Origin of the sequence: Limosilactobacillus secundus (genome assembly GCF_020784695.1) — a bacterium.
Lineage (GTDB): Bacteria > Bacillota > Bacilli > Lactobacillales > Lactobacillaceae > Limosilactobacillus > Limosilactobacillus reuteri_F.
Genome location: NZ_JAJGUA010000043.1, coordinates 1 through 57671, shown reverse-complemented (window position 1 = coordinate 57671; position 57671 = coordinate 1). Strand labels below are relative to the sequence as shown.

At 36.0% G+C, this 57671-nt stretch carries 46 protein-coding genes, 1 pseudogene and 1 other annotated feature (1 of these 48 running past the window's edge); of the genes and pseudogenes, 4 read left to right on the top strand and 43 right to left on the bottom strand.

Annotated features, from left to right (window positions below):
* On the top strand, positions 1 to 599 hold the 3' portion of the coding sequence (locus tag LMB57_RS08325) for a sunset domain-containing protein (RefSeq protein WP_229271087.1). It extends 76 nt beyond the left edge of the window; the window shows 599 of its 675 coding nt (coding positions 77–675); its start codon lies beyond the left edge, outside the window; it ends in the stop codon at positions 597 to 599.
* A gap of 634 nt (positions 600 to 1233) precedes the next feature.
* On the opposite strand, the gene LMB57_RS08320 is transcribed toward LMB57_RS08325, so the two are convergent.
* The 38 genes and pseudogenes from LMB57_RS08320 to LMB57_RS08135 form a co-directional block, all read right to left on the bottom strand.
* The gene (locus LMB57_RS08320; protein ID WP_229271076.1) at positions 1234 to 4335 is read right to left on the bottom strand and encodes an AAA family ATPase; all 3102 of its coding nucleotides are present in this window, start codon (positions 4333 to 4335) and stop codon (positions 1234 to 1236) included.
* A gap of 1 nt (position 4336) precedes the next feature.
* Positions 4337 to 5455: an exonuclease SbcCD subunit D gene (locus LMB57_RS08315; protein WP_229271075.1), complete on the bottom strand. Its 1119-nt coding sequence runs from the start codon at positions 5453 to 5455 to the stop codon at positions 4337 to 4339.
* Positions 5456 to 5608: 153 nt separating this feature from the next.
* Positions 5609 to 6511 carry a GH25 family lysozyme gene (locus tag LMB57_RS08310; RefSeq protein WP_229271074.1) on the bottom strand — a complete coding sequence of 301 codons (903 nt, stop codon included), beginning with the start codon at positions 6509 to 6511 and terminating at the stop codon, positions 5609 to 5611.
* A 149-nt stretch (positions 6512 to 6660) separates the two neighbouring features.
* The gene (locus LMB57_RS08305) at positions 6661 to 7437 is read right to left on the bottom strand and encodes a tyrosine-protein phosphatase (RefSeq protein WP_229271086.1); all 777 of its coding nucleotides are present in this window, start codon (positions 7435 to 7437) and stop codon (positions 6661 to 6663) included.
* Between the two features lie 88 nt (positions 7438 to 7525).
* Positions 7526 to 9439, bottom strand: coding sequence for an LPXTG cell wall anchor domain-containing protein (locus LMB57_RS08300; protein WP_229278195.1), 1914 nt, complete (start codon positions 9437 to 9439; stop codon positions 7526 to 7528).
* Between the two features lie 301 nt (positions 9440 to 9740).
* On the bottom strand, positions 9741 to 11885 hold the full coding sequence (locus LMB57_RS08295; RefSeq protein WP_229278194.1) for a YobI family P-loop NTPase: 2145 nt from the start codon (positions 11883 to 11885) through the stop codon (positions 9741 to 9743).
* Positions 11886 to 11972: 87 nt separating this feature from the next.
* The gene (locus LMB57_RS08290; RefSeq protein WP_003667061.1) at positions 11973 to 12230 is read right to left on the bottom strand and encodes a hypothetical protein; all 258 of its coding nucleotides are present in this window, start codon (positions 12228 to 12230) and stop codon (positions 11973 to 11975) included.
* 78 nt (positions 12231 to 12308) lie between these two features.
* Positions 12309 to 13712, bottom strand: coding sequence for an amino acid permease (locus tag LMB57_RS08285; protein WP_229278193.1), 1404 nt, complete (start codon positions 13710 to 13712; stop codon positions 12309 to 12311).
* On the bottom strand, positions 13705 to 14637 hold the full coding sequence (gene mmuM, locus LMB57_RS08280; protein ID WP_229278192.1) for a homocysteine S-methyltransferase: 933 nt from the start codon (positions 14635 to 14637) through the stop codon (positions 13705 to 13707). Before mmuM ends, LMB57_RS08285 begins: the two co-directional genes overlap by 8 nt.
* A 52-nt stretch (positions 14638 to 14689) precedes the next feature.
* Positions 14690 to 14932: a binding site (T-box leader), on the bottom strand.
* 98 nt (positions 14933 to 15030) lie between these two features.
* Positions 15031 to 15837 carry a DUF4352 domain-containing protein gene (locus LMB57_RS08275; RefSeq protein WP_229278191.1) on the bottom strand — a complete coding sequence of 269 codons (807 nt, stop codon included), beginning with the start codon at positions 15835 to 15837 and terminating at the stop codon, positions 15031 to 15033.
* 642 nt (positions 15838 to 16479) lie between these two features.
* A complete protein-coding gene (locus LMB57_RS08270; protein ID WP_229278190.1) occupies positions 16480 to 18210 on the bottom strand; it encodes a DUF2357 domain-containing protein in 1731 nt (576 codons plus the stop codon).
* Positions 18194 to 20095 carry an McrB family protein gene (locus LMB57_RS08265; RefSeq protein ID WP_229278189.1) on the bottom strand — a complete coding sequence of 634 codons (1902 nt, stop codon included), beginning with the start codon at positions 20093 to 20095 and terminating at the stop codon, positions 18194 to 18196. The genes LMB57_RS08270 and LMB57_RS08265 overlap by 17 nt, the downstream gene beginning before the upstream one ends.
* Before the next feature lie 17 nt (positions 20096 to 20112).
* Positions 20113 to 21198, bottom strand: coding sequence for a hypothetical protein (locus LMB57_RS08260; protein ID WP_229278188.1), 1086 nt, complete (start codon positions 21196 to 21198; stop codon positions 20113 to 20115).
* A 524-nt stretch (positions 21199 to 21722) separates the two neighbouring features.
* Entirely contained in the window at positions 21723 to 22079 is a 357-nt protein-coding gene (locus LMB57_RS08255) for a type II toxin-antitoxin system PemK/MazF family toxin (RefSeq protein ID WP_229278187.1), read from the bottom strand.
* On the bottom strand, positions 22073 to 22321 hold the full coding sequence (gene mazE / locus LMB57_RS08250; RefSeq protein WP_229278186.1) for a type II toxin-antitoxin system PemI/MazE family antitoxin: 249 nt from the start codon (positions 22319 to 22321) through the stop codon (positions 22073 to 22075). Before mazE ends, LMB57_RS08255 begins: the two co-directional genes overlap by 7 nt.
* A gap of 79 nt (positions 22322 to 22400) precedes the next feature.
* Positions 22401 to 22970, bottom strand: coding sequence for a hypothetical protein (locus LMB57_RS08245; RefSeq protein ID WP_229278185.1), 570 nt, complete (start codon positions 22968 to 22970; stop codon positions 22401 to 22403).
* A 165-nt stretch (positions 22971 to 23135) separates the two neighbouring features.
* The gene (locus LMB57_RS08240) at positions 23136 to 24017 is read right to left on the bottom strand and encodes a PfkB family carbohydrate kinase (protein ID WP_229278184.1); all 882 of its coding nucleotides are present in this window, start codon (positions 24015 to 24017) and stop codon (positions 23136 to 23138) included.
* Entirely contained in the window at positions 24014 to 25387 is a 1374-nt protein-coding gene (locus tag LMB57_RS08235) for a purine-cytosine permease family protein (RefSeq protein WP_229278183.1), read from the bottom strand. Before LMB57_RS08235 ends, LMB57_RS08240 begins: the two co-directional genes overlap by 4 nt.
* Before the next feature lie 24 nt (positions 25388 to 25411).
* Positions 25412 to 26410 carry an ADP-ribosylglycohydrolase family protein gene (locus LMB57_RS08230; RefSeq protein WP_229278182.1) on the bottom strand — a complete coding sequence of 333 codons (999 nt, stop codon included), beginning with the start codon at positions 26408 to 26410 and terminating at the stop codon, positions 25412 to 25414.
* Positions 26411 to 26424: 14 nt separating this feature from the next.
* Complete coding sequence (locus LMB57_RS08225; RefSeq protein ID WP_229278181.1) at positions 26425 to 27108, bottom strand: GntR family transcriptional regulator; 684 nt, start codon at positions 27106 to 27108, stop codon at positions 26425 to 26427.
* Positions 27109 to 27335: 227 nt separating this feature from the next.
* Positions 27336 to 28820, bottom strand: coding sequence for an ATP-dependent nuclease (locus tag LMB57_RS08220; protein WP_229278180.1), 1485 nt, complete (start codon positions 28818 to 28820; stop codon positions 27336 to 27338).
* A 104-nt stretch (positions 28821 to 28924) separates the two neighbouring features.
* Positions 28925 to 29710, bottom strand: a pseudogene (gene rfbD, locus LMB57_RS08215) (dTDP-4-dehydrorhamnose reductase).
* 159 nt (positions 29711 to 29869) lie between these two features.
* Positions 29870 to 30910 (bottom strand): dTDP-glucose 4,6-dehydratase, encoded by a 1041-nt coding sequence (gene rfbB, locus LMB57_RS08210; protein ID WP_229278179.1) that lies wholly within the window; start codon positions 30908 to 30910, stop codon positions 29870 to 29872.
* A 671-nt stretch (positions 30911 to 31581) separates the two neighbouring features.
* Complete coding sequence (locus LMB57_RS08205; RefSeq protein WP_229278178.1) at positions 31582 to 32985, bottom strand: lipopolysaccharide biosynthesis protein; 1404 nt, start codon at positions 32983 to 32985, stop codon at positions 31582 to 31584.
* On the bottom strand, positions 32982 to 33716 hold the full coding sequence (locus LMB57_RS08200) for a glycosyltransferase family 32 protein (RefSeq protein WP_124216382.1): 735 nt from the start codon (positions 33714 to 33716) through the stop codon (positions 32982 to 32984). Before LMB57_RS08200 ends, LMB57_RS08205 begins: the two co-directional genes overlap by 4 nt.
* Entirely contained in the window at positions 33713 to 34255 is a 543-nt protein-coding gene (locus LMB57_RS08195) for a serine O-acetyltransferase (protein ID WP_229278177.1), read from the bottom strand. The genes LMB57_RS08200 and LMB57_RS08195 overlap by 4 nt, the downstream gene beginning before the upstream one ends.
* Positions 34252 to 35184: a hypothetical protein gene (locus LMB57_RS08190; RefSeq protein ID WP_229278176.1), complete on the bottom strand. Its 933-nt coding sequence runs from the start codon at positions 35182 to 35184 to the stop codon at positions 34252 to 34254. The genes LMB57_RS08195 and LMB57_RS08190 overlap by 4 nt, the downstream gene beginning before the upstream one ends.
* A 217-nt stretch (positions 35185 to 35401) precedes the next feature.
* A complete protein-coding gene (locus LMB57_RS08185; RefSeq protein WP_124216385.1) occupies positions 35402 to 36418 on the bottom strand; it encodes a glycosyltransferase family 2 protein in 1017 nt (338 codons plus the stop codon).
* A gap of 1196 nt (positions 36419 to 37614) precedes the next feature.
* Complete coding sequence (locus tag LMB57_RS08180; protein WP_185290968.1) at positions 37615 to 38718, bottom strand: glycosyltransferase; 1104 nt, start codon at positions 38716 to 38718, stop codon at positions 37615 to 37617.
* 11 nt (positions 38719 to 38729) lie between these two features.
* The gene (locus LMB57_RS08175) at positions 38730 to 40694 is read right to left on the bottom strand and encodes an HAD family hydrolase (protein ID WP_229278175.1); all 1965 of its coding nucleotides are present in this window, start codon (positions 40692 to 40694) and stop codon (positions 38730 to 38732) included.
* 17 nt (positions 40695 to 40711) lie between these two features.
* Positions 40712 to 41209, bottom strand: a complete 498-nt coding sequence (locus tag LMB57_RS08170) for a glycosyltransferase (RefSeq protein ID WP_124216387.1) — start codon at positions 41207 to 41209, stop codon at positions 40712 to 40714.
* A 13-nt stretch (positions 41210 to 41222) separates the two neighbouring features.
* A complete protein-coding gene (gene pssD, locus LMB57_RS08165; RefSeq protein ID WP_086118379.1) occupies positions 41223 to 41672 on the bottom strand; it encodes a PssD/Cps14F family polysaccharide biosynthesis glycosyltransferase in 450 nt (149 codons plus the stop codon).
* Positions 41673 to 41727: 55 nt separating this feature from the next.
* Positions 41728 to 42378 carry a sugar transferase gene (locus tag LMB57_RS08160; RefSeq protein WP_229278174.1) on the bottom strand — a complete coding sequence of 217 codons (651 nt, stop codon included), beginning with the start codon at positions 42376 to 42378 and terminating at the stop codon, positions 41728 to 41730.
* 22 nt (positions 42379 to 42400) lie between these two features.
* Positions 42401 to 43150 (bottom strand): CpsD/CapB family tyrosine-protein kinase, encoded by a 750-nt coding sequence (locus LMB57_RS08155; RefSeq protein WP_229278173.1) that lies wholly within the window; start codon positions 43148 to 43150, stop codon positions 42401 to 42403.
* A 12-nt stretch (positions 43151 to 43162) separates the two neighbouring features.
* On the bottom strand, positions 43163 to 44038 hold the full coding sequence (locus tag LMB57_RS08150; RefSeq protein ID WP_124216390.1) for a YveK family protein: 876 nt from the start codon (positions 44036 to 44038) through the stop codon (positions 43163 to 43165).
* A 19-nt stretch (positions 44039 to 44057) separates the two neighbouring features.
* Positions 44058 to 45053, bottom strand: coding sequence for an LCP family protein (locus tag LMB57_RS08145; protein WP_229278172.1), 996 nt, complete (start codon positions 45051 to 45053; stop codon positions 44058 to 44060).
* A gap of 396 nt (positions 45054 to 45449) precedes the next feature.
* A complete protein-coding gene (locus LMB57_RS08140) occupies positions 45450 to 45848 on the bottom strand; it encodes a winged helix-turn-helix transcriptional regulator (protein ID WP_229272287.1) in 399 nt (132 codons plus the stop codon).
* A 107-nt stretch (positions 45849 to 45955) separates the two neighbouring features.
* Positions 45956 to 46678 carry a hypothetical protein gene (locus LMB57_RS08135; RefSeq protein WP_229278171.1) on the bottom strand — a complete coding sequence of 241 codons (723 nt, stop codon included), beginning with the start codon at positions 46676 to 46678 and terminating at the stop codon, positions 45956 to 45958.
* A gap of 217 nt (positions 46679 to 46895) precedes the next feature.
* Here LMB57_RS08135 and LMB57_RS08130 point away from each other — a divergent pair, with 217 nt between their 5' ends.
* Positions 46896 to 47471, top strand: a complete 576-nt coding sequence (locus tag LMB57_RS08130) for a helix-turn-helix domain-containing protein (RefSeq protein ID WP_229278170.1) — start codon at positions 46896 to 46898, stop codon at positions 47469 to 47471.
* Between the two features lie 9 nt (positions 47472 to 47480).
* Positions 47481 to 47717, top strand: coding sequence for a hypothetical protein (locus LMB57_RS08125; RefSeq protein WP_035151494.1), 237 nt, complete (start codon positions 47481 to 47483; stop codon positions 47715 to 47717).
* Positions 47718 to 47759: 42 nt separating this feature from the next.
* Here LMB57_RS08125 and LMB57_RS08120 read toward each other — a convergent pair whose 3' ends face one another.
* The 4 genes from LMB57_RS08120 to LMB57_RS08105 all read right to left on the bottom strand — a co-directional run bounded on the left by LMB57_RS08120 (position 47760) and on the right by LMB57_RS08105 (position 52048).
* The gene (locus tag LMB57_RS08120) at positions 47760 to 48272 is read right to left on the bottom strand and encodes a hypothetical protein (RefSeq protein ID WP_324255233.1); all 513 of its coding nucleotides are present in this window, start codon (positions 48270 to 48272) and stop codon (positions 47760 to 47762) included.
* A gap of 44 nt (positions 48273 to 48316) precedes the next feature.
* Positions 48317 to 49819: a glycerol kinase GlpK gene (gene glpK / locus LMB57_RS08115; RefSeq protein WP_229278169.1), complete on the bottom strand. Its 1503-nt coding sequence runs from the start codon at positions 49817 to 49819 to the stop codon at positions 48317 to 48319.
* 134 nt (positions 49820 to 49953) lie between these two features.
* Positions 49954 to 50139: a 2-hydroxymuconate tautomerase gene (locus tag LMB57_RS08110; RefSeq protein WP_065533034.1), complete on the bottom strand. Its 186-nt coding sequence runs from the start codon at positions 50137 to 50139 to the stop codon at positions 49954 to 49956.
* 79 nt (positions 50140 to 50218) lie between these two features.
* Entirely contained in the window at positions 50219 to 52048 is a 1830-nt protein-coding gene (locus tag LMB57_RS08105; RefSeq protein ID WP_229278168.1) for a cation:proton antiporter domain-containing protein, read from the bottom strand.
* A gap of 137 nt (positions 52049 to 52185) precedes the next feature.
* Between LMB57_RS08105 and LMB57_RS08100 the strand changes: the two genes are divergently transcribed.
* A complete protein-coding gene (locus LMB57_RS08100) occupies positions 52186 to 53589 on the top strand; it encodes a C69 family dipeptidase (RefSeq protein WP_229271052.1) in 1404 nt (467 codons plus the stop codon).
* A gap of 66 nt (positions 53590 to 53655) precedes the next feature.
* Here the strand turns inward: LMB57_RS08100 and LMB57_RS08095 are convergent.
* Positions 53656 to 57671: MSCRAMM family adhesin (locus tag LMB57_RS08095; protein ID WP_473964534.1), on the bottom strand; the 4016-nt coding region annotated here is incomplete at its 5' end.

Sequence of the window (57671 nt, the reverse complement as noted above, 5' to 3'; positions counted from 1 at the left end):
CAGTACTTGCCAGTAATTTACCGCTCACCATTAATATCCCAGACGGTAAGAATGCGCAAGCTACAAGCAAAGGGATTAAGATTGATACTGAAGCAGACGGATCTGTCACTTTTTCAGGAAAGACTGAAACCAATGCAACGATTAAAATTGTAAAGCATGGTGGAAACAACGGTCGCTATACTGTCGAAGCCGATGATAATGGTAATTTTAGTAAGAGTCTAAAGCTTGCTACCAGTACCAAAAAGTGTCGTTTTGATATTACCGCCACTAATGATGATGATAAAAGTGCCAAAACAAGTTTTACTGTTACTAATACTACTTATGTAAAACCAGTTATTGAAAGCGAATCAGCTTCAGAAATATCATCGAGCAGCAGTAGCGAGGAAAGTTCATCAGTTAATACGAGCAGTAGTTCAACTGCACCATCGAATAACGGTGATATGAAAACTGACCAAGCCGGTGTAATCGTTGGTAATGCTCGTTCAAAAATCTACCATACGCCTGATCAGCAAGACTATCATATGAATTCAGCAAATGCGGTCTATTTCAACTCAGAAGCAGAAGCGCAAGCCGCTGGATACCGCAAATCATTAAGATAAATAATTTCAAAGTCATTATTGCCCTCCCCACAATAATGACTTTTTGTTTATAAGAAAAAGCTAAGAAGAATTTCCTAGCTTTTGAAGTGAAGGCCTATTAGACTGTGGAAGATAATATGGAGTTAAAGAGCATTAAATGCATTTTTAGGCCTTCACTTAAATATATACGTAAAAAGATAACATTTGCACTTTTTATTTAAAAAATAAAGATCTCCTATCTGGTGGTCCGTAAAAGAGCAGATAAGAGATCTTTACATTAAGATTTGTGGGAGAAGAAAGAGAGCAAGACAGAAAGCACCTGTTACTTCGTTTTTTGACGCGAACCTAGCCTTTGGAGGCCACGCAAATATCAATAGTCACCAACAGCTTTGCCAAGCGATGCTAGACTATTGTTGTACTGCGCTGTCATCTCGTCTATGAAAGCAACTTGGCTCATGTCACAGCTCCCATTAGAGAAATGATTGCAGACGAAGACAGCAAATAATGGGGAAAGGAGTCTATGAACGAACAAGTCTTCATCTCGCAAATCACCTCCCCTATAAATATATATACGAAAAAAACTAATTTTTGCACTTTTTATTTTTAAAGTTTTTTATCTAATTTCATCATCACAAATTTAAATTCTGTTCTAAGCTTATATTTCATGCTGGTATGCGACATAACTACGGCCATTTCTTGATCGAACAATTAACTGATCTGGAATTTGCTCTTCCAGTTCAGTGATATGACTGATAATCCCAATCATCCGGTGGCCTTCGAGTTCTTGAAGGGAATGAAGAGCATCTGCAAGAGCTTGCTGATCAAGGGAACCGAATCCTTCATCGATAAAGAGCGCATCAATCTTAATCCCCCCGCTTTGCTCTTGGACAATCTGACAAAGAGCTAAAGCAAGGGCAAGGGAGGCCATAAAACTTTCACCACCAGAAAGTGTTCGGGCACTTCGCGTTCTCCCAGCATTATCATCATATACATTAACCTCAAGTCCACTCCACTTGGCACCAGTCCCATGACTTTCAGTTGCTAATTCAAACTGGTAGCGACCATTAGTTAATCGATCTAACTGAACATTGGCTGCTACTAAGACATCTTGAAAGTATGCCTGTAATACATACCGTTCTAAGCTAACGTGGTTTTCGGTATTTCCGGTCACAACGTCTGTTAATGTTTGTAATTCATTAATTTCTTGGTCAAGTTTGCCGGCTTTTTCGACTACCTTAATAATCTTTTGATCCGTTTCTTCTAATTGCTTATACTGAGCAGTTAACTGACCAATTTCTTGCTGATATTGCCGAAGTTGTTCACGCTCAGCATTAAGTTTTGTCTGCGTTGACGCAACATCTGGCATGGAATGGTTATTGATGGCTTTAGTCAACCGCTCTTGTTGGGACTGATTATCCTGGACTTGACTCTCAAAGGTCGTCACTTGTTCACGTAATGATGACAACGTTGATACTTGTTCACTAGCTTCTTGCCAGAAATTCCAATTAAGTTGGACATCATATTGTGCTAAAAGGTTCACAAGATATTGGTGTAAGTTACCCTGTTGCGTCGTTTGGGTGGCAAGTTCTTCTTTAGTCTGATCAATCCGACTATTTGTCCCTGCTAATTTTTCGGCATTTTCTTGTCGTTGTTGTTGCAATGACTCAAGCTGGTTATTAAAGGCTTCGATCTTTAGTTGATCAGTTCGAATTTGCTTGTCAGCAGCTTCTTTAGTAGGAAATTTTGCTGGTAAAGAAGCTGTTTTTTCTTTCAGAATAGTCTGCTTGGCAATTAAGTCCTGTTTGTAGTGGTTCACACTTTCGTCTATTTTAACTAGTTCTTCCTGAGAGGACTTGGTTTCCTGTTGCAATTTTTCCTCTTCTTGGCGCCATTCTTTAACCTGTTGTTCTATTTTAGCAAGATCAGTCTTCATTTGTGCTAGTTTTTGAGCCTGATTTTCGATTTGTCCTTCCCAATCCTGCGGCAATTCATCATCCCCTAACAGTTCAGCTAAATTTGTCTGCTGAGTTTCTACCTGTGTCGTTAAGTCCGCAATTTTGGCAACGCTTTGGCGAACTTGCTCTCCTAACTGGTCAAGCGTACTACGGTTTTGTTGAACTTTAACGGTTGCCGCTTTAACTTGTGCTTCCGTTACTAATTCACCATCATCTGATAAGCTTGCTGGATGGGGATGGTCAAGCGATCCACAAATTGGGCAAGGGGTGGCAGGCTTTAATTTTTGAGCAAGAATAGCAATTTGGTGACGGGCAAAGCGATCATTTAAGTCATCCAACTCACCTTGCGATTTTTGAACAAGATTTTCAGCATCCCCCTGCTTTTGCTCTAATTTCGCGCAATTTTCCTTTTCAGATGAAAGTTTTGTTTCTAATTGCTTTAAATCTTTCCCAGCAGTCGTTAATTTTTCCTGAAGGACTTCTTGTTTTGCTATATGAACTTGAACCTCACCTAAGTTTTCATGCTCTTTTAAATTATTAGTAACAACCGTCAATTGCTGTTGAGCGTCTTGCAACTTCTTCTGGGAAGCAGCTTGCTGTTTTTCCCGCTGTTTTAAGTTTGTTTGTAGTTCATCGATAGTTGATCTTAGGTTATCTCGATCATCGAATAATGGTAGTTTATTCGTCAAGTCAGCGACTTCTGTTTGAAGCTGATCAATCTCTTCTTGCTGCTTGCTCGTTTGTTGGAGGTCGATTTCAATTGTTTGTTGTTGCTTTTGAAAGCTGAGCAGGTCTTCATGGAGAATTTTATTGTCCGCTGTTAATTTTTGGAGACGCTTTTCGCCATCTTTCCACCGTTGATATTCTGTCTGGTGTTCTTGGTACCAGTCAAGGACTTTTACTTGCTGCTTTGTTTCTTGGATCTTTTCCGCTTGAGCTTGAAGTCTTTCTCCAGCCTTGACAAGTTCAGCCAACGCCTCAATATTCTTCTTCAACTCTTGCTCAGTATGAAGTTGGGCATCAAGCTGATCAACTTTCTTTTGTTGTTGCTGCTCATCATCACCCAAACGTTCAAGATTAGCCTTTAGTCGGGCTAAGTAATTTTTTGTTTCTGCTAACCATTCTTTAGTTGTTAATTGTGCATCAATCGCGGTTACTGTTTCCTTTAATGATTGAAGCTTTGTTTCTTGAGTCATCAATGACTTCTTCTGTTCACGCAAATCATTTTTTAGTTGCGTTGCCCACTGCTCATAACGTGACGTATTAAAGAGGTCCCGTAGAAGAGCTTCCTTAGTATTGCTATCTGAATCAAGAAACTGCCGAAACTTTCCTTGAGGGAGAAGGACAATCTGCTTAAATTGATCCCGGGTCAAGTTGAGTAAGTCAGTAATGAATGTGTCTGCTTCCTTGATCTTAATGATTTCGTGGGGATGATCACTTTCAAGCGGGTAAATAAGATCAACGGCTTGATTATGTTCAACTAAATTGCCACGACGTCCTTTCAAAACCTGTTTAGGACGACGCATAATTTGATATTTAAGGTCTTGGTGTTCAAAGGTAAACTTCACCATTGTTTCTTGATCAGCTGGTGCAAAATCAGAACGTAAAGCAGCAGCGGACCGATCACGATCATTGGTTGTTTGACCAAAAAGTGCATAACACATTGCATCAAAAATCGTGGTTTTCCCCGCACCAGTATTCCCTGCTACCAGAAATAGGGAACGATCTGTGAACTGCGTAAAGTCAATCACTTGATGCTCATACGGCCCAAAGTAATGTAGTTCAATCGTTAATGGACGCATCCTATTCCTCCCCTTTCATAATTTGAGTTAAGGCCTTTTCTGCCCACTTCTTTTGGCGGTCAGTTAAATCATTTCCCATCGTTTGGGAATAAAAATCCACAAGCAAATCAAGGGGCGATTCCTGAGCACGCTTTTTACTAAGGTTGAGTTGAACCTGCTTAGCCTGATGTGTCCGGTGAAGGCTGACAATCTTCGGATAATATTCGCGTAACTTGTTTAGCACATCGGGGATTCGTTCTTGGTCGGTCAATTCAATGTCATAAAAATCTTCCCGTAATGCTTCTTCAGGTTTTGTAGCCAATTCAGCAAAACTCCCTTTCAAAAGGTGAATATCATGAACTGGCGATAGCGGAACCCATTCGGCCTTAAAAGGTGCTGTATCAACAATCCAAACGCCTTTTTCTTGCTTGGCTTCCGATACCGAAAACTTCATTGGTGAGCCACTATACTTAACCTTTTTGTCATTTAAAGCATTGCGGTTATGAAGGTGGCCAAGAGCAACATAATCAAAGGGAGCTAAAACATCTGTTGTAACTGCACTCAATCCCCCAACCTCAATCAAAGTTTCAGAATCCGCCGTTCGCTTACTTCCAGCCGCAAAGAAATGGGCGACGAGGACATGCCTTTTATCAGGAGCAAAATGCTTTTCCATCTCAGTTGTAATCCGCGCCATCGCATCATTGACATTTTTAATCTTGGCATCATTAAAATAGTTGCGAACTTCTTGAATCCCAAAGAATGGCAATAAGAAAAATTGGGTATCCTTGATTGTGACCGGGGTAAAAGCATCATTAATGTTAGTATTTAAGAAAAATGACTGGTAAGCAAACCAATCGGTCCCCGTACTTAAACGGACCGCTGAGTCATGGTTCCCACTGATTGCCAGTAAAGGAAAATGATCAGTCAAGTTTAAGTCTTGTAGCATCTGGTTTAAGAGCTTAACCGCTGTTTCATTGGGCACGGACCGATCATATAAATCCCCTGCAATCACTATCGCATCAACTTGCTGGTCTTTGGCAATTGCTTCAATCTGCTTAAAGGTTGCTAGCTGATCATCAAGCAAGCTAAAATCGTTTAAGGTCTTGCCAATATGCCAATCAGCCGTATGTAAAAAACGCATAAATTCCTCCTGAAAATAGTGTCTCTAATATTATATATACGCAAAAAATCGTTAAATCCACTTAAAATTTTAAATTTTACAGAAGTGAGGCTGGGAGAAAACTTTTTCTCCCAGCCTCACCTTTTTTCACGAATAATACGTGGAACTAGCTTCTTAACTAAGTGGTTCAAACTTACCAAATGCCTCATTACTATCAGCGTTTCGGCATGGAAGATAGCCATATTGACCATCTGCGCGGGGCTGGCGTAACCAAACATAGCCATTATGACGTGACCAGGCATCATAATCAATGACAGAGCCAACTGGCAAGGTCGCAATCACAGAAGATGTCGGCAGTGCACCCCAGTGTAAATCAAGAATGCGATCCGTGATAAAACGTCCCTTTTCACGGTGCCACTCATCGCCCAAGGAATCTGTCCACGTTGACGAATCATTTTGTGTCAGGGTTGGCTTAACATCAACTTGACCAGTTGGATTAGCAAGGCACTCCCAGCCCTTACGATCAACAGTTGCAATTGAGCGGTCCTCATCATCCCCCGCGAATTGCCAAAGAGTATATGTCTGCCATGGACTCGTATTAACTGTCATTGCCGGAACTGTCCACGAATGCCAGTCCATCGAAGCATACTTGGCTACCCAAAGGCCACAATCACTAACACAATTTGCAACTTGCCAAATTGCTGATTCTTGAACATAGATCAATGGCCATATCCCCGTTTGGCGGTGAATTTCATCAACAAATTGCTGTACCCAAGTCGTATCACCCCAGGCAGCATTTTGATATTGTTCCCAATCAACGGCTAAAACTGCCTGTCCAAGCTTATCTTGAATATGCGATAAGAAATAATTTGCTTCCGCGATTGGGTTGCCACCACCAGCATAATGGTAGAGTCCTAAAAGCCGCCCCGCATTCTTTGCCAACGAATATTGGTATTGGTACTTTGGATTTAGATAGCTTGTCCCTTGTGATACTTTAACAATCGTGCCTTGTGCATGAGGGTCAGTCACGATCCAGTCGGCACTTCCTGAAAAAACGTCTGTAAAATATAACGCCATCAATTTATCCCTCTTTCGATCCCCGCAAGCAATAATAGGCCTCCAATGTTCGGTTTACCGAGCGATGGAGACCATTGTTGTACTACGCTATTTGTCTTTTATAAAAGTAACTTGATTTATGTCACAGTCTCTGAACTAATCTTAGCTTTTTAAAACAACCCAAACAATTTCTTACGTTGCTGAACCTTCTTAATCTGATGACGACCAATTTCATCTCCGTTTATGATGGCTCGCGCGTTATCTTGATATTCTTGAGCAACGTCAGCGCCAAATTCATGTGAAAATTTTTCAAAGGCTTGCCGCATTTCATATTTCCGTCCTGGAAGGTCATGAGCATCAGAAGCAAAGATATATCCTTGACCAGCCGCAATTAGGTTTTTACTGAATTTTTCGACTTTTTTACCAAATGTACCAACATAGGAACTAGCAGTAATTTGTGACAGGCACCCTTTTTCTAACATTTGATAAAGCAAATCTGGTTCAGCCATGATCTTGGTATTCCGTTCAGGGTGAACAACGACTGGCGTAATCCCCCGTTGTTGAAGATTAAAAATCATCTGGTTAGTGTAATGAGGCACATCATTGTCTGGAAATTCCAGCATCATGTACTTTCCACTCTCATCAGCGAATAGAATATCGTCATTATCAAGAGCTTCAATTAACTGACCATTAATCCGCACTTCTTGTCCCGGAAAGACAGTTAATGGAATATTATTTTTCTCCAGCTCTTCTTGAAATCCTTTTGTTCGCGCTAAAACGTCTTGTTTATGGTTTACATAGTGCCCGTTCATATGATGAGGAGTCAAAAGTGCATGGGTAACCCCGTTTTCTGTTGCTTCTTTTGCAAGTCGCAATGAAATCTCCATACTTTTTGAACCATCATCAATCCCTGGCAGAAGGTGACAATGCAAATCGACCATTACCATTCTTTTCATCCCTTTTTCACATATTAATATTTTAAGTATAGCAAGTTATAGCAGGATTTTATAGGGACTTAGGACAAAACTTCACAGATTATAAGACTTGTTCGTACCGTTTGAGAGTTGCACCAATTCCTACTAAACCAATAACGGCGCCGAGAGCAATAATCGGAAGTGAAGATTCCTCCCCGGTTCGTGGCAAAACATTATTTGTTGTCTTATTCTCAAAAGACTTAGCTAATGAAGGCTGGGCAATGTTATTCAGAGCTGCCTGATCTTTTATTACTCCGTTTGGTTGGACGGTATTTTGCTTGGTTTGCGGAGTCACCAATATTTCTGGTGCTGAGGTTTGATTATCATCATTAACTTCAACTTCTACTATCTGGGCAGGAACCTCATTCGCACGCATACTATTTTCTTGGGCAATATCAACCGTTTCTTGTACAGGCGAAGTATTTTTATCAGCGTCTGCCTGTTTTTCTGTTGCGGAAACAGTAACTTGCTCGCTAGTTAAAATTACCGATCCATCAGGAAAAACAATTAAGACATCTTCAGTATGCTTTCCGGGACGTTGAAGGTCGGCCGCAACTTTAGCATCATCTTTCCACACTACCTTTGTTCCCTGGGGTAGCTTATTTTCTTGTTCATCGCCGGGCAAAGTAATAACAGCTTTATTCTGATGATCATCATTTGCAACCGCAATCGCTGTCGTAACTTTAGGAGCAGGAGTTACTCCTGGCGCAACAGTTAGTGGTTCAAGAGTGATTAGCGAACTATACTTTAAGGCATCAGTTTGTGTAGAAAGTTTCTCTTTTGCTGACGCTAACTTTTCTTGTGAATTTGTCTTATTGAGCATGGCTTGTAAGAGCTTCATTTGCGCATTGATTGCTTGGGATTGCATCACATTGCGCTTATCTTTGGCCTGAGTAAGTAGTTCTTCTTGGAGCGCAAGATTTTGTTTAGCTTGTGACATTGCACTTTCGGCATCTTTAATTTGTTGAGTAGCAGTAATAAGCGGTTGTGAAATCTGCTCTAACTTTTGAAGTAATTCTTGAGCAGCAATGGAGGTTTTTTCGGCCCTTTCAACAGCCGACTGCATTTTATTATGTAATTCGGCTAATCTTTGTTGAATTTTATTTAGAGCTTCCTCGTGATTTTCAATTAAGTTCTTTGTATGATCAATTTTGTCAACATCATACCATTCATTATAATTAGCGGAACTATAAGAATACGATAAACCGTATGAATCGATATTTACCAACCCGATACCATCTTTAGGCTTATAATATTTTCCCTCTCTTTGCGCTGCTGCAAGTTTATATAATTCTTCTAGTTCTTCTTTTACCGTTAATCTTGCTTGCTCAAGATTCCTAATATTATCTTCAAATGGTCTACCCATTTTCAGGTAATTAATGGTTCTCTCGTTTTTGGCAATAATCTTTTTCAATAAATCAATGTTTCCTTGATAGTCATTCGCAAGGAGATTTTCATACGCTTGATTCTTAGAAATTAGGTTTCCTTGATTATCATAAGCAATATAATCAAGCATTGATCCTTCATAAACGCTCAATCCACCACCAGAAAATGCCGTGTATGAAATATTAACTGGTTGTTTCAATAGTTCATAATATTCATCATGAGCGTTAGTTAAAACTTGTTGAGCATTTTCTTTCGTTTGCTCAAGAGATGATAATTGCTCTTTCGTCTGTTTAACTTGATTCTTATTTAGATCAACATTTTGATCCGCGTCTACCAAATTTTGATTAGCAATATTAAGGTCATTATTTGCGGTTGCTACGTCTGTATTTGCTTTATTAACCGCGTCTTGGGCTACACAAACATTTTGCTGAGCTTGTTGGTTCGCATCAAGCAGTGTTTGTTGAATAGTATTTTTACTATTTTGTACTGTCTCAGCTTTGGCGGAATTACTAATGGCCGTCACCCCCGTTGTAACAGCCATCACCGTCGCAGTTGTTGCTAAACTCTTCTTTAATTTACTTTTCTTCATAAATAAAACCCACTTAATTATATTTAAAATTACAAAAGGCCAGTCAGCGCATAACGTTGATTGGTCTTAATAATCTTTATCATTTTAGCATACTTTATACTACTTTCGTGAATGTTCTGGTAAATATCCTGGATAACTAGTAAACAAGAAAAAATGGTTAATCTAATTTATTAAATCCACTATGTTTAAATATAATCTTTTGTTTTCTCTTTACATTTTTTATTCTAATCGCTAAAACAATTATTCTTATTTGAAACCCATATATCTAAAGTAGTAAGTGTGCTTATTATTCCATTATCATTTAATTCCATCCATATTTGATTAGTTCGTTTTTAATCTTTTCATCTTTAATAAAAGAAAGATCATCATATTTATGATTAAAATTTTCTAAAATAAAACGTGAATTCCCATTCGTATTTTCTTGCAGAAAATTTACTAATTGTTTTTTAAATTCTAATTCATCTATTATTCCATTGGTTTCAATAACATGAAATAATCTTTTTGCAGTTTTCTCACTATTTTCATTTAGATATTTAATAATTTTATTAATAGAAATAGAATTACAAAAATCTTTAGTAATATAATTGAATATTTTCAAATGATTATTAAGTAACCATTTGAAAACAAAATTCTCGTAATCAACAAACAATATATTATTTAGATAGAGGTAGTCATTATCTTCAACTGCTTGCTCTATAATTGAATATGCTCTTTCAATATTCTTTGTATCACCTGTACTTATTAAATACCTCGGTAGACTAACGGAACGTGCATAAGAAAAATTCGCATTAGCTTTATCTAATGCCATTGTTACGTTATATTCATCATGCGTATCAACACATAGATTTTTAAATCCTGGCACTTTCTTGTTTAATACTTTTCTGACAAATTTTATATCTGTAGAATCTAAGTTATTAAAATAATCCAAAGGTGATAAGTAGCTATAAGCTTCATAATCAAGTAAATTATTAATCGTCAAATAGCGAATAATTTCGTTTCCTTCTAAAAAGAACTTTATTAATTTTTTATCACTGTTTGACAAATAATTGCTCTCTTTAGCATTCAGTTCTGAAATAACTCTATCTAAATTCCAATTTAGATAATCATTTTCAAATTTCTCAAATTCTGCTATTGTTATTTTTTCGGCAGCTTTGATTGCTACTAGTCTTTTCCTTATTTTTACTTGTAGACTACAAAATTTCTCAAGTTTAGATTCTTTTATACTTGTTTTATTGTAGTCAGAAAAAAATAAATTTTTATAAACTATAATTCCAAATAATTTTTTACAATCAATTTCAATATTTTCTCTTTTTAAATTTTTAAATACTAGATCAAAATCTGCAATTATTGTTTTAATTGTTCTCATATCCATAATAAAATACGAAATTGCTCTTATAATTGGCTCTAAAGATGATAAATTACTACAAAGCACTGAACTTTTAGATCCTTCTTCTTCAAAAAACGAGAATGTTGATTTCAAATTTCTATTAGGAGGGATAGATATACTCGTGTCAAAAAATTTATTTCTTACTTCGGCTTGAGCTAAATAATCCTTACTATCGTTTGTGAATACTGAATCATCCAACTCGTATATAAAAACAACTTTATTTATTAAACCCTGATTGATCCTATCGTTAAGTTCATGTAATCTTTGAAAAATCAATGGTGATGCAAACCGATCTAGATCTTCAAAAACAATTATTTTTTTATGAGATTTTTTAAAATAATATCTAAGTTCATCATTAAATAGCAAAAACAAATCAACATTTTTATTATTAGCTAATTCAACTTCAGTCTTTAATCCTCCAACATTATAGCTTTCCTTAATACTTTTTATCTGTTTTCCGCTTATACTATCGTAAATTTTCCAAGAAAATACTACATAAAAAATTAATAATATAAAAACTATACTCCACATATTATTTACTAGTTCTAAAATTTGTTTAACGAATAATTTTTCAATTACATAAAGCGATAATAAAATAATTACCAAAAATTTAACTATAGATCCATAACGTCCAATTCTGAATAATCTTGATTTTGAATAGTTAGCAGGTTCTTTATCTGATAATAAATAATTTATTATAATTCTTTGTAAGTCATTTGTTATTTCTTCTTGATTTTTATTTAAATTAATAAAATTAGAAATAGATATGTATTCATAATCAAGGATTTTTCTAAAAAAATTAAAATTAAAAGTTTTTGTCCTTATTTTTCCTACTAATAAATTATAAAGTCTTATGAAAAAAGGATATTCATTTTCACGCTGTTTTAAATAACTCTTCAATATTGAACTTTTTCCAATTCCATATGGTCCTATTATTCCTACATTTAAATCATCGTTATTTATAGCATTATCTAATTTTTCTTTATATGTAGGAACATCTAAATCATCTTTAGGAGTAAGATCTCCTAATGTATTATTATCTATACTTCTTCTATACATTTTTCATTTCTTCCTATCCATCCTATATTTAATGCCAAAAACGCACCTCTTCCACAAGAAGTGCGTTTTCATTTCTACCTATTTATATTATTCTTCAAATGCCTTTAGCTGTTTCCAAAACATTGGGAGCAAGAATAACTGGAGGAATAGTACACAGCCAGTAAGGACACTTGTATAACTGAAGAAGATCAATTCTGAAAATAAGTCGGCTAAGATTACGACCGCGATACAAAGCTGGCCAACCGTTAACCATTCTCGCTTAACTTTATTAGCTGAGAAGATCATTACTAATTGGATTGCTACTAAGACTGCTTGAATCAACTGTAGTAAAAATAGTGAATGCATTTTATATCTCCTAACTAAAAATTATCCTCGTACATTTTACTACACGTTATGAATTTTTTAATTACAGCTTTTTTACATCTATTTAACAACTGTTGAAACCTTTTTCTTTGTAGTATACTTGCGCCACAAGGTTTGTAAATAATAAGCAGCATAACAAACAATTACAAAGGGAATCGTACAATACAAGGCAATTCGTTGTTGCGGATCAAACCAAATTAAGATACAAGAAAGGCTGCTAGCAATAAACGCAAACCATGGAACAATCGGATACCATGGCGTGCGATACTTTAACTCACTTAACTGGTGACCAGCTGCTAAAAAGCGGCGACGGAAAATGAGTTCACATAGGGAAATCGCAATCCACACAAAGACAACCGCTAATCCAGAAACAGAAACCAAGACTAAATAGACTGTTCCAGCCGCATAGATGCTAGAAAGCAAAGCTAAAACCCCACCAAGCATACTTAAGAGCAATGCGAAAACCGGAATCCCGCGCTTATTGGTTTTGGCAATAACAGCCGGAATCGTTCCTTCATTAGCTAATGACCATAACATCCGGGTTGATGCGTATAGACCAGAATTAGCGGCAGAGATAATCGCGGTGAGGACGACAAAATTCATTAAATCAGCAGCATATGGAATTCCAAGTTGGCTAAAAATGTAGACAAATGGACTTTGCGTTACCTCCGCCTTTTGATAAGGAATCAAAGAAGCCATAACAATCATGCTCCCAACAAAGAAAATCACTAGCCGCCATAAAGTAGTATGGATCGCCTTAGGAAGGGTCTTTTCAGGATGCTTAGTTTCTCCCGCGGTGATGGCGATTAATTCAGTCCCAGAGAAAGCAAAATTAACCGTTAACATCGTCATAAATAAGCCGCTAAAGCCACCTGGGAATAGGCCATCCTTAGTAAAATTATTTAGCAAAGGCGCATGATGATAACCTTGAATCGGGATAAGACCAATTACTGCTAAAGCCCCTAACAAAATAAACGCGCAGATTGCGACTACTTTAATCACCGCAAACCAAAATTCACTTTCCGCAAATGCTTTGACAGTAAAAATGTTAGATAAGAGGATAATAATGATAAATAACAAGCTCCACCACCAAACCGGAATCTGGGGAAACCAGCGCTTCATAATTAGGCCAGCTGCGGTAAATTCGGAGCCCATCGCAATCGTCCAGGTCAACCAATAAAGGATCGCAACGGTAAATCCAGTAGCAGGCCCAATCAGATTTTTGGCGTAAACATGAAAAGCACCCGTATATGGCATCGCAACACTCAGCTCACCTAAACATAGCATGACGGCATAGACAATTAAAGCACCAAGCAAATAAGCAATAACGGTTCCCAACGGCCCAGCCTGATGAATCGTGTAACCAGAACTCAGAAATAGGCCGGTCCCAATTACTCCCCCAAGCGCAATCATCTGGATATGACGAGCACTCATTTCACGAGCTAAATGCGTTTTCTTAGTCATGATGGGCTCCTCCTTCCAAGTACTCATCTAAGGCAGCAATATCTTGTGGCGTAGTAGTGCAGCATCCTCCAACAATTGTTAATCCAGCCGCGAGCCATTGTGGTAAGTAATCAACCAAACCGCGACGTCCATGGGGATAGCTCCACGTTTTTGTTGTCGGATCATAAGTCGCACTTGAATTAGGATAAGCAATAACCGGTTTATCAGTTGCCTGATGGATTGTCTCAATGGCAGCTGTTACCTCTTCTAATGGAATACAATTTACGCCAACCGCAAAAACATTTGGATACTTCGCAACGGTACAGGCAGCAACTGCTAATGGTGTTCCATCTGGCAAACACGTGGAATCTTTCAAGGAAAAACTGACATAGCATAGGGTATCGGAAGCCAGTTCTTTGACAAGGTCCAATTCTGCTAATACTTCATCTAAGCGTGGCTGGGTTTCAATCGCGATCACATCAACACCAACCGTTAAAATATCAGTTAATCGTGGCCGATGAAATTGTTGATATTCGGTTGTACTGAGATGATAATCACCAGTATATTCACTCCCGTTGGCAAGATAAGCGCCATAAGGACCAAGCGCGCCCGCAACATAGTTATAAATACCGGTTTCCTGCTGATATTCATCACGCGCTTCTTTAGCCAAGACGACTGCTCGCTGAATCAATGAATGGGCCTCTTGTTTTGAATAACCGTTCTTTATGAATGCCGGAACATTTGCCTGGTAGGTATCAGTAATCGCTAACCGGGCACCCGCTTTAAAATATTCCTGGTGAACTTTTTTAACTAATGCTGGCTGGTTAGCTAAAACACTCGCCGTCCATAATGAGTTATTGGTATCAGCACCTAATTGCTCCAAAGCCGTTGACATTGCGCCATCAATTAGTAATGGTTTATTCAATTCTGCCGTAATTTTTGTCATCTTTATCCCCTCCTCGTAAATAAAAAAGCCCCTCAAAAAGAAACTAGTCTTTTCAAGGGACGATCAATACGCGGTACCACCCAAATTCAGGAAAGTTAAAATCCTGCACTCAAACAAACTTATTCATAGTAATAAATTTGCAGCTTGGGTAACGGTAGCAACGCCGTGATCTGCTAATTATTCACCGATCAATCGCTCACGAACCATCTTCACTAACTCTAGAAATACTGCATTGCACCAGCCACAGTTCTCTGATAAATCTATCATTAGTTACTCATTCGATCTCAGCGAATTCTCATATAAATTACGATTAGTATAACGAGTGAGGGCGAATTCGTCAAGGGTGTTTTTAATGTGATTTTAATTTAGAATAAATATTAACGATTCAAAAACTTACTTTAATTCTGCTACTCCACCTTTAGCAATATGGTTGCCTTCATTTCCAAGAACTTCTTCAATACTAAATTTAAGGTGCCTAACAGTAAATTTGTGATTAGATAACATTGTTACACTTCCGCTACGACTATTGCCTGGATTAATTGCTTCTGTACCAACAATAGTATCAACAGCACCACCATCAGGACTTGGAGTTTCTGTCGAAAACTCTTGTCCATTATCATCTTCTGGCATCCAAATAGTATATTGAGGGTTAACTGCTTTTTTACTACTATTCTTTACTAGGTAATTTACTTTAACTTGATAATAATGATTATTTAATTCTTTGTATGCCTCATCAATACCACTGTTATCTGGCTTATTCGCCTCACTCTTCTTCATCTTTTGATATTCAACACTAGTAATCTTAAACCGAAGTGGTCCTACTGAACTTGTCCATTTATTTGGCGCTGCTTTATAATGATTAACTTTCACGGGTAACTTCTTGGTCACATGACCATTATCACTTTTGGCAATAACGGTGTAATTACCTGTATCATTTAATCTTATTTCAGCTTTACCATTTTTAGTCTCTGATTTCCCTTGGATTACCTTATTTTTGCTATTTTTAACTTCGTATGTAGTCCCCTTATTAGCAGTAAGAGTTACTTTAGCATACCAATCTGGAGTCATCATAACTTTCGAATGATTTAAGCTTGCCTTAAACGGTTTGCCATTACTATCACGACGATAGAATATCATCCCTGCAACAATTACAACAATAATCACTAATATTAAAACTAGCCATTTCCAGTATTTTTTCATTTTTACTCCCTCTCTAAGAAATAATATAATAATTTCATGCCATAAAAAAATGGTCAATCAGCGTAATACTTTGCGTCGATTGACCATTAAGTTTTAAAGCCATTTTATTGTACCAAATTCTAGAAATGATGGCTAAATGATCTTAGCTGTTTTAATTCAATAATTTGTGCAAAAAAATTGAATAAATTAAAAGGCATCCTCACTCTAGAAGAATACGGGGATGCCTGTTTCATGACAAAACTTATAACCTCATTTAATCACTAATTGAACCTTTTTCTGGATTTCTTCAAACAAATCAGCCGGCATTGTTTCTACAAATTGCCATTTGCGTTGATGAAAGTCAAATGCCTTTAATTGTTCAACATAAACTGTTCCATTTGTCTATGTGCGATTATCTAATTGAACGTGTAAAGGATAGTCTTCACCCTTAAGGCCATACAAATGGGCACCGTTCATACTTTCTGGACTCTACAATAGCTGATATTGGTATAGCAAGTAATATTTCTATATTAATACCAAATATTGTAAAACCATAATAATAGAATTACTAAATACCATTTTAGGTAACTCATGCTTCTATTTTTCAATCCATACTGTTATTACCTACTTACATCTAGAACTTATTTAATTATTGACATCAAATTAAAAATCTTTAAGGAATTCATCCCATTTTTCAAATTGTTCAAAAGTTTCTTCTTGCTGATTAAAACTTTCTTTTAGAAATTTCTTCAATAAACTGTTATTAGGAAACCTTGGATTTAATACAATAGATTTTGTACTTTTAGTTTTTAATTCACTCAGAACCTCTTCTTGATCATTAAGTTCTCCTGGATATAAAGCAGCTACATCTATAACTTGATGATCTTCATTTTTTCTATGAAATAAATTATATTTTTGGTAACTATCAGCCCTAAAAGGATAAGGGCTTAAAAGTTGGTAGCGGTATGCATTGAGTTGCTCTACTATTCCAGCTTTCCCAAAATTATTCATATTCTTTAATCGTCTATATTTAGTATCCAAGATAATTGTAGATTGAAAAATCATGTTTTTATCATAGATTTCAATTCTAATATCGGGTCTATTATGAGGGCTACTATGCCATAGTGGATTTGAAAGCGTAACTTTCTCCTCTTCTTCAGGAAGAACTTCATCATCATACTTGATTTTTAGGTACATAAAATGCTTATACATACCATTGGTTTTCATTTCAACACAAGTTCCAGGCTTAAGTTCTTGAAAATCCAAATCAACATTATCAAAAATCCATCCTTTTACTGGAGTAAATCCAAGACTCTTAAGAGCTTCAATAACTTTAATATATCCCCAGATTTCATATAAAAGATCTGTTCGATGCCAGTAATACTGATATTGTCTGCTAAATTGCGGTTGAAAATTAGAAATATGCTTTAGTTTCCAATTCAAGTCCTTAAAAAATATATATCGATAATCTAAATATGCATTACTAATTCCCCTTTCTTTTTGAACTATTTGAACTTTCCGAAGCCATCCTTCCTTTAATAAATAATTTAACTTAGATGAATATTTTTGAAGTAATGTAAAATCTTTTTTTAGATCTGAACTCATCAAATTTTTAGGAATTTTCCCTATACTCTTTTTGACATTCATTATCACTTGTAATATTTCTAACAGCAATCTTTTCAAAACTCTATTTTCTGAAATATCAACTGTAGCATGAAAATCTTTAAGGTATAATTCTTTATCATACTTTTTAATACTCATTTTTTTTATCGATTTGTTATCTAAATTCCTTTTCTTATTTCTAGTCCAATGATAATATGATCCAGCTCTTACCCTTGGTGAATGAGATAAAAAGTAAGTATTTAAATTAAAATCTTTATAACTATTATTTAATATAGTTAAAGCTTCAATCTCCTCAAATGTTAAAAAAGAAGAATAATTTGAAAGGCTTCCATTAGTATTTGCATGGAATGAACGTGCTAATCCTTTGACTGTATTTTCAACATCTTGCTTCATAACTTCTAATAAATTTTCCGTTAAAAATTTAGGCTTTATTTTAAGCCAACTATATTTTACGGTTGATTGATTCACTAATTTTAATCGATAAAGACCTGGCAAATATTTATTCTCATTTTCGTTATGGTTATAGATATAATAAGGATCATCACTTGGTGTAATATATATTCCATTAGCATCTTTCACGATACGTTCATCGTGGATAAGATCGAGTCCATCCATATATAATTTACTACCTTCAGGTGCATGAAATATTAACTCCCATTCTGAATTTTCAAATATTTCTTGAAAATTATTATTAAGTTCATCAATGCTAAACTCAAATATTTTTCTTTTATAACTTTTATTTATCAAAAAAATATTATCTTGCATAACCATTCACAACCAATTCTCTTACTTTAACTTGAAGCACTTTACGACTTACTTCAAATTGAGATAAATCTGCATACTTATCAAGTATCTCAATGATTTTCCCGTTTAATTTATGATCTTTTTCATTATAAGAAATTAAATTCGAAAGCATCGTATCTGTCCCTCTTAATTTAGTCAAGATACGTTCAGACACTTGCCAATCGAATGCTTCATCAATTTTTTTAAAGTAGTTTGAAGGTAATCTATTCAAAAATTTTTCAATAAATTTAACATTTCGCCAGCTAACTCCAATATTAGGTAATTCATGATTCAGTGCCTCATGGAGCTCCCATAGAAAGTTTAATTGAGTTGTATTCAATTTGATATCATGAGCTGAGTGATTTAAAAGACTTACTGGAAATTTATGCCAGTTCTTTTCCTCTTGTTTTTGCTTTAAATTTTCTAGTTTCATATTTTCAATTTCATAAAATGGAATCGTATTAAGCTCAATAATATTTGCTCTATCTATCAACTTATCGGAAAGTTCAAAAGTAGATTCATCTATATTCATTGTTCCAATAAATCTTACATTTTCTGGAATCATGATTCTGGCATGATAGGTTGAACTATTATATAAGCGTGCTTCTAAATAGTCACTGTACAGAGTTAAATATCTTTCATCACTGTCTCTTTCTAAAACGGATAAGAACTGTGAAAAATAATATTCAATTCTTGATAAATTCATTTCATCTAAAACAATTAGATAAATTTGATCACTATTTTTCTTTGCATCAATTAACGTGTCAACAAGCCCCGTATCACTCGGTCGATAATTATTACTGATAGTATCAGCAAATCCTAACAAATCGGAATCATCTTGCCAAGAAGGTTTAACAGATATAAATTTAAAACGGTTCTCTGAGTTTTTATCAATACCTAAAGCCTCAGCATATGCTCTTATTATCCTTGATTTACCAGTACCACTAAGTCCAGCAAGTATAGTTAATAAATTAGATTTAATTGAGGTATGAAGTTTTACAATATCATCTTGATCAAGTAATAATTGATATTTTGATGACCTAAGCACGTTATTAAATTGATCTAAAAATAGCAAATCAGGATCTTGAACCTTGCTATTTTCTACCATATTGTCTTTACTTTCTGTAAGTAATGAGTAACGTGTTGCAAAATTATCCAGTTGATCTCCTTTTAAATATCGAGTAGGAATAAACATAATATTATGTCTAATATCACTACTATCTCCATTATCATAATAATAATTATCCATTTGACTATTATTAGTTATTTTTCGGATTGTTATTGGGTTATTATCATCTGGCTTTTGGTATTGAACACTCTCTATACCATCTGTATTAATTGCAGTAACATCTTCAAACAATATTAAGTTCGAATTTTCATCTTTTGAGATCATAAATGAACTAATACTATCTTTTTTATCACTAATTAGATTAACAGCACGAGAACGAATTGTCTCTCCAATTAATAACTTATCACTCAATTTTTTAGAATCATCAAAAAATATAGGTACTTCTTCAAAGGTATCATTAACAGAAAAATCACTATTTCGTATATGAGTTCTTATATCATAAGCATGTGGGTTATCAAATTCCCTGTCATCAATTTTAAAAATAAAAATTTTATCATTTAAATAATGCCTTAAGGTTAACTTCCTAGTATCTTCATCATCATAATAATTATCTTGAAAGCCCATTTTGGCTAACTCATTAGGAAAAACATGAATTTGTTTATCTCGATATTCTTTATCCAGTGAATTCAAGACTTGTAAATTAAACATTACGTTTTTATTCTTATCAGTAAAAACTCCTCCCTCATCTGAAATAGTTCCATCTTTTTCCTTATGGTTCCATACACCAATAAATAATTGATTCATTATTACTCCTCATTTCGCTATTTAGTGTTATTTAATACATTTTCAAGCTCATTTATATTGTGAACATATTGAATTTTGCTTTTATTAACTTTTTCACTTATTTCAATAATATCTTTACGAGTTACTTCACTATCAAAAAATATTATTCCCGTATATTTATCTATTGGATAATTCAATTGCTGAATTATATCTTCAATAGAAGAATAACCTATAATCTGTTCATCATTAAAAATACTATATACACTATTAGAAACTGCTATTTTAAATTCAGTATTCACTGGTATTTTTATAGAACCATATTTAAATCCTATAGGCATCCCAATTAATAAAAACCTCTTACAAGTTAATTCGGTTAATTTCCCCTGTAATTTGTTTCTATCTGCTTTTATTAATGAATTTTCTTTTCTTAGACTACTTATATTTTCCTTTAAACTATGTATTTTTAACATTAATTGTTTATTTTCTTTTTCCGTGAAATTATTGTCATTATCGGCACTTCTTTTTAGTTTCAGTTCACTCTCAATTTTATTTATCTTTTGTTGTAAGTTTATTATTTGTTCTTTCTGCTTAGCTATCAATTGTTTTTGCTTTTGATTATCTTTTTTTAGAAGAACGTCCTCTTTTTTTAATTTTTTAATAGTTGCTAAATTTGCTTGTTCTTTTTCATTTATAGATTTTATTTTTAGTTTTTGCTTTTCAATTATTTTATCTAAGTTTGTTTTTTCTATATTACTTTTAATTACTGTAGTTTTATTTTTCAATTCATACTTTTTTATTTGGAGATATTTTTGCTTATAATCTTCAAATTTTTTATCATCATTTTCTAAATAACTTTTACTTAAATTCCTAAATAACTTTGATTTTTCATTATCATTGTCATTAGAATCGTTAACTATCCTTGTTATTTCATTAATAATTGCTTTCTTTACTTTTAATGATACATTTTTCTTTAAGGCTTTATTCACCAAATAATTTTTATATTGAGTATTTAAATTTTTCGTTGGCGATCCTAATAAGCCACCCGATTCTTTGACTATATTTAAAAAATATTTATTTGGAATGTTTTTTATTAAAAATTCCAAGTTTTGATCACTGTATTCCAATTAAACTCCACCTTATTTCAATAAAATACAATAATATTTTACCGTAATTACTCTCAAATTCAAACATATGTTTTGAAACAATTTGTATATTAAACATAAGCAGTCAATCATAACTACTAATCAAACGGGAAGCATATTGGCCATATTCCTATTACTTTAAGATACTAATTTGGGCCCTGCTTACACACTCAACAAGTCTTGAAGATATTAATAATAGTACGTATTGAAAAACTTGGGGTTATGAGTTACCAAAAATAGTAATTCATAACCCTGTTATTATTTACTGAATTTTACTTGAACTTTTTTGACCATAATATATAAAACCTTCCTCCCCTTGTCTTCGCAGTTCGGTAAATGATCAAAAAATGCTTGAATTATTTGTAGTTATTTAAATAGTTCTAGTTTGCAGTTACCACTAAAGTATAAAAATACGGTTTCCTGTCCTGTTTGCTTGTTGGATAAATTAAAAGGCATCCTCAATAAAAGAATACAGGGATGCCTATTTCATGACAAAACTTATAACCTCATTTAATCACTAATTGAACCTTTTTCTGGATTTCTGCAAACAAATCAGCCGGTATTGTTTCTACAAATTGCCATTTGCGTTGATGAAAGTCAAACGATTTTAATTGCTCAACATAAACCGTTCCATTTGTCTGTGTGCGATTATCTAATTGGACGTGTAAAGGATAGTCTTCACCATTAAAAGTGCCATGCGAAATAGGAACTACCCATGCAAAAGGTGAAGTTTCCGAAAGAATATCATTACTAATTACCACAGCTGGGCGACGCTTTTGAATTTCTGCTCCTGCCGAAGGATCAAAGTTAATATAAATAATACTTCCTCGCTTTAGTTTAGTAGCTTCATTCGTCTTTACCACAACTCTTCACCTTCTGGATCATGGCTATCCCAATCTTGCAAATCAGTTGGTGTTTCGTATTTACCATGCCATCCCTTAAAAAGTTCAGCCATGGTTTCGGGTACCTTTTTAGTTGGTGTTAATTTCAATGAACCATCAGATTCTTTACTAAACCGATATTCTGTACCGGGCTCAACACCTAGCGACTTAGGGATTGTTACTACCACTGCATTTCCTTGAATTCTAGCTTTTGTAGTATCCATATACTCACATCCTATCATCAACTTTCTTTTATTATATCATTTGTAATTAAAAAAGTAATTACATTTTTGTGAGAATGCTTTAATTTCTATTATTAACAACACTCCCAAATCCTATCTCATAATCTTCCAATCTATCTCGATCCAATATAACTCCACTATTAAGATGACCAATGGATAAATTAATACTTTCCTTACCATCAGGAAGTTTAGTAACAACACGAAATTCTGATTGATTGCTAAAAATACTACTCTTACAAAAAACTGGTGAAAAATTTTTAGTATTTATAAAATCAATTGTTTTATCATAATAATAAACAGGACCATACGCTAATTTATTATTAGCTAATAATTCAATTAGATCTACGCTATCTACCATCATTATTTCACACTTTTTTCCTTTTTCGTCTTCAGTACTGTTGAGGAAATTCAAAATATGTTCACGTAATTTCTTACCAAATGATGCTCTTATTATATTTTCTTCTTTTTTACAATCAAATTTAGATAGCGGCAGATACATAAAACAACATATACCCGTTGATTTTTTCTGCTCCTCTGTTATCGAAAAATTAATACGTGCTTTAATATCACGCAGTGGCATAATTTTATTCTCTCTATTACCACTTCTTAAACGAATAAAAGCATTTGCCATTGGTATTGAAATGTTCATTACTCCTTCATTTTTGTCAGCAATTCCCCCTTTTTCAAAAATATATTTCCAATTCTATCCTATCTCAAACGTACGTTCAGAAGGTTGCAGTTAAAAAGTCTTCAATTCCTAGAGTATTCCCTAATAATTGAAGACTTCTTACATTAACTACAAACTTCCTGCTTCTTGTTGAATAACCTTGGCTGACAATGCGTTACTAAGCGATACAGCCTGGTCAATACTCATTTCTTTTTGCAAACCGGCGATTACACCACCGCAATGGGTATCACCTGCACCAATAGTATTTACGACCTTCACTTTTTCGCCGGGGATTAATCGACCACCATGCTTATCATATAGATAGGTTCCCTTTGCTCCCAAAGTAATCATTACAGGAGCATGGGTTTTATTATAAATATCTGCAGATTGTTCTTCTAAAGTATCTTTATTGCTTAAATAACCAATCTCATCTTGATTAGCATTCACTATTGTATTCGCTTTCAAAATTTTAGATAAAATATTCTTACTAATATGACTAATACGGGGAGAAGCATCAAATAAAAGATATGATCCTTTATTACGTTTACTTAAATTGCTCAAGATAACCTTAGCAGCTTGTTCATCCTCAATCTCATAACCACTTAAATAAAAGTAATCATAATCACCTAAATTAATCTTATCAAACCACTCATCTTTCCAGCACTGTTCAATTCCTGAAACAGTAATAAAAGTTCTTTCACCAGACGGCTCGATCAAACAAAGATCCCAACCATTATCCTTTCTTTGATCACGTAATAAAACTGGAATAGAACGTTTTTCCATTACTTTTTGGACAATTTGTGCATATTGACCATTACCAATGGGGACAAATAAATCAGCACTACCTTTTCCAAGAGAATGTTTAATTGCACCATAAACATTAAAAGCACAACCACCAACATCATTAGATTTAAAATCAGCAGTAATATCTCCACCAGATGTAGGTATATTAGGAACATCCATAATTACATCAACAAATGCAGCGCCAATTATTAAGCTTTTCTTGTTCATGCAGTTTCATCCCCTGTCTTATCTTTCTTTACAAATAGAGAAATCACAAACATTACAACAATAGCGGCAATTCCCGAAACGAAAACAGCCAAACTACTATTATTTTCAAAGATACCATATGCAAATGGCCCTCTATAAGCGGCATTAGAAGTAAATAAGAACCCAAAGACGGTTGCAATAATCCACGAAATAATTCCTGGCCAATTATAATGAACAGGAGAATCTTCCTTCATCAAAAAGACATCATATCCATCATGACGGTAAATAACATTATCAACTAAGAAAATTGCTACCCATGAGGCTAAACAAATTCCTAAGAAGTTCAGGAACAATTCAAAGTTAGTTAAAAAGTTACCTGAAATGAATAAAACATAAACAGAAATTACAATAATAATTAAGGCATGAATAGTGAGCGATGTTTTTTGACTGACCTCAATCCCAATTGTCGAAAGATTGATTCGAGCTGAACGAAATGATACTAAGCATTGTGGAATAATACCACCCGCAGCTACTAAGAAGTACAAAAATCCAAACCAGCCAGGAATAGCATTATACATTACTTGATATGGGTCACTAGCAGTAGCCAAGCTTGGAGAAATTGTACTAAGTAAAACTCCACCAGCCATCAGAATAAACAGAGGCGTGGCTGCTCCTAACGTGGTATTCCAAAACGTTGCTGATAGTCTAGTATTAGGCCGTACATAAGCGCCCCAATCAGCAGCAGCCATCGACCATGAAATGCTTGAACCAGCAGCAATAAATGCTACAGCTGGCAACCATCCTGTTAACCAACTACCTGATTTCATCGTAAATGCTTCATGCCAATTAGCATTCATCAGAAACATAATTAACATTACAAGTGTTAATGCACCAAAAATCCAACTTAACCATGTTTGAATTTTGGCTAATGTGTCTTCCTTAAAAACACCTGATAGAATAACTAATCCCGCAAAAATCACTAAACAAATAAACTTTGCAAAAACAGTTTGTGGAATTTTAATTGTTTTTAACATAGCGGAAAACAGAAGTGTCCCAGTAATAACATTAACGGCTAACCAACCGACCATATTTAACCAGGCCATAAAGTTCGGAATCTTATTACCATAAGTTCCAAAGGCTGCCCGACTCATTTTAAAAGTTGTTACACCTTCGCGACGACCAATCATTGCTACCCATCCTGGGATAGCAAATGTCAATGCACCAATTAGGGCCGCGGAAATTGACTGCCAGAATGATAAATGATAACTAACTATGATTGCACCATAAACAAATCCCATAATCCCAATATTAGCGGCAAACCAATTATAGAATAGTTTACCAGGACTTAATGTTTTATCTTTTTCGGGAACTTTAACAAAATCATTATCCATTAGAATCACACCCCGTATTCTACATCAAGCGTTAAAAGCAGCAATCTTATTAGCAAATTCCTTTATATTATGTTGTGGGTTTTTACTATCAATTAATTTCTTCCATTCTTCCGGGATAGCACTAGCACCATTTTTAGCACCACAAATTGCAGTTGCCATTGCTCCGATCGTATCAGTATCACCACCTAAATTAGTACAGATAATCGCACTCTTCTTTACATCTTTTGCATAATAAGCAATTGCAACAGCGGCAGGAATACTCTCAGAAATCATCGTCCCTGTTCCCACAGTATCGTAAATTGCTCGGCTAAATGCTTCATCATTACCCTCATACTTTTTTGCAAGTGATAAACCTATTTCTAAGCGTTCTTTATTGTGAGCTGCCCAAGTTGGTGCTCCCAATTTAAATCCAGCGTTATTGGCTTTCTCCGCATATTCAATAATTTCATCCCAGCTGTAATCAGCAACAGCAGCCGTTACTGCACCAGCAATCATTGCTGCACCACTAATTGCAACATCACTAGAATGGGTAATCTTAGTAACCTCATAAACCATTTGAATGAGGTCGTCAAGTTGTTCTGGAGTATATAGTGTCCCAATCGGTGAAATACGCATTCCGCACCCATTTGTTAATGCTGATTTTGTAACTTCAGAAGGATCTTTCCCTTCCTTAACCAAGGTAAGAGCCGCTTTGCTACTTGGTCCTAAAATATTATTAGTCCACGCCCCAACACGGTCAGCCCACTGCATAATATGTTTAACAAGCACTTTCGTGTTTGGTTGCCAATCAGTCTCAATTAGGGCATCTAGGATAGCGAATGCCTGATTAGTATCATCTGTATACTCTCCAGCCTTGAAGTTAATTGCAATGTCATTATCTTCTGTTCCATCTAAAAAGGTTGTAATATTTTTACCAAATTTTGCTTGAATTTTTTGGATTGGCCATAATTCGGTAGGCATTCCCATTGCATCACCAATTGCTTGGCCATATAATGCACCTAAAATTTTATCTTTATTTCTCATCACTATGCACTTCCCTACATACCAAGTGTTAAATCAAATTCTGCATAATTACTGTAAATAACCTTAACGTTTTCAACAACTTCACCACTTTGATCATGAACGATTCCTTCAGCCTGTAATAAAGCTGCTTTTTCACTACAATCAAGCAATTTTGCTTCTTCTTTATTAGCAGAAATTGCTGTCATTCGAAGAGATGAAGTTGAAGGATAAGTCTTGTATTCTTGTCGAATTACCTCATATAATGATTGCTTTGAAAAATCATACTTATCTAATCCAGGAAACTTTTTTAAACTAATAATTGATTCATCAAGTGTCATCGGGGTTAAGCTTTGATCAGTTTTAATCAATCGTAACCGCCGAAGAATATATTGATCCTTATTAACCTTAGCTGAAATAATCTTATTTACTGCCTCTGCTCCAATTTGATGAGCATAGTCGGTAAAACCTTTGAAATTAAATAATTTTACATGAGGTTTTGTTTGATGAACAAAAGATCCTTTACCTTGAATTTTTTCTATAAGATTCATCTGTTCAAGATCCTTGAGAGCTTTTTGAACAGTCGATCTAGTAACATTAAAAGCTGACGCATATTCTGCTTCTGAAGGCAGCTTATCTCCAACCTTCCTATTTGTAAAAATATCATTTTGAATTGCTGAAACTATTTGCGCACGCAAATTACTATTTCTATCTAAATACATTTTTCTCATCCTTACCACTTGAGTACTCAAGTACATATTAACACTAATCACTATTTTTGCAAGCGCTTTCTAGATAAGAAATAAATAAACAGCTCATGCCAAAGTCCAGGCACAAGCTGCTTAGTAAATTATGATACACTTTCTGGTATGGATGGAGATTCCACGCCAGATTTTTTATACAAAAAAGGATATTTGTTAGTCCTGTGTTACACAATCAATCATTAAGTTTACTGAATGTTTTCATTTTTTATAATTTGCAACATATCCTCAATTGATTGACGTAGATTTTCTTCATTCCATGTATTTTTGCCTTGTTCCAATACCTCAGGATGGTCAATTTCATTTCTGATGATATATGGTAAAGTATGATTCTCCTTGGGAACCCATCCACCGTTCTCTACACTCTTCTTTTTACTAGGATTAATAGTATTAACATAACGTTCTATAAAAGGATGATTAGAGCTAATATATGTTAATCTTTTTAAATACTCTTCTTCAAAATTCGGAATAGTTGCTTTAACCTCCGTATCCCTATTCATAACCCAATGAATATAGATCTTAGTAAATAATCTCTGATGGAAATCAACTGTAGGTACTCCAAACGCTACGTAACTTATTTCACCAATAGAAGGATTACTAAAGAGTAATTCATTTTGATACTGGATATTCTTTTGACAATTTTTATTCATCTTAATTATTATTAGTGAATCTTTTTTACTATTAAAGTGACGAATTATATAGGGTGAGTGAGTTGTTATAAAGATTTGATTACCTTCTGATGCTAGTTTTTTAAATGAATTAAGTAGTTTATCTTGAGCCAGTGGATGTAAATATATTTCCGGCTCATCAATAAAATATGGTGAATTATCATCTTTAGCGTTCATATCAGCATATACCTGTATTAAGGCCAAAGCCAGAGCTCTTTGTAAACCATTTCCCTTTTCTGCTAAACTAGTAGTGCTATTATTTTCAGTAACGTTTATTTGTCCTTGTTTTAACAAAGAATTTACTTCTGGAAATTCAAAACTAAAATTCACTTTAGAATTGCCAAATTGATCGGTAATTAGGTTGCTAAGTAAAGTTTCAGTATCATCTAAATACCTTTGAATTCCTTCTTTGCCAAAGACACGCTGATAATTTTCTTTTAAAGTTAGATAGTCATCACTCTTTTGAAAATTTTGAGTAACAGCCCTAACTATTTTCCCTGTAATTTTAGTAGTACCAAAATCTTGATAGTCTTCATTGTGCATATCTGCATAAATAGGACTAATATCAATTAGTTTTCGTATTGCTGTATCAAATCCCGTTGGATTTTCATACTGTTGTTTGGTTTCATTCCAAATTTGAATTTTTCTAATAGTTAAAGTAACATTTTTCCCATTTTGTTCTATTGTTTCTTCTTTTGAAGAACGTTTTAATCTTAATTCCCCATTATTAATATATTTATTATATTTCTTCAAACTTGCCTCTTGTGATTCAGATACGTCATCAATTAATACTTCAACCATAACATCTTCGTTATTTTCACAAGAATTACAAAGTACTTCTGATTTATTTCCACCATGTATTAAAAATTCAAGTGCTTTAAAAATTGTTGTCTTTCCGGCATTATTATTTCCTACAATATAATTAATACCTGTTGTAAATTCAAACCAGGGTAATGCACCCTTAAATGACTTAAAATTTTGAATTTTCATTGCTTTAATATACATAAAATATACTCCTCCACATAGGAAGTAAAATTACATTTACTTATTCATTTATTAACTATATAACAATATCACACAAAAAACCGGCGTCCAAGCCGGTTTTCGCTCTACTCTTCAATCTCCCCCATAAACTCACCTAACGCAGTCTGCCAATCCATAATCTCAAAACCAGTATTCTCTGCCTTCTCCAAGCTCATAATTGAATGGCGAGGGCGGTAAGCTTTGGCCGGATATGCTGAAGAATCAACGGGAGCGACTTCAACATCTTGATCCTTTAAGATCTCGGTAGCGAATTCATACCAGGAACAACTATTTTCATTAGATAGCTGGTAGGTACCGAATGGCTGATCATGATCGACTAAGTACGTCATAAATTCGGCCAGCGTTTTAGTCCATGTTGGGCGACCAAACTGATCGTTAACGACGGTGAGCTGATCATGGTCTTTGGCATGGCGGAGCATCGTGTAGACAAAATTCTTACCGTATTTACCAAAGACCCAGGATGTGCGAATGATGTAGTAATCAGCTAGGGTTTCTTGGATTACTTTTTCACCGGCAAGTTTAGCTTTACCATATTCATTTCGTGGATTAGTGGGCGCATCAACTTCATACTCGCCTTTATTAGTCCCATCAAAGACATAATCGGTACTGATGTAAACCATCTTAGCACCAACTCTTTTAGCGGTCTCAGCAACATTGCGCGTACCATCGGCGTTTACTTGCCAATTGAGGTCTTTGGCAACATCTTCTGCGTTATCAACGGCGGTATAAGCAGCACAATGATAGCTCACTTCCGGCTTAAGGGCGCTAATCTTCTAATTTACAACGATTTGATCAGTGATATCAGGCCGCTTAAAATTATATACAATTTCATGTTTATTTAGCAAGTTCAGTAATTGTTGACCGTTAAATTAAAATTTTCGTTATTTACTTAAAATTGATGATATAATCAATACTTGGCAACAGTTCTCAATATCCTAATCTTCTGTTGTCCTTTAAAATAAGAGTCGTGCATTCCTTAAATTCGGGAATAACACGACTCTTTTTATTTCTTATTGACCATTTTTCGCATATTTTGCTTCAACCGCGGCTTTTTCATCTTTCCACCAATCTTGGTGTTCCGTATACCAATCAATCGTGTGTTGTAAACCAGTCTTGAAGTCAGTGAACTCGGGCTCCCAACCAAGTTCAGTCCGGAGCTTCGTGGCATCAATGGCATAACGTAAATCGTGGCCGGGACGATCCTTAACATGGTCATAAGCGTCTTTAGGTTGGCCCATTAACTCTAAGATCATTTCGAGGACTTCCTTATTGTTCTTTTCACCATCGGCCCCGATAAGGTAAGTCTCACCAATCTTCCCCTTGGTCAAAATATCCCAAACGGCGCGCGAATGATCATTGGTGTGAATCCAGTCGCGGATATTCTTACCGGATCCATAAAGCTTGGGACGAATGCCACTTAAGATATTAGTAATCTGACGGGGAATGAACTTTTCAATGTGTTGGTAAGGGCCATAATTATTGGAACAATTGGAAATCGTCGCCCGTAAGCCAAACGACCGAACCCAGGCTCGCACTAACAAGTCAGAGCTAGCCTTCGATGAAGAGTAAGGACTTGATGGCCGGTATGGTGATTCGGGAGTAAACTTTTCGCCTTTTCCTTCACCATGACCGGGTAAATCTTCTCGTAATGGTAAATCTCCATAGACTTCATCCGTTGAAATATGGTGGTAACGGACGTCATACTTGCGACAAGCATTGATTAAAACTGAAGTGCCCACAATATTAGTTTGGATGAACGGGGCGGGATCAATCAAGGAATTATCATTGTGACTTTCTGCCGCGTAATGAACAACGGCATCAGCTTGACTTACCAACTTATCAACTAAGTCTTTATCACAAATATCCCCGACTACGAGTTCAACTTTATCCTTTGGCAAGCCATCAAGATTAGCGGGATTACCAGCATAAGTCAGTTTATCTAAAACCGTAATGTGTTCAACTTCTGGGTGGTGGTTAACAACATAGTGAACAAAGTTGGAACCGATAAAACCGGCTCCTCCCGTAGCAATAATATTCTTAAATATTTCCATAATAATTCAAATATTTTATCTACACAAAAAATTAATCTACTTTATTTGCTATTAAACAAAAAGTCCTATCCATATAGGATACTGCTCGATGCAATTATTTAGCTACAATGTTAATATATGATAGTTTTCACTTGTTTATAGTAGTTGTAAAAGAAAAACCTGTAATAGATACAGGTTGACACACATATTACAACATTAGTGTTAAGAAGAAAAAAAGTGCCCTTTATCGACACTAATTCAATGAAGTTTAATTATGTTGCTTAAATATTTTAACAAATAATCAAGTATAATACCATGCAAATCTTGAATTTTTTTGTCATAAATAAAAATCCCCTTACTGATTACGGTCTCATTATAGGAGATCTAGCCTAGCCATGATTAAGGCGTATTAATAATATTAACTCCTTTCCTTTTTAGTTTTCCATATTCTAATAAATTGTTATGATCATAAGAGAGGAATTAGTTCTCACCAAATAAATTATAGCTTTACGCTAAATATTTTCTGACTTTTTGACCTAAATTTTGTATTACTTGTATCATGAAATGCTAAAGGATTATCAACTGACCAAACTACTTTATAACGCTTAAACATAGTTGAATTTCTGTCAATCTGAAGAATACACCTAGAATAATAGGATAACTTATTGCAAAAGTAGATCTTATATTAGTAATTAATGCTTGATTTTCTTAAGAAGGGTTCTAACTTCTTCATAATTAGTAATAAGAATTATAAAGAAAAAAATAGTCTGTAGTAAATATGTTGTCATTGTACTTTTAGTAAATAAAATACATAATGCTTGAATAAAAAGTAATATATAAGTACAAATATCACGACATAAATTAATAGATAAATGCATATACTTTCTAATATCAATTAACCTTATTATCCAAACAACTACATATGAAAGTGTAGTTCCTAGTGCTGCTCCGATTGGTCCAAATATCAGTGATAATAGTACACCACTGACAATATTTATAAAAGCACCGATTACCGTACTTACGCCCAATCTTTTACTATCTTTTACAGCAACAAAAACCCCGCTTAGAACCCCAACTAGTGATCCGAAAAGTACAGATATTAATAAAAAAGGCACATATTTCCAAGCAGTATAAAACTGACCTTGATACAAAATCTTAGCAAAAATCTTTGTAGTTAAAATCAAGCCAGAACATACTATAACCATAAAAAAATTAGTCATCCTATAAATATTTTTGTAAAATCCTTTGCTATCATTCGGATCAAATTCTTGAACAGCTGAAATAGACCAAGCTTGATTAAATATATTCTGAAATACTGTCATAATAGAAGGAATTTTATAACTTACAGAATAAATACCATTAGTTGCTAACCCAAATAGTCCAATAATTATATATCTATCTGCTGCATTATTTACCCACCAACTAATCGAATTAGCTATAGTGGGAATGGCGTAGTCTATCATAGACTTTTCAAGCTTTTTATTTGTAATTTTCTTAAAGGGATTAATTTTCCATACGCTAAGCGCAAAAAGTAAATAAATTGTCGTTAAAAGCATTCCGACTATATTAGCAAGGAAATATCCTACTAATCCCCACTTAAGGAATATAAGAAACCAAATGTTCAAAGCTATTACAGTAACTGCTCCTATAATTCCTGAAATTGCTAGCGCTGCGACCATTTCGATTCCTCGTGCATAATTTTGCAATAATTGAGATGCTGCAGCAGTAAAATACATAGCCAAGAATAATATTCCATATTGTTTTAGGATAATACTAACCGAAAAAAAATAATTAACTAAATAAATTAATACAAGAATGATAAAACCTCGAAGCAAGTGCTTGGCTCCTATAAGATATATTTCATTTTTATTTTTTTTATCAGTTAGAGGAAAACGAAGTACTGCTTCCAACATTCCAGAAGTTAATATTGGTATTAATAGCATAATCGTGGTATTAAAGACATCATAAATACCATAGTCCTTGGTGGTTAATATACTTGTATATAATGGCACAAGAAAAAAACTAAGTAGTTTCGATCCAAAACTACTTATCGTTAATAGGCCCATATTTTTTATCAAATATATATATTTTTTCACACAGTATCCCCCTTAAAAAATTTTTTCCTATAATATCCAACATTCTTTTTTAAAATTTGTAATTCTTTTATAAAAAAATTATTGTAATGTTTTGTTTGTAGAAAAACATATCCTTTTCTACTCATACCCCAATTAGCATTATACCAATGAATCGTAGTTGTATTATTTGTGACTTTAACAAAAAGGTTATTTTTTCTTGGTGCATATGGCGAGAAATATTCTTGAGAATATATTTTAGCATTATATTCTGATTTATTAATCTGTTTTAACACATGCTTAAATATAATTGGATTGTTGAAATAATTTACTTTCCATATTTCTTTTTCATAAAATTCTAAGAGTCTTTGAATTATTTGACTATTTTTTTCCGCTCCTATTATTCCAGTACCTACAAAATCTCTATCTTCAAGACCTGCAAAAAAGCTTTTAGAAAGCATCTCTTTATTAAATGGTTTTATAATTTGCACATCCGTATCTAAATATATTCCCCCATAATGGTAAAGTACGTATAATCTCAAATAGTCTGAAACAAATGCCCAAAGTTTCCTTTTTAGGCATTCTCTTAAAAATCTATTCTCATTTGCAATCTTTTCAAGATCAAGCTTTTTCTCTGTCCAGATAATTATTTGATAATTAGATAAAATTCTTTTTGCAGAATTAATGCATATTAAAGATTGTTTATCTAAATTTCCTCCGCCTAACCAAATGAAATGAATTTTTCTAGGAATCATTTTTTCTCACCACCAATTTTTCTAGCAGGAATCCCTACTAAAGTTACTCCTTCTTCCTCACAAGAAGATAGAACTACAGCTCCAGCTCCAATTTTAACATTATTAGCTATTTTCACTCCACCAATAATAGAAGCACCTACTCCTAGTTCAACATTATTACCTATAATTGGTGCTTTTAAATCTTTACCATTATTACCAATACAATTATTACCATGAAAAATACATCCGGTACCTATATGTGCATCTCCATTTATTACTACTGTTCCGTTATGCCATACAGTGATACCTGGATCTGTAGTATTTATAGGAATATAAAAACCTAATTTTATTCCTAGTCTATTTTTTCTTCTTGTAAACCATAAAGACATTATTCTGTTTATAAACGTTTTTTTTTGATTATAATACTCAGCTTTTCTTAATAAAATAAAATATCTTTTTATTACTACCCAATGATCATTAACTATATGGAGCTTGATTCTTCTTTTTAAAGGTATCTCATTAAAAAAGTTATTATCTTTATATATCATATTTTTTTTCATAATTTTTCCTCAAACATGTTATTTCTTTGTGAATTAATAAATTCATACCAGAATATCATTGTAAAGTTCATAAACATTGCTCTAATTACATTTTCCATCATTCCAAGAGAAAGAAAACCGACAATTATTAATACAAAAACATTTAGATTCTTTTGTATTAATTTTCTGATAGAGTAAAAATATAAAAAAACAATTAATAAAAATCCGATAATCCCATAATCAAATAGTAAAAAAACATATCCATTGTCGATAACATTGTATCCATACATTCTTTGAAGATAATCTAAGTTTATAATTTTCCCAAATAATGTTATAGGAAAGCTTATGAACATATTACTTGCATTTACAAATCTTCCATTTAAGTAACCATTTAATGAATATACAATAGATTGTAACTTACCAGTTGAGAATGTGTAGAGCATTGGGCCAAAAATTGAAAGACCGATCACTATTGATAAGTAAGGCATTGTAAATTTTTTTATAATCTTACTAGTAAAGTCGTTATTTAAAAACAATAACATGCAAATAATTAGTAAAATTATACATGATGTTTTTGATTTTGTTACTTCATAACTAATAGCATCTATTAATAATATAACTACAAGTTTTCTTTTTTTTATTGAGTCATAGTTTATGCACAAATATAAACTGCACAATACAAAAATAGCCTGAGCTAAATTATTAGGATGAATATAACCTAATCCATATCCTAGTGCTGACCCAAAAATACCTTTTGATACTACCATCTTATTTAAAGGTATAATTCCCACTATTGAAAAAAGAATAATTAATAAAGTCATAACTAATCGCGTAACAAATATAGTTTTTACAGCTTCTTTATACGATAAATTATTCATTACTATAGCTGAGAATAAAAGCATTAGATACAATGATTCCTTTGATGAAAGATATACTCCAAGTCCAATCAATAACATAATTCCTACTTTAATTAATTTACTCATGTCCCACTGTGATTGAAGAAAAGACACAACGAAAAGAATAAATGTTACACATAGTAATACATTATAAAAAGCACTTGGTAGTTTTAGATATGTCAATTCAAAACTGTACATAATTTCGGATACAATAAAAAATAACATAGCAGGTAATTTCTCTTTAGTTATTAGCAAATGCCCTCACCACCCTTTAAATATTAAACGTGTTTTTTATCCACATAATATAGTAAAGTGACGTAACACGTCGCTTTTTTATTAATTTATTAATTAGTTTTGAGCTTTTTTTCTCATTAACCTTATACCTAATCAAAGCATACTGTAGGGTGCTATTCGAGCATATAAATAGAATTCTTTTCAAGGTATCCTTTCTTATATGTAAGAATTTTTGTTCTAATTTGATACAGTATCTGGAATTAGCAATTAACATATTATATAGCCTTTGCTCCACAAAAGGATATATTGATAATTCAATTGTTCTTTTTTGTAATTCCTTAAATAATTTCACCTGTAATTCAAATCTGTTAGGATTATAGCTAGTAGTTAATGAGTCATTATTGTCACAATAGTTGTAACCTGTATCAGAACTCATACAAACTTTTTTACATTTTGTATAATACTCTGTATCAAAAATAATATCCTCACTTATAAATTCTCTTTCTGATGGGAATTTTATATTGCTTTTCTTAATGACGGAAAGTGTAAATAAAACTTTCCAAACTGACATTTCTATATGATCATCAATGCTACTTGCTTTTCCCATCATTTTTGCAAGTACTTCTTTTACAATTTGCGGATACTCAAACGTTTTTCCTGCTAAAGGATTCGCATATGAAATTATTTTATTTTTAAAAACTCTTTTAAATCCTCCGATACAGGTATCAGCATGATTTTTAATCATCTCACTATAAAGATTAGATATCATAGTTTTATCAATGTAATCATCACTATCTACAAAAGTAATATACTTCCCAGTTGCTTCTTTAATTCCAACGTTACGGGATAGTCCTAATCCTTCATTAGGCTTATGAATGACTTTGATTCTCTTATCGGTAAAACTATCACAAATTTCGCTACTTCCATCTGTAGATCCATCATCTACTAAAATAATTTCTAAGTTTCTATAAGTTTGGTTTTCAATACTCCTTACGCATCTTTTTAAATATTGTTTTACATTATAAACCGGCACCACAATACTTATTTTATCCATTTTATAAACATTCCTTTCGCTAGCTGCTCAAGACACAAGTCCATTATGAAAGTGACATCTTGTCGGGAGTTTTTCGTAAACTTAACATTGAGAAGGGCTTAAATACATGACTTCATCTCGTAGCCTTGAATAATTATGCGTAGCCCAGCTTTTCAATCTCAATTAATTGCAATTTTGAACGTATAAACTTAAGGCTTCGTGGTCCCACTTATCGACTCTTCTCGGTTCTCAAGGAGGCTAATAAACCTAATTGCTGTGGAATTAACGTTCACAAAACTTTTGTGGTAGCTATTATTGCAACTACTGATGGTTGTTACAATGTTACTCACGTTATCGCTTTTCTACTTTCACTAAAGAACTCCAGTTCATTCAAAAGTAGTTAGAGCTTTATTCCTGTTTCAATGTATACTTGGAATCAACCGGTAAATACTAAATTTCTACTTTTAGTGTCTTTGAAAGGTTTTATAATACTTGCGTAACTCATTCAAAACTTTTCAAGAAGAACGCTAAATAAATTGATAATCTCTTCAAACATAATTTAATAACCAACGATTTTATTTTACTGCTAAAAATTCGGCAATCCCATGACTTATTTCGTTACCACATAAACCTTATACTTTAATTCTTACTATCAAAACATTGTTATTAAAACTGCTTAACTTAGTCTAACTTACGGATTACTAGTATAGTATGAAAGAAATTTTTATTAGTTCAATGAAAGACAAGATTATACCTAACTAATAAGGTGTAACTTAATTACAAGCACACTTTTGTGCTGTGACTTTCTGTCAAACAATCTAAATCACATCAAGAATTTCTGACTACTCTTTCCTTTATAATGACGAGCAAGCTAATAAGAAGCATTCAACTAAAATCACTAAGGTTGGTTAATATCAAGCCTCTTTTAGTTAGCCTTATCCATACTATCGTTCCTTCCAAAAAGAATTTTGAATATTATAGTAATAAATACTTTTATATTGAAGGAATGTAGTGACCAACAAAAAGTCAACTATTACAATCGCTTGTCATTTACTTATCGCAGTTTGTCACATCTTGCTTAAACAAGTATTTGTGCTTAAGGAGACCGTATGTTTTACCCAAGGCCAAAGTTTTCAAGTTACCTAACTCTTAAAATCAAGTTTAGATTTTTTCATACATCTATTTTTGGAATGCTACTTACTCGTATTTTTTCAAATTTATGCTTCATAAGTTTTTTCTAGTTCTCTTACGGTTGACTCAATAGAAAAGCCCTTTTCCTTAACTATTCCTGCGTAATCCTTTCGATTTTCTATTGAAGCAGATGATAATACAATCTCACTAGCCCATTTTTCTGCACTATCAGTTAAAAGAAGGATATTAGCATTATCAGTTATTTTTATTAAATTTGAAATCTTAGAAGAGAAAAAACAAGGCAAACCTTCAGACTGAGCCTCAATTCCGACAACTGGTAATCCTTCATAAAGAGACGGCATTAAAAACACATCAAATGTGCTATAGTAGTCTTGAGTATTTGACTTCAGATTACAAAAAATAACATCTGTATTTAATTTTAATGACTTCACTAATTTCTTTATAGAAGGTTGTAACTCTCCAACACCTATTAACATTAACTTTGAATTTGGCCTTACCTTTTTTATTTCTGAAAAAATTTCGATAATAAATTTATGATTTTTCTGTTCGGAAAATCGACCAATATGTCCAATGACAAAGGTATTTTCATTAATATGGTATTGATCCCTTATCCTTTTTCTGGCTACTGCATTAAACTTGAAACGATTTGTGTCTATACCATTATTAATAATTTTAACTTTATCAATATTGTTTGAACCAAATAACCAATTGGAAGCCTCTGCAGAACATGCCAAACGAATGGAAGAACTTAAGTTAATTATTGGTCTAAATAAAGAATTAATGACTGGAGAATAACCTCCTCCATTATGGCTATGAGAAATTAATTTAAATCGGTTAAAAAGGCAGAAAGGAAAAACATAAACAACTTCTGAGGCTGCTCCCGTTTCTAAATGGACAAAGTCATACTTATTACCGTTTTTTTTATAAAATGAAAATAACGCCTTTATTGCTTGAATAGGGCTCTTCTTAAAACTAGGAATAAAGTAAAAGTGATTTTTCCCATTATAAAATTCAGTTATTTCATTTTGAAAAACTGTATGGTCTGTTCCGTGAACAAGAAAATCATATTCGTATTTATTTTGGTTAGAAAATTTTGTTGTATTATAAATAAATGTTTCTACTCCACCCATTCGTTCAGTTAACCCAATTACTAATATTCTTTTTTTCATAAAAAACATCCTTATTTAAATTGTAATAACCATAAATATAATTGCTGATATGGCAGATTAAGTTTTAACATTTTTTTCATAAATCCAGTTTTCCAACGAGATAACAAAAAATCTCTCTTGAATTCTTGGGGATTGAATACATAGTAAATTAATTTTCTAGGATTTGCTAACCTTCCTGTTTTTCCCTCATCAAAGAAGCGAAATTCGCTAAAGAGTTCTATATCTTCTTTCTTAGGATTTTGCCCTGTATTTCGTAATCCTTCAAATAACTCGTCAGCACTATAATTAAGCAAAAGATTTAAAATTTCGTCATGTTTTGCATCTTCTACAAATTGTAATGCTCCTTTTTGAACTTGACGTACCGACCTAAGTTCTCTCGTCTCTTTACCATCTATAACGTATTCATAGTTTTCTCTCTTAGCAACTACTTTATCATTTTCCATTGCATAATTTTTTACAGAACCAGCTTGTTCCAGAAAAAGGGTTTCAAACAAACCAACAAAACTACTTCTTTTATCTTTAGCATTCTTATTATTTTTAAAATCAAATAGATAGCCATTCAAGTTTAAGTTAGGAATTACTTTTACATTTCTAATATAGTAATTTGCAACACCAATATAATACCCATATATATCATTGGTAATTTTTAATTGATCCAATGTTTCTGTAAGAAATCTTTGCATTCCACCAGACCAGCCAATATCAACAATCCCAAATTTTCCTTTTACATTTTCTTGCCTTAAATACTTAACTAGTTCTGTATATTCTTCATTAGATTTATTCTCTATATCTTGAGAAAGATCATCATATAGTTTACGTAAAGCTGAATTATTAAGAATTGTTTTTCTATCAAAAAATTCATTTTTATTGAAACCATATTTTTTTAAAAGATCATTATAATTATTTATGTCCAACCCAACACAGTCAAAGATTGAAACTAATGAAATCATTTTCGATGGTGAAACCATTCCCATAATAGTTTCAAAACTATGATTGAAATGTAAAATTGGAACTCTCAAACTTCGTCTCGAAACTTCCAAATAGTGTACTTCTATATCTTCTTTTTTATAAAGCAAATTAAAGGCTTTCATCATAATAAAACCATCTCTTGAAAAAAAGTACACTTTCTTAATATTCGCTTTTTTCAGCATATCATGAATCCATTTAGCGTATCCCCACAAAAATGGCCCAAATTTTTGATATCCAAATCTAAAATAAGGATCTGCATTTACTTTTGTTCTATTATTGATTGATGCATTAAGATAATTAAGGTTAATTTGTGTACCTTTAAAAACATCAGAATCGTCTTTTACGATACGAGGAATATGCAGTGCTGATAAACCCTTTCTTTTTGGCTCTCTATAATCGGATTTCCATGAATCCCCAATATGAATTGCTTCTTGAGGATTAATTGCTTCTTGCTTTATATATAAATCAAATAGTGATCCATTACTTTTAGTTTTTCCTTCTTCACAAGAAACATATAGTTTCTTATAACCCGTAATTCCATTTTGCTTTAGAACATTCTCTATAAATGATTTTGGTAAATACATATCCGATATAATGTAAACATTTTTATGTGCTTTACAATAATTAAAGAATTCAAGCATATATGGATTAGCAATTAAGCATGCCTTTTCAGTGCTCAACTCTGCTATTTTTAACTTTTCTTTTACCGGTTCTGTTGCATCATAATTGTCATAAATCTCTTTTAAAGTAATCTCATTATTATTTTTTTCACGTGCCCTTTTTTCTGCTTCTATTCGCTTTTCCTTAAAGTTATCTTCTAAATCACCAATTTTAATTTGAATCAAGCTGAAAATATCTGCAGGATTTCTTACATTTCTCTTTAATAAAGTATCAAAAATGTCAAAAGATATATAGGAGTAATTTTCAATAGAATGTATTAATTCACCTAACCTTGGCATAGCTCCACTATCTTTTTTTTCTTTTATGTATTCTTTTATTTTTTTCAAAATTAATCCCCCAATTGTTAAGCAAAAAGACTATCTACTATCTCTTCAAATTTCTTAATAAATTGAGCATTATTTGACTTAATCGTATTAATATCAGAATTTGAAATTTTATCATAATTCAATATTTTGTCTTTTAGTGTGCAAATATCATAAACTGGAATAATATTATTCATCTTTTCATCTATTAATTTCACGAACTCTACTTGGTGATTATTTATGTGTTCACCATATTTTTCTTGTCGAGGAACCACAATCGGAATCTTTCCAATTTGCAATGATGCTATAAAACTAGCAGGTCCTCCATGTGTTATAACTATTCTCGCTTCTTTTAGCTTTTGTTCCATTTCATGTAGCGAAAGAAATTTGTGATATTCACAATTTTTTGGTATATAGCTGCTATATCCTGTCTGTACAACTACCTTCTCTTCAATAAAAGATTTTTCAACTAGCTTGTCAATTTCTTCTAAAAGCCTATTAAAAGATTGCTCATGAGTTCCAACTGTAACAAAAATCATTTATAAATACCTCTTAAAATATACTGCCCAAATTAATTGCCTTAGGATATACTTTCTTTTCTTCGTCCCACTGAACTATAAATTTATCAACAATAGGATAAACTAGTCGTCCTGTCAATGTTGGTTTATTATATCTATCAAAAACCTCTATATAAACTAATTTAGCACCCATTAATTTACCAATATAAAAAAACGGCACTGCAACTGCTGCTCCACTAGAAATTATCAAATCAGGCTTCTCTTTTTTTAAGACCTTAATAGCTAAAAAAGTATTTCTGATTAGATTCTTAAGATTTCTATTTGTAGGATAATAACAGAAGTATTTTTTCTCTTTTTTCAATTTACTCTGAGCGTCTTCTTTATCAAAAGTCACCCAAAACCTTTTTTTATTTTCCCAGAACGGTTTTAACATATATAAATGCGTTAAGTGTCCACCGCTTGATCCTACCAAACAAACTTTCATAATTATCACCTCTAAAAATAAATGGTAATGAATCTAAACTTCATTACCATTTTAGTTAATATGATTCATTAGGTTTAAACATTACTACTACAGTTTTCCAAATGATCCATAAATCAAAAATAAAACTAGCTTTTTGAATATATTGAATATCTAACTGAACCATTTCATTAAATCCTACTTCATTTCTTTCAGTTGCCTGCCACAAACCAGTACAACCAGGAATCACATATAATCGCTGTTTATCATAATCACTGTATTCAGCAACTTCGGAAGGTAATGGTGGTCGTGGACCAACCAAACTCATATTACCTTTAATTACATTTAAAAATTGCGGTAATTCATCTAAACTATGTTTACGGATAAAATGACCAATTTGCGTTATCCGTGGGTCATCTTTCATTTTAAACATTGGTCCTTCAACATCATTCTGTTCTTTAAGCTCAGCTAACATTTGATCAGCATTCACAAACATGGAACGAAATTTATACATCTCAAATGCTTTACCATTTTGTCCAATCCGCTTTTGCTTATAAAAAACCGGTCCGTGATCTTCAGATTTTATTAAAAGCGCAATAATAAGCATTAAGGGACTCAAGATTATAATTCCACAAGTAGCTGCCAAAAGGTCAAATACCCGCTTGATACCATGATAAATAAAACGTGATTTTATTTTATCTCGATTTAGTAAAGCAACTTTGCTTTCCAATAATTTCACCCCCCATTATTTTTTATTTATTATCCTCTCCGTAACCGTAGCCGTAACCATATCCATAACCATAAGCAGCATCGCCATCGGCATTAACATCATTCATTACGTAACCCAGTAAATTAGCATGTGCTAAGTTCAATAATTCAACGGCCCGCTTAACGGCTAACTTCTGAGTTTGTCCTTGTTTCACAACTAAAACAACTGCATCCAGGTGACGTGAAAGGATTTGCGTATCGGTAACTTCTAACATTGGTGGCACATCCACAATGACCATATCGTAAATGCCTTTAACCGTATCCAGTAACGTTTTCATCCGTTGTGAATTCAAAAGTTCTGCTGGATTAGGTGGAATGGGACCGGCTGTTAAGATATCAAGGTTATCAACGCCACTTGGTTGAATAATTTCGCGTAAATCAACGGAATTAGTACCGCTAGTTAGGATCGTCGTTAACCCGTGTTGATTACTCTTGTTAAAAGTGGCGTGAAGGGTTGGGCGCCGTAAATCCGAATCAATTAATAATACTCTTTGTCCTGTTTGTGCCCATACTACGGCAACGTTATCCGTTACGGTAGACTTACCTTCACTCACGTTAGCTGAGGTCATCGCTAAAGTCTTGATCGGCTTATCGATCGCCATGAAGTTAATGTTGGTCCGAATCGTCCGGAACTGTTCAGAAATTGGGCTCTTCGGGTGAGCAACAGTAATCAATTTGGCCCCATTATCCATGGTATCTGTTGATTGTTGTTGTGTTCGATGAAATAATGACATATTCTCTCCTCCTTAAACCCGTCGATTACCGTTATTTTGGCGCCGACTTTCTTGATTATTAACTTTAAAGTCTCGACTCATCTCAATATGGTTCACATGGCCAAGATTAGTTAAGCCTAGTTCATTCGTGAGGTAATCATCATCATGCACACTGGTATCCATTAAGTCGCCGAGCAGGATGTATAAGAAACTGAGAATCAAACCTAAGACCGCTCCAGCCAAGGCGAATAACTTCTTATTAGGGAATGATGGTTCGTCTGGCATACTTGCCCGTGAAACTATTGTTACGTTGTTCACACTCATGATCTTCTTGATTTGTTGCTTGAAGACATTAGCAACGGTATTAGCAACTACTGCCGATTCTTGTGGATCATCGGTTTTAACTTGGAGGGAGAAGACCTGTGAATTTTGTTGAGTTTGCACACTGATAGCCTTCTTCAATTCATTAGTTGAAAGGTTATAGCTTTTACCACCACGTTCAACGACTGCCGGTTGGGCTTCCTTGATCAACTTCCGTGTACCATCCGCATTAGTCCGATAAACTGCTTTTTGTGCAGGTTTAATAACACGAACTGGATTCTTAAGTTGCTTACTTGCCTTACTCAGAATCACTTGGTTAGTAATGATATCCTTGTAGGTATTAATCATTTGGATATCCGCTTGCTGATTATTATAGGCCTGACCATTATCGTTATTTTCATGCTTTTGGTTAACCAAGATTTCTGTCGTTGCGGTATACTTTGGTACCACGACGAACTGTGCGACGACATATCCCAGCACTCCGGCTAGTAATGTCCAGATAATTAACATCTTAATATGTTTACGACAGAGCATCATTAACCGATGCAAATCAATTGTATTATTCGCTGTTTGTTGTGAACTATTCACGACTTCTACTCCTCATGTATTAATTTTTTAGACTATTTTGTAATAAATTAGTGATCCGTTGTTGCTCGCTCGTTGGCACCACTTCAAAGGCTTGACCGTCTTCATTTTGCCCTCGCCCTTGCGCATGATCTTGAGCGATGTGTTCGTTCGTATCACGATAGCTTTGCGCTAACCGCATCATATCATTGAAGGTCAAATCGGTTTGTGAGTTATCAGATACTGACCGTAAGAATGACCGGTTAAGGACCATCTTATATGAAACGGACTTCTTAAGCAAAGCAGTGATTACTAACCGTTGCCGTTGTTGCCGACCATAGTCACCGTCTGGATCATCATACCGCATCCGACTGAATTGAAGGGCCTTTTTTCCGTTCATATGGTAGGTCTCATCCTTTTCAAAGTGATAGCCTTCATAATCAAACGTCAATGGTGACTTTACATCAACCCCACCGACTTGGTTGATTGCCTTTTCCAAACCACCCATGTTAACTAACACATAGTAGTCAATTGGAATATCGAAGTGGTCTTGAATCGTATTAATTGATTCCTTGACTCCCCCATAAGTATAAGCAGCATTGATCTTTGCTGGTGAATATTGCGGATAACCCGGTAAGTTAACCTTCATATCCCGGGGAAGACTAACAATCGTGGTCGTCTTCGTCTTTGGATTCAAGGTCATTACCATGATCGTATCCGTCCGACCCTTATAATCTCGACCAAGCGCCCCGGTATCAGTTCCTAATAGGAGGATTGAAACGGGCTTCTTTTGATCAAGCACCTTTTGTGCATCTCGGGACTTGGTAGCACCTGCGCTACTATACATATCATCGGTCGTTGACTTCAGATTATGCCATGCCATTCCCGCAAAAAACAACGCAATCAATACTAAAACACCAACGACTGACCAGAAGATTTTCCATCCCCGGTGACGCCGATGATGTCTGTGGTGATGATGTTGTTGTCGTTGCATAGCATCATCATCATTATTCAAGGGTCGATTATTTTCGTCTGACATAAAAAATTTCTCCCATACCGTGACTGACAGCTTCAACCTAAAAAAGTCCACTAGTGCAACAAGTTACATTACTGGAAACCTACACTAACAATGGTAAATAACAAGTTGCGAGCTTTTTCACTATCAGTTGTCAGCCAATCAAATTTTATAATTACTTAATCCATTATTAAGAATGTACCATCGATAGTCAAGGAAGAATTTCATAACTTTTTCACACTTTTGACAAATCATTAAATCCCTTATCGCTCTCCTTGTGATTATATCAGCCTTTTAGCGGGCCAATAGCGAATGCCGATTGTTAACCACCTGTTTATTTCAATTTAGTTACAAACTTCAAATTTTGCTATTTTGCCTAATAAAAAGTGCCCAAGAAATTTTTCTTAGGCACCCTTCTAATTACATATACTTATTCAATTGTTCGTTATACTTTATCAGCTCTGACATACTGGCATCTTTTTCCGGCTCAACAATCTGCGTGGAAACCCGGTTAGCAGAGTCATCCATTTGCTGCCGACCCCAGACACTCATGGTTAAGATCATGTTACGCAAGTCATTACCATCATCGGTCAATGAATACTTATTTTCTTCATCAAGAACTGGATTAACAATTCGCAAGTTCTGCAAGGATGTTATTTCCTCTTTAAGAGCAACATCTGTTAAATCTGGTAGCAATTGATGTAATTCCTCAACGGTAAATGGCCGAAAGCCTAACCAAAAGATAATCCGTGGTTGCCATCGATCTTCTAAAACATCTAGTGTGTATTTTACGCCACACTCATCTTTCTTTTCAGTCATAAAAAATGCTCCATTCTATTACTTATAGCTACTCCTCTTCACCACCTATTATAACAAGCTAATGGACTAATGTTTATTGATTGTGCATTTTTATGATAATTTCTCCATCAAAATTTATTTATCACCCGCTTCACTTCTTTAACAAGTTCAGCTGGCGTTTCTTCACCGTATACCTTCTTATGAGCCTTATTTAGAATATGTAAAACTGTTTGGATAGAAAGATTGAGTGCCAGCTTACGAAGCTTCGTGTAAACGCAATAATCACCAAAATAGGTTCGTTCGAAGATCTCCCTTTTCATCTTTCCAAGGCGATACATCCAGTATTCAAAGAGGGAAAGCTGGTCATTAGCAACTTCATCAGCGGCACTTACAATTCGCCGAAAAGTGCGCTCAGAGGTAGCAATTTGAACATGATATTTGTCTCCTTCTCGTCCATTCATGATCATTTCTACTCTCTTATCACTCTCTAACTCACTAGCACTTTCCATCAAATGGACCATGTAATAAATAACCTGGGCATTTGATGATCCACAAGTTGGCACTAACCGCTGGTGACCGGCCACATACCCCCGTGTTTGGCAACCAACCTTGGCGAAATGCACTTCCATTTCATACTCATAAATTAGATTTGCCTGTGCAAAACGACTAAGAACATCTTTCAACTGCTCCCGAATAAGCAACTGTTCCCCATCCGCGGTTAAAACAAACGTCCGATTTTGATCGTAAGCCGTTAGCAACAAAGTGTTATCCCACTGAACTAGATAGTTTGCAACCTCCCCATCAATTTGTAGTTTATCTAGCATGCTCATATCAATAATTTTACGAACCACAATTATCTCCCTCCAAACAAGTCTTAAAAAAGTGAAAATTCGCTGTAAAACGATTCACTTTTAACTTGAATATTAAGATACTGGGATAAATCCGCCCTGTCAACGTCTTTTTAGAACACTTTTACGCTATTTTATCGTTCGCTAAGACAATAGATTTTTTGGTAAGTTAACGGTACTCAAGAGCTCTTGAGAATATTTACAAAGGATGTTCTCAACAATGAATTACCAAAAAATTTCTGACGGTTTAACTTTTCTGATGAGTGATAAGCGGATCACGATTGTCCATGGAGTATTGAAGAGTCTCGGGATCTCACCACGCCGAGATGACTATGATGATTTTGTCCAAGATGCTTCGATTATCTTTGCTCAGGCCTACGCTGACTTTTTACAGGAGAAAGATGAGGTCGAAAACGAACGGGACTTAATGTGCTTTGCTTACCAACGAATGCGCTGGCGGTTACTGGATCGGTTACGCCGGCAACAACTTGAGTGTTTTCTTTTTAATTACACCCTCGATAACGAAGAAGATGATCATGACTTTGACAATATAATGGTCGACCATTCAGCGACCGCGCCATTTGCCCATCTAGAAAATAGTGACTTTCTTAACTACCTCTATCATCACTGTCCCCACATTCAACAACGGTATTTGATCGCCAAACTCAACCACCATTTAAGTGACCGACAGATTGCGGATGAGTATGGTGTCAGCCGGGCAGCCGTTTCGCAATGGCGGCGCGGAGTAATTACCCGTGCCCACCAGCTTCGTGCTAAAATGAAAGGAGAGTTTTGAGGTGAGAATGTGGAAAAACATGAAATTGATCAGCAAGCTAAGTGGCTTCATATTAAATATGATGGCGAAGATCGTGATGATGAGTGCGTTAATGAACTTAGTATTTATCAGAACGCTGACGAACCTGAGCTGCAAATGCTGGTGTCAAATATTGATTTTGATAATATCAGCCATGATAATACTTTTGCACTGACAAAAGAAGACGCGAAAGTATTGATTGACTACTTGCAAAAATGGATTAATTAAAAAACAGGTCTGGATTGCTCCAGACCTGTTTTTTCTATTCTCTTACTTGATCTTTTCGCGGTCAAAACTTTCACCCAACATCTTCCAATAATCCATGATCATCGCAAAGTCAATTGGGCCTTGAATTCCGAGGTCGAGTTGAGTAATCTTTTGTAACTCATTACTCAATAAGACGCGGAAGTCAGTTAGTTTAATAATCGTCGAATGGGGCGATGGTGGTACCAGACTAAGAACATGATCCATGAGATCTTCAATCAGCCCCGAGTAAAAGTCCATTAACTCCTCACTTGGCAAAGCGGTTGGTTCTAATAAATGTTCCCGTTCTTTGTCAAAAATCTTATACCAGTGTGACATGGAGTTCCAGTACGCATTGTAGAGGCGTTTGCTTTCCTTATCAGCGTATTCTAGTTGGTAACGACTTAACACTTTCCACTGTTCTAACAAATCAACATAGAGTGATTCATGAGGGAAAGCCGTGTCTTCCCGGGTTTCCTTAATAAAGTGCGCCAAATCATCAGTCATCTGAACCGGTGTTTTCATTTTCATTTCTCTCATTTTCCTTTTATATTAGTTTGTTGAATGGTGATCGGTGGTTTTAGTTAATCTTTCCCATAAAACTGTGCAGCTGCAATGGCCCGTTGCCATCCCCGATACAAGTCAGCTGCCTTTTGCGAATCCATCTGCGGATCAAACTGGTCGCCAATTCGTGATAGTTTCCGTAACTCATCCTGATCTTGCCAGAAATCAACGGCTAATCCAGCAAGGAAGGCTGCTCCCAGCGCGGTTGTTTCTTCCATTGCTGCCCGCTTGATTGGTGTTTGGAGGATATCGGCCTGGAACTGCATCATGAAGTTATTCCGTGAAGCGCCCCCATTAACGGTTAGTGCTATTAGTGGTAATTGGGTGTCCTTGACCATCGTATCGACAACATCTTTGGTCTGGTAGGCAATAGCTTCCAAGGTTGCACGAATGATGTGCCCTCGTTCAGTTCCGCGGGTAAGGCCAAACATTGCTCCTCGCACTTCTTGATCCCAGTACGGTGCTCCCAATCCCGTAAAAGCTGGGACAACATAAACGCCGCCAGTTGTCTTGGCATCGACAGCCATTTGTTCGGACTCGCTTGCCTTATTAAACATTTTGAGGCCATCCCGCAACCATTGGACGGCAGACCCGGCCACAAAGATACTTCCTTCAAGCGCGTAATGGGTTTGCCCGTCCAGGCCGTACGCAATCGTCGTCAACAAGCCGTTATCCGAAAGTGTGGGTTTTAGTCCCGTATTCATGACGATGAAGGCTCCGGTCCCATAGGTGTTCTTGATTGAACCTTTATCATAGGCTGCTTGACCAAAGAGGGCTGCTTGTTGGTCACCTGCAATCCCGGCAATCGGAATCTGCACCCCATAGAAGTGGTAATCCCCAGTATAACCGTAAATGGCTGAACTTGGCTTTACTTCTGGTAGGATCGACTGCGGAATATCAAGCAAGTCGAGGATATCTTGATCCCAATCGAGGGTATGGATATTAAAAAGCATCGTCCGGCTGGCATTGGTCACGTCCGTTGCATGAACGCGCCGTCCCGATAAATTCCATAGTAACCAAGTATCAATGGTCCCGAACATCAAGTCTCCCTTCGCCGCTTTTTCCCGGGCACCAGGGACATGGTCAAGGATCCACTTGATCTTGGTAGCCGCGAAATACGAATCAATCACCAAGCCAGTCTTCTGGTGGATCATGTCCTTATAACCATCTTTAATCAATTGTTCGGCAATATCGCTTGTTTGCTTCGATTGCCAGACAATTGCGTTATAAATCGGCTTACCAGTATGCCGATCCCAAATAACCGTTGTTTCCCGTTGGTTAGTAATCCCAATCGCCGCAATCTTATAGGGCTTGATCTGGGACTTAATCATTACGTTTGAAATCACCGACTGGACACTATCCCAAATCTCCAGAGGATCGTGTTCGACCCACCCTGGTTGTGGGAAATATTGGGGAAATTCCTGTTGACTGATCGCAACCTTATTTCCGTCATGGTCAAAAATAATCGCCCGTGAGCTCGTCGTTCCTTGGTCAATCGCCATGATATATTGTTGTTCACTCAATTATATTCATCCTTTCGCTACTACTTGCGAGCAGTTTCTTCCTATTATATAGGTAGAAACTTGATGGATTTTAGATCATACAAAAAAGCCACCGTGCAAAGACTGAACTGCCTCCCCCGATGACTCTCTTGTTGTTACTTGTCGCTGACCATCTTACCAGCTACACTATAGCGGTCTTTGCGCATCTCATTCAACACGATATGCACCCGTTCGGCAGGAACATTGGCATTCTTTGAAATTGCTGCTGTAACATCCTTTACGAGAGCTTTTAATTGCTCATCGGTCCGGCCTTCAATTAAGTCAATATGAACTAATGGCATAATCCGTGCCTCCTTCTAAATTCATTTAAAATCTTACCATAAGAGCGCTTTTCCGGCAATTACATTGACGAAAAATATTTTAATTAACGCCGCGTAAAGCCTCGCGAACTCTTTCAGCTGCTTTCCGGTCCCCAGTAAAGAGGATATGATCACCATACTCGATAATCGTATCACCATGCGGGTCGATTGGCTTGTGATTCCGGAAGATCCGACTAATCGTAATGTCATTAACAAATGGCAATGTATGCAGTTCACGCCCAGTATAACGTGAATTAAGAACGGTTGCTTCATATAGTCCAGCTTCGGTATCGGTCAGCATCCGCAAGATCAATGGTGACTCAATCAACGCCCGCAAGACACTGCTTTGAACATTGAAACTATTAAAGATTTCAATCCCTTTTTCACGGAGCATACTAATATCTTTCGGGTCCAACCGCGGATTGTTTTGGCTGGCAATAACCCGTTTTACTCCATGTTCTTTGGCGATCTGAGCTAAACGCGCTGACTTATGATCATTTAAGAACCCAACAACAACAATATCACAATCAAAGTATCCTCCTTGCTCCAGAGCCTCCGCATCAAGGGTAGGCAGATATTCTAAATGCTTTACCTGACTATTATATGTCTTGAAGTTATTTTCATTATCTGTAACCATCCGCACGTCATACCAATTCTTATATAATTGCTGAGAGATCGGAACAGTTAAGGTATTGGTCCCCATAAAATTAACTTTTTGCTTGATCAAATCGGATTTTTCAAGCTTATACATTGAATTAAAGACGATTGGCGCAATGATACAGACAATTACTGCGGCCAATGTAAAGGCATCAGATTGCGCACTAGTAATTGCATGCAAATTTCGCGCAACTTGCAAGGTTGGTAATACCAAGGTAATCGTTGTCGCTACTAAAAAGCTGCCGGCAAATGAATTGCGAGGCTTAAAACGCCGCCGATAAATGAACATGGTTGGCAATTTAGCAAGTAAAAAGCCGATGACCAAAATCGGAATGAGGGCTAGCGCTTGGTGGTTAGCAAATAAATTCTTCAAGTCAAGGCGGTCACCTGTCATGATAAAGAAGAACGGGATCAGAAAACCATAACCAATTGAGTTTAAACGGTCTTCAGTTGCTTCACTTGGTTCAAGTAGTTTCATGACCATCCCAGCTAAGAAGGCCCCCAGGATATTTTCTGCCCCCACCGTTTCGGCAATTGTTACTAAGGTAAATATCAAGAAGAAAGCTAACCGAATATCAAGTTGAGTGGTTGATTTGGAAATTTTATTAAACCAAATAAACGGTTGCTTAAAACGCCTCAAGAGGAAAAAGGCTGCCAAGAAAAGAAAAACAATTAAGCCTAATCGCTTGGCATTGCCCCCATTAATAGATGCATAGAAGGTCAATGCGAGCATCGGGACCACTTCTCCTAGTACCGCTGTCAATAATAGGGTCTGTCCCACTGGCTTTTGTAAAATATCCTTTTCCTTTAATGTTGCGATAACAACGCCGAGCGCGATGGTTGAAAAAATAATTGTCGCTAACAAAATATCGCTAAATAAGTGCAAACGGCTAATAATTAAAGCAAACACAAATGAAGAAATAACAATGAGGCCAAATGCCTGTGAAGCCATAATTACGGGCGATTTACTATCACGCTTTTTTCCGGGTGTTTTCCGGAACAGGTCAAAATTAATCTCCATCCCGGACAAAAACATCAACATAATAACCCCCAACGATGATAAGAAATTCAATGTCCAATTGGGGTTAACGATATTTAAAAAACTTTTCCCAAGGATAATTCCCGTAATAATTTCAGCAATGGCGGTCGGAATTGAAGAAACTTTAAACCGCGCCATAATAATAGGAATAATTAACGCCGCTAACATAACGATTAACAGTGATAATTGTTGCATATTTCTTTCTCCTTTCCTATTTTATACAGCAATATTATATACTTCTTAACTTGAAATTAAAATATTCTAACTAAATCGACTTAAATCATGGTTCGCGGTACAATTAATATATTACACAAAAGGAGAATTTATTATCTATGGGGAATAAATTAACTGCATGTACAAGTATATTAATTGGAAAGGACGCTAGTATCGACGGCACGATCATGATCGGTCGAAATGAAGATGCTAAAGCTGCATGGCCTAAGCACATGGTTGTTCACCAGCGTGGGGAAATGCCTAGCCACTTCATCTCTAAGGATACCCGTTTAGAGCTGGACTTGCCAGAAGAAAGCGCTCGGTATACGGCTACTCCTGAATGGACAGATAAAGATGGTTTATTTGAAGAAGACGGGATTAATGAATATGATGTGGCAATGAGTGCAACTGAAAGTGCTTATTCTAATCCTCTCGTCTTGGGTTATGATCCGCTTGTTGAAAATGGGTTAAATGAAGAAGCGATGATCACTGTGGTTCTGCCATATGTTAAGACGGCACGTGAAGGAGTTCAACGTCTCGGTAACTTGATTGCGAAGTATGGAACCGGTGAAACGAACGGGGTACTTTTCGCTGACAATGACGAGGCTTGGTACTTTGAAACCGGTGCAGGTCACTACTGGGTTGCGCAACGGATTCCAGATGATGCATATGCGGTGGTTGCCAACCAACTGGCAATTCAAGAAATCGACTTTAATGATCCGAATAATTTTATGTTCCATCCGGGAATTCAAGAATTCGTTGAGAAGCACGACTTGAACCCAGATCCAGCGAGTTTTAACTTCCGCAAGATCTTTGGGACTGCTGATCGGTCAGACGCGATTTATTCTGAACCGCGGGTATGGGTTGGTCACCAAATGTTTAGCCCCCAGCAAGCAACGGATGAGACACCAGAATCAACCGAATTGCCATTTATCATGAAACCGGATCATAAGTTATCGATTTTTGATGCCCAAAACTATCTCAGTAACCATTATGAGGGAACTGAATTCGATCCCCTTGGTCACGGTGAACACGCTCATAAGTATCGGCCAATTAGTTTAGCAAAGACCCAAGAGTCACATATTTTACAGATGAACCGGCCGGGTGCCAATATTCACTGGTTAGCAATGGGGGTCGCTGCCGAAAGTACCTATGTGCCATTCTTCAACGGTATTACTGATACGCCAGCTCCTTACAAGCGTGGGAAGCTGCCGGCCCAGCTCAACTCTGCTTACTGGATTTTCAAGCATGCCAGTGTGCTAGTTGACAGCCACCTGCACGATTTTCTTCCATTATTACGAGACGTACAAAAGGAACGAAACGCCGCGGCCATTAAGATGATTGCCGAAACTGATCGTCGCCTCCCAAGCCTCAAAGGAGAAGCACGAGCAACCTTCTTAACGCGGCAAAGTGACGGTTATGCCACCGATACATTGAATGCCTACAAGAAATTAAGCCTTGAACTAATTACGAAGATGACTGATTATTGTGAATTAAATTTTAATACGGATGAGAATCTGTAAGACAAAAAAGAAGCAGCTCCTAAGTTGGAATTTCCAGCTTAGGGGCTGCTTTTTGTGTGCACCTAATTATTTATCTTCGTTGTGCTTTTTCTTCTTCGCCATTAACAAGAGTAAGACTGCTTCTAATGACATCAGGCCAAGCAATTCAGCCGTTGTTTGACTAGCATTACCAGTTTGTGGAAGCTTCTTGTTTTGCTGACTGGTCTTATTTACATTACTGTTTTCAACTGAGTTTTGGGCAGTTAAGTCAACAGTTGTGTGCTTATCAGCAACAGATGCATTTGTATTTTCAAGACCGGAAGCATTCGTACTGTTAGTAATACTCAAACTCAATGAAGCTGAGCCGTTTCCAGACCCATTCGTCGACATTGAACCAGAGCCACTGTTATCTGGGAATGGTGTTACTGGCGATTGACTACCGCTAGTAGATTCTGATCCATTTATCGATGAAGAATTACTAATTGAAGTTGAAGTACTTTCACTAGGATTAATCGAGGTGCTTCCACTTGTTGAAGGTGAAAGACTAGCACTTGTCGAAGCGGATGTACTTGAGCTTACTGAAATCGATTCACTCGTACTAATCGACATTGATACTGAATCGCTAATTGACTCAGACGGGTTATCTGGGTGTGGGTTTACTGCCGAATCACTAGTTGAGCCACTGATTGAAGCGGAAACTGATTCGCTGGTGCTTAATGAAGCCGAGGTGCTTTGACTGAGTGAAGTTGAAGTACTTTCACTTTGGCTAAGTGATGTCGAGGCACTCTCACTTTGACTCAACGATGTTGATGCACTTTCGCTTTGACTTAAGGATGTAGAAGCACTCTCACTTTGGCTGAGTGACGTTGATGCACTTTCACTCTGACTCAATGAGGTTGAGGCACTTTCGCTTTGACTGAGTGACGTTGATGCACTTTCACTTTGGCTCAACGACGTTGATGCGCTTTCACTCTGACTCAGTGAAGTTGATGCACTCTCACTTTGACTCAACGAGGTTGATGCACTTTCACTTTGGCTCAACGACGTTGAGGCACTCTCACTCTGACTCAATGAGGTTGACGCACTTTCACTTTGACTCAACGACGTTGACGCACTTTCACTTTGGCTCAATGATGTCGAAGTACTTTCGCTCTGGCTGAGTGAAGTTGAGGCACTCTCACTCTGACTCAATGAGGTTGAGGCACTCTCGCTCTGACTGAGTGAGGTCGAGGCACTTTCGCTTTGACTTAAGGATGTCGAAGCACTCTTACTTTGACTCAACGAGGTCGAAGCACTTTCACTTTGACTCAACGAGGTCGAGGCACTCTCGCTTTGACTAAGCGACGTTGATGCACTTTCACTCTGACTTAAGGATGTAGAAGCACTCTCACTTTGGCTGAGTGACGTTGATGCACTTTCACTCTGACTGAGTGAGGTCGAGGCGCTTTCACTTTGACTCAACGAGGTCGAAGTACTTTCGCTCTGACTTAAGGATGTCGAAGCACTCTCACTTTGGCTCAACGATGTCGAAGCACTTTCACTTTGGCTAAGCGAAGTTGATGCACTCTCACTCTGACTCAATGAGGTTGAGGCACTTTCGCTTTGACTCAACGACGTTGACGCACTCTCACTCTGACTCAATGAGGTTGAGGCACTCTCACTTTGACTGAGTGAAGTTGATGCACTTTCACTTTGGCTCAACGATGTCGAGGCACTCTCGCTTTGACTAAGCGACGTTGATGCACTTTCACTCTGACTTAAGGATGTAGAAGCACTCTCACTTTGGCTGAGTGACGTTGATGCACTTTCACTCTGACTCAGTGAAGTTGATGCACTCTCACTTTGACTCAACGAGGTTGAGGCACTTTCACTTTGGCTCAACGAGGTTGATGCACTCTCACTCTGACTCAATGAGGTTGACGCACTTTCACTTTGACTCAACGACGTTGACGCACTTTCACTTTGGCTAAGTGATGTCGAGGCACTCTCACTCTGACTCAGTGAGGTCGAGGCACTTTCGCTTTGGCTGAGTGAGGTTGATGCGCTTTCACTTTGGCTAAGTGATGTTGATGCACTTTCACTCTGACTAAGTGATGTTGATGCACTTTCACTCTGACTAAGTGACGTTGACGCACTTTCACTTTGACTCAACGACGTTGATGCACTTTCACTTTGGCTAAGTGATGTTGATGCACTCTCGCTCTGACTGAGTGAGGTCGAGGCACTCTCGCTTTGACTAAGCGACGTTGATGCACTTTCACTCTGACTGAGTGAAGTTGATGCACTTTCACTTTGGCTCAACGATGTTGATGCACTCTCGCTCTGACTGAGTGAGGTCGAGGCGCTTTCACTTTGACTCAACGAGGTCGAAGTACTTTCGCTCTGACTTAAGGATGTCGAAGCACTCTCACTTTGGCTAAGCGAGGTCGAGGCACTCTCACTTTGACTCAATGATGTCGAAGTACTTTCACTTTGACTGAGTGAAGTTGAGGCACTTTCACTTTGGCTAAGTGATGTCGAGGCACTTTCACTTTGGCTCAACGATGTTGATGCACTCTCACTCTGACTCAATGAGGTTGAGGCACTTTCACTTTGGCTAAGTGATGTCGAGGCACTTTCACTTTGGCTCAATGATGTCGAAGTACTTTCGCTCTGGCTGAGTGAAGTTGAGGCACTCTCACTCTGACTCAATGAGGTTGAGGCACTCTCACTCTGACTCAATGAGGTTGAGGCACTCTCGCTCTGACTGAGTGAGGTCGAGGCACTTTCGCTTTGACTTAAGGATGTCGAAGCACTCTCACTTTGACTCAACGAGGTCGAAGCACTTTCACTTTGACTCAACGAGGTCGAGGCACTCTCGCTTTGACTAAGCGACGTTGATGCACTTTCACTCTGACTGAGTGAAGTTGATGCACTTTCACTTTGGCTCAACGATGTTGATGCACTCTCGCTTTGGCTAAGTGAGGTCGAGGCGCTTTCACGTTGACTCAACGATGTCGAAGTACTTTCGCTCTGACTTAAGGATGTCGAAGTACTCTCACTTTGGCTCAACGATGTCGAAGCACTTTCACTTTGGCTAAGCGAGGTCGAGGCACTCTCACTTTGACTCAATGATGTCGAAGTACTTTCACTTTGACTGAGTGAAGTTGAGGCACTCTCACTCTGACTCAATGAGGTTGAGGCACTTTCGCTTTGGCTAAGTGAGGTCGAGGCGCTTTCACTTTGACTCAACGAGGTCGAAGTACTTTCGCTCTGGCTGAGTGAAGTTGATGCACTCTCACTTTGACTTAAGGATGTCGAAGCACTTTCACTCTGACTAAGTGACGTTGAGGCACTTTCACTTTGACTCAACGAGGTCGAGGCACTTTCACTTTGACTCAGTGATGTCGAGGCACTTTCGCTTTGGCTGAGTGAAGTTGATGCACTCTCACTTTGGCTAAGTGACGTTGACGCACTTTCACTCTGACTGAGTGAAGTTGAGGCACTCTCGCTTTGGCTAAGTGAGGTCGAGGCACTTTCACTTTGACTCAACGAGGTCGAAGTACTTTCGCTCTGGCTGAGTGAAGTTGATGCACTTTCACTTTGACTAAGTGAGGTCGAGGCACTTTCGCTTTGACTTAAGGATGTCGAAGTACTTTCACTTTGACTGAGTGAAGTTGATGCACTTTCACTTTGGCTCAACGATGTTGAGGCACTTTCACTTTGACTAAGTGACGTTGATGCACTCTCACTTTGACTTAACGATGTCGAGGCACTTTCGCTCTGACTCAGTGACGTTGATGCACTCTCACTTTGGCTGAGCGAAGTTGAGGCACTTTCACTCTGACTCAATGAGGTTGAGGCACTTTCACTTTGACTAAGTGAAGTTGACGCACTTTCACTTTGGCTGAGTGAAGTTGACGCACTTTCGCTTTGGCTGAGTGAAGTTGACGCACTTTCGCTTTGGCTGAGTGAAGTTGACGCACTTTCACTTTGGCTCAACGATGTTGAGGCACTCTCGCTCTGACTGAGTGAGGTCGAGGCACTTTCGCTTTGACTTAAGGATGTCGAAGCACTCTCACTTTGACTCAACGAGGTCGAAGCACTTTCACTTTGACTCAACG

Coding starts and splice junctions, on each gene's coding strand:
- LMB57_RS08320 (WP_229271076.1), bottom strand. CDS start 4,335: ATGCGTCCATTAACGATTGAACTACATTACTTTGGGCCGTATGAGCAT.
- LMB57_RS08315 (WP_229271075.1), bottom strand. CDS start 5,455: ATGCGTTTTTTACATACGGCTGATTGGCATATTGGCAAGACCTTAAAC.
- LMB57_RS08310 (WP_229271074.1), bottom strand. CDS start 6,511: ATGGCGTTATATTTTACAGACGTTTTTTCAGGAAGTGCCGACTGGATC.
- LMB57_RS08305 (WP_229271086.1), bottom strand. CDS start 7,437: ATGGTAATGGTCGATTTGCATTGTCACCTTCTGCCAGGGATTGATGAT.
- LMB57_RS08300 (WP_229278195.1), bottom strand. CDS start 9,439: ATGAAGAAAAGTAAATTAAAGAAGAGTTTAGCAACAACTGCGACGGTG.
- LMB57_RS08295 (WP_229278194.1), bottom strand. CDS start 11,885: ATGTATAGAAGAAGTATAGATAATAATACATTAGGAGATCTTACTCCT.
- LMB57_RS08290 (WP_003667061.1), bottom strand. CDS start 12,230: ATGCATTCACTATTTTTACTACAGTTGATTCAAGCAGTCTTAGTAGCA.
- LMB57_RS08285 (WP_229278193.1), bottom strand. CDS start 13,712: ATGACTAAGAAAACGCATTTAGCTCGTGAAATGAGTGCTCGTCATATC.
- mmuM (WP_229278192.1), bottom strand. CDS start 14,637: ATGACAAAAATTACGGCAGAATTGAATAAACCATTACTAATTGATGGC.
- LMB57_RS08275 (WP_229278191.1), bottom strand. CDS start 15,837: ATGAAAAAATACTGGAAATGGCTAGTTTTAATATTAGTGATTATTGTT.
- LMB57_RS08270 (WP_229278190.1), bottom strand. CDS start 18,210: ATGGTTATGCAAGATAATATTTTTTTGATAAATAAAAGTTATAAAAGA.
- LMB57_RS08265 (WP_229278189.1), bottom strand. CDS start 20,095: ATGAATCAATTATTTATTGGTGTATGGAACCATAAGGAAAAAGATGGA.
- mazE (WP_229278186.1), bottom strand. CDS start 22,321: ATGGATACTACAAAAGCTAGAATTCAAGGAAATGCAGTGGTAGTAACA.
- LMB57_RS08245 (WP_229278185.1), bottom strand. CDS start 22,970: ATGGCAAATGCTTTTATTCGTTTAAGAAGTGGTAATAGAGAGAATAAA.
- LMB57_RS08240 (WP_229278184.1), bottom strand. CDS start 24,017: ATGAACAAGAAAAGCTTAATAATTGGCGCTGCATTTGTTGATGTAATT.
- LMB57_RS08235 (WP_229278183.1), bottom strand. CDS start 25,387: ATGGATAATGATTTTGTTAAAGTTCCCGAAAAAGATAAAACATTAAGT.
- LMB57_RS08230 (WP_229278182.1), bottom strand. CDS start 26,410: ATGAGAAATAAAGATAAAATTTTAGGTGCATTATATGGCCAAGCAATT.
- LMB57_RS08225 (WP_229278181.1), bottom strand. CDS start 27,108: ATGTATTTAGATAGAAATAGTAATTTGCGTGCGCAAATAGTTTCAGCA.
- LMB57_RS08220 (WP_229278180.1), bottom strand. CDS start 28,820: ATGTATATTAAAGCAATGAAAATTCAAAATTTTAAGTCATTTAAGGGT.
- rfbB (WP_229278179.1), bottom strand. CDS start 30,910: ATGGAAATATTTAAGAATATTATTGCTACGGGAGGAGCCGGTTTTATC.
- LMB57_RS08200 (WP_124216382.1), bottom strand. CDS start 33,716: ATGATTCCTAGAAAAATTCATTTCATTTGGTTAGGCGGAGGAAATTTA.
- LMB57_RS08195 (WP_229278177.1), bottom strand. CDS start 34,255: ATGAAAAAAAATATGATATATAAAGATAATAACTTTTTTAATGAGATA.
- LMB57_RS08185 (WP_124216385.1), bottom strand. CDS start 36,418: ATGGATAAAATAAGTATTGTGGTGCCGGTTTATAATGTAAAACAATAT.
- LMB57_RS08180 (WP_185290968.1), bottom strand. CDS start 38,718: ATGAAAAAAAGAATATTAGTAATTGGGTTAACTGAACGAATGGGTGGA.
- LMB57_RS08170 (WP_124216387.1), bottom strand. CDS start 41,209: ATGATTTTTGTTACAGTTGGAACTCATGAGCAATCTTTTAATAGGCTT.
- pssD (WP_086118379.1), bottom strand. CDS start 41,672: ATGAAAGTTTGTTTGGTAGGATCAAGCGGTGGACACTTAACGCATTTA.
- LMB57_RS08155 (WP_229278173.1), bottom strand. CDS start 43,150: ATGTCATTATTTCATCGAACACAACAACAATCAACAGATACCATGGAT.
- LMB57_RS08145 (WP_229278172.1), bottom strand. CDS start 45,053: ATGTCAGACGAAAATAATCGACCCTTGAATAATGATGATGATGCTATG.
- LMB57_RS08140 (WP_229272287.1), bottom strand. CDS start 45,848: ATGACTGAAAAGAAAGATGAGTGTGGCGTAAAATACACACTAGATGTT.
- LMB57_RS08130 (WP_229278170.1), top strand. CDS start 46,896: ATGAATTACCAAAAAATTTCTGACGGTTTAACTTTTCTGATGAGTGAT.
- LMB57_RS08120 (WP_324255233.1), bottom strand. CDS start 48,272: ATGAGAGAAATGAAAATGAAAACACCGGTTCAGATGACTGATGATTTG.
- LMB57_RS08110 (WP_065533034.1), bottom strand. CDS start 50,139: ATGCCATTAGTTCATATTGACTTAATTGAAGGCCGGACCGATGAGCAA.
- LMB57_RS08105 (WP_229278168.1), bottom strand. CDS start 52,048: ATGCAACAATTATCACTGTTAATCGTTATGTTAGCGGCGTTAATTATT.
- LMB57_RS08100 (WP_229271052.1), top strand. CDS start 52,186: ATGGGGAATAAATTAACTGCATGTACAAGTATATTAATTGGAAAGGAC.